At 58.7% G+C, this 57,671-nt stretch carries 48 protein-coding genes (2 of these 48 cut by a window edge); 20 read left to right on the top strand and 28 right to left on the bottom strand.

Annotated elements, in window-relative coordinates; all coding sequences use genetic code 11:
• On the top strand, positions 1–772 hold the 3' portion of the coding sequence (locus VK574_RS17340) for an efflux RND transporter periplasmic adaptor subunit (RefSeq protein WP_472801123.1). Its footprint begins 176 nt before the window's first position; the window shows 772 of its 948 coding nt (coding positions 177–948); its start codon lies off the left edge, out of view; the stop codon is at positions 770–772.
• A complete protein-coding gene (locus VK574_RS17335) occupies positions 769–2,910 on the top strand; it encodes a hypothetical protein (RefSeq protein ID WP_472801122.1) in 2,142 nt (713 codons plus the stop codon). Before VK574_RS17340 ends, VK574_RS17335 begins: the two co-directional genes overlap by 4 nt.
• A 145-nt stretch (positions 2,911–3,055) precedes the next feature.
• On the opposite strand, the gene VK574_RS17330 is transcribed toward VK574_RS17335, so the two are convergent.
• Entirely contained in the window at positions 3,056–3,328 is a 273-nt protein-coding gene (locus tag VK574_RS17330; RefSeq protein ID WP_472801121.1) for a hypothetical protein, read from the bottom strand.
• 208 nt (positions 3,329–3,536) lie between these two features.
• Positions 3,537–4,958: a sigma 54-interacting transcriptional regulator gene (locus tag VK574_RS17325; RefSeq protein WP_472801120.1), complete on the bottom strand. Its 1,422-nt coding sequence runs from the start codon at positions 4,956–4,958 to the stop codon at positions 3,537–3,539.
• 221 nt (positions 4,959–5,179) lie between these two features.
• Here VK574_RS17325 and VK574_RS17320 point away from each other — a divergent pair, with 221 nt between their 5' ends.
• A complete protein-coding gene (locus VK574_RS17320) occupies positions 5,180–6,487 on the top strand; it encodes an ATP-binding protein (protein ID WP_472801119.1) in 1,308 nt (435 codons plus the stop codon).
• Here VK574_RS17320 and VK574_RS17315 read toward each other — a convergent pair.
• The 11 genes from VK574_RS17315 to VK574_RS17265 form a co-directional block, all read right to left on the bottom strand.
• Positions 6,484–7,407, bottom strand: a complete 924-nt coding sequence (locus tag VK574_RS17315; protein WP_472801118.1) for a glycosyltransferase family 2 protein — start codon at positions 7,405–7,407, stop codon at positions 6,484–6,486. The two genes, VK574_RS17320 and VK574_RS17315, sit on opposite strands and share 4 nt — an antisense overlap.
• A gap of 65 nt (positions 7,408–7,472) precedes the next feature.
• Positions 7,473–8,327: a glycosyltransferase gene (locus tag VK574_RS17310; RefSeq protein ID WP_472801117.1), complete on the bottom strand. Its 855-nt coding sequence runs from the start codon at positions 8,325–8,327 to the stop codon at positions 7,473–7,475.
• The gene (locus tag VK574_RS17305) at positions 8,285–8,893 is read right to left on the bottom strand and encodes a polysaccharide biosynthesis/export family protein (RefSeq protein ID WP_472801116.1); all 609 of its coding nucleotides are present in this window, start codon (positions 8,891–8,893) and stop codon (positions 8,285–8,287) included. The genes VK574_RS17310 and VK574_RS17305 overlap by 43 nt, the downstream gene beginning before the upstream one ends.
• Before the next feature lie 270 nt (positions 8,894–9,163).
• Positions 9,164–10,135, bottom strand: coding sequence for a GDP-L-fucose synthase family protein (locus tag VK574_RS17300; protein ID WP_472801115.1), 972 nt, complete (start codon positions 10,133–10,135; stop codon positions 9,164–9,166).
• Between the two features lie 18 nt (positions 10,136–10,153).
• Complete coding sequence (gene gmd / locus VK574_RS17295) at positions 10,154–11,239, bottom strand: GDP-mannose 4,6-dehydratase (protein ID WP_472801114.1); 1,086 nt, start codon at positions 11,237–11,239, stop codon at positions 10,154–10,156.
• An 81-nt stretch (positions 11,240–11,320) separates the two neighbouring features.
• The gene (locus VK574_RS17290; protein ID WP_472801113.1) at positions 11,321–12,259 is read right to left on the bottom strand and encodes a UDP-glucuronic acid decarboxylase family protein; all 939 of its coding nucleotides are present in this window, start codon (positions 12,257–12,259) and stop codon (positions 11,321–11,323) included.
• A gap of 143 nt (positions 12,260–12,402) precedes the next feature.
• Positions 12,403–13,851 (bottom strand): UDP-glucose dehydrogenase family protein, encoded by a 1,449-nt coding sequence (locus VK574_RS17285; RefSeq protein WP_472801245.1) that lies wholly within the window; start codon positions 13,849–13,851, stop codon positions 12,403–12,405.
• 50 nt (positions 13,852–13,901) lie between these two features.
• On the bottom strand, positions 13,902–14,681 hold the full coding sequence (locus VK574_RS17280; RefSeq protein ID WP_472801112.1) for a WecB/TagA/CpsF family glycosyltransferase: 780 nt from the start codon (positions 14,679–14,681) through the stop codon (positions 13,902–13,904).
• Between the two features lie 56 nt (positions 14,682–14,737).
• Positions 14,738–15,727: an NAD-dependent epimerase/dehydratase family protein gene (locus VK574_RS17275; RefSeq protein ID WP_472801111.1), complete on the bottom strand. Its 990-nt coding sequence runs from the start codon at positions 15,725–15,727 to the stop codon at positions 14,738–14,740.
• 122 nt (positions 15,728–15,849) lie between these two features.
• Entirely contained in the window at positions 15,850–16,440 is a 591-nt protein-coding gene (locus VK574_RS17270; RefSeq protein ID WP_472801110.1) for a TetR/AcrR family transcriptional regulator, read from the bottom strand.
• A 297-nt stretch (positions 16,441–16,737) separates the two neighbouring features.
• The gene (locus VK574_RS17265; protein WP_472801109.1) at positions 16,738–17,367 is read right to left on the bottom strand and encodes a UpxY family transcription antiterminator; all 630 of its coding nucleotides are present in this window, start codon (positions 17,365–17,367) and stop codon (positions 16,738–16,740) included.
• Between the two features lie 791 nt (positions 17,368–18,158).
• Between VK574_RS17265 and VK574_RS17260 the strand changes: the two genes are divergently transcribed.
• Complete coding sequence (locus tag VK574_RS17260; protein WP_472801108.1) at positions 18,159–18,995, top strand: hypothetical protein; 837 nt, start codon at positions 18,159–18,161, stop codon at positions 18,993–18,995.
• 30 nt (positions 18,996–19,025) lie between these two features.
• Here VK574_RS17260 and alaS read toward each other — a convergent pair whose 3' ends face one another.
• Complete coding sequence (gene alaS / locus VK574_RS17255) at positions 19,026–21,932, bottom strand: alanine--tRNA ligase (protein WP_472801107.1); 2,907 nt, start codon at positions 21,930–21,932, stop codon at positions 19,026–19,028.
• Between the two features lie 148 nt (positions 21,933–22,080).
• Here alaS and VK574_RS17250 point away from each other — a divergent pair, with 148 nt between their 5' ends.
• On the top strand, positions 22,081–22,386 hold the full coding sequence (locus VK574_RS17250; RefSeq protein WP_472801106.1) for a putative quinol monooxygenase: 306 nt from the start codon (positions 22,081–22,083) through the stop codon (positions 22,384–22,386).
• 86 nt (positions 22,387–22,472) lie between these two features.
• A complete protein-coding gene (locus tag VK574_RS17245) occupies positions 22,473–23,408 on the top strand; it encodes a gluzincin family metallopeptidase (RefSeq protein ID WP_472801105.1) in 936 nt (311 codons plus the stop codon).
• A gap of 143 nt (positions 23,409–23,551) precedes the next feature.
• Here VK574_RS17245 and VK574_RS17240 read toward each other — a convergent pair whose 3' ends face one another.
• The 3 genes from VK574_RS17240 to VK574_RS17230 form a co-directional block, all read right to left on the bottom strand.
• The gene (locus tag VK574_RS17240) at positions 23,552–24,100 is read right to left on the bottom strand and encodes a regulatory protein RecX (RefSeq protein WP_472801104.1); all 549 of its coding nucleotides are present in this window, start codon (positions 24,098–24,100) and stop codon (positions 23,552–23,554) included.
• A gap of 10 nt (positions 24,101–24,110) precedes the next feature.
• Entirely contained in the window at positions 24,111–26,339 is a 2,229-nt protein-coding gene (locus VK574_RS17235) for a dipeptidyl-peptidase 5 (RefSeq protein ID WP_472801103.1), read from the bottom strand.
• Positions 26,340–26,625: 286 nt separating this feature from the next.
• Positions 26,626–28,695, bottom strand: coding sequence for a sensor histidine kinase (locus tag VK574_RS17230; protein ID WP_472801102.1), 2,070 nt, complete (start codon positions 28,693–28,695; stop codon positions 26,626–26,628).
• Positions 28,696–29,013: 318 nt separating this feature from the next.
• Here VK574_RS17230 and VK574_RS17225 point away from each other — a divergent pair, with 318 nt between their 5' ends.
• A complete protein-coding gene (locus VK574_RS17225; RefSeq protein ID WP_472801101.1) occupies positions 29,014–29,919 on the top strand; it encodes a hypothetical protein in 906 nt (301 codons plus the stop codon).
• A 28-nt stretch (positions 29,920–29,947) separates the two neighbouring features.
• On the opposite strand, the gene VK574_RS17220 is transcribed toward VK574_RS17225, so the two are convergent.
• The 5 genes from VK574_RS17220 to VK574_RS17200 form a co-directional block, all read right to left on the bottom strand.
• A complete protein-coding gene (locus VK574_RS17220; RefSeq protein ID WP_472801100.1) occupies positions 29,948–30,718 on the bottom strand; it encodes a dimethylarginine dimethylaminohydrolase family protein in 771 nt (256 codons plus the stop codon).
• 96 nt (positions 30,719–30,814) lie between these two features.
• Positions 30,815–31,420, bottom strand: a complete 606-nt coding sequence (locus VK574_RS17215; RefSeq protein WP_472801099.1) for an HNH endonuclease — start codon at positions 31,418–31,420, stop codon at positions 30,815–30,817.
• Between the two features lie 19 nt (positions 31,421–31,439).
• The gene (locus VK574_RS17210; protein WP_472801098.1) at positions 31,440–32,336 is read right to left on the bottom strand and encodes a double zinc ribbon domain-containing protein; all 897 of its coding nucleotides are present in this window, start codon (positions 32,334–32,336) and stop codon (positions 31,440–31,442) included.
• Positions 32,337–32,695: 359 nt separating this feature from the next.
• Positions 32,696–32,875 (bottom strand): hypothetical protein, encoded by a 180-nt coding sequence (locus VK574_RS17205; RefSeq protein WP_472801097.1) that lies wholly within the window; start codon positions 32,873–32,875, stop codon positions 32,696–32,698.
• 175 nt (positions 32,876–33,050) lie between these two features.
• Positions 33,051–33,203, bottom strand: coding sequence for a lmo0937 family membrane protein (locus VK574_RS17200; RefSeq protein ID WP_472801096.1), 153 nt, complete (start codon positions 33,201–33,203; stop codon positions 33,051–33,053).
• A gap of 333 nt (positions 33,204–33,536) precedes the next feature.
• Between VK574_RS17200 and VK574_RS17195 the strand changes: the two genes are divergently transcribed.
• The 3 genes from VK574_RS17195 to VK574_RS17185 all read left to right on the top strand — a co-directional run bounded on the left by VK574_RS17195 (position 33,537) and on the right by VK574_RS17185 (position 37,776).
• Entirely contained in the window at positions 33,537–33,686 is a 150-nt protein-coding gene (locus tag VK574_RS17195) for a DUF3309 family protein (RefSeq protein ID WP_472801095.1), read from the top strand.
• Positions 33,687–33,911: 225 nt separating this feature from the next.
• On the top strand, positions 33,912–35,717 hold the full coding sequence (locus VK574_RS17190) for a CRTAC1 family protein (RefSeq protein WP_472801094.1): 1,806 nt from the start codon (positions 33,912–33,914) through the stop codon (positions 35,715–35,717).
• A gap of 121 nt (positions 35,718–35,838) precedes the next feature.
• Positions 35,839–37,776 carry a CRTAC1 family protein gene (locus tag VK574_RS17185; RefSeq protein WP_472801093.1) on the top strand — a complete coding sequence of 646 codons (1,938 nt, stop codon included), beginning with the start codon at positions 35,839–35,841 and terminating at the stop codon, positions 37,774–37,776.
• A 211-nt stretch (positions 37,777–37,987) separates the two neighbouring features.
• On the opposite strand, the gene VK574_RS17180 is transcribed toward VK574_RS17185, so the two are convergent.
• Positions 37,988–38,941 carry a universal stress protein gene (locus VK574_RS17180; RefSeq protein ID WP_472801092.1) on the bottom strand — a complete coding sequence of 318 codons (954 nt, stop codon included), beginning with the start codon at positions 38,939–38,941 and terminating at the stop codon, positions 37,988–37,990.
• 341 nt (positions 38,942–39,282) lie between these two features.
• Here VK574_RS17180 and VK574_RS17175 point away from each other — a divergent pair, with 341 nt between their 5' ends.
• Entirely contained in the window at positions 39,283–40,494 is a 1,212-nt protein-coding gene (locus VK574_RS17175) for a TIGR04053 family radical SAM/SPASM domain-containing protein (protein WP_472801091.1), read from the top strand.
• 281 nt (positions 40,495–40,775) lie between these two features.
• On the top strand, positions 40,776–42,257 hold the full coding sequence (gene hemG, locus VK574_RS17170; protein ID WP_472801090.1) for a protoporphyrinogen oxidase: 1,482 nt from the start codon (positions 40,776–40,778) through the stop codon (positions 42,255–42,257).
• 76 nt (positions 42,258–42,333) lie between these two features.
• Here the strand turns inward: hemG and VK574_RS17165 are convergent, their stop codons facing one another.
• From VK574_RS17165 to VK574_RS17155, 3 genes are all read right to left on the bottom strand, one after another.
• Positions 42,334–42,732, bottom strand: coding sequence for a VOC family protein (locus VK574_RS17165; RefSeq protein WP_472801089.1), 399 nt, complete (start codon positions 42,730–42,732; stop codon positions 42,334–42,336).
• A gap of 189 nt (positions 42,733–42,921) precedes the next feature.
• Positions 42,922–43,587, bottom strand: coding sequence for a rhomboid family intramembrane serine protease (locus tag VK574_RS17160; RefSeq protein ID WP_472801088.1), 666 nt, complete (start codon positions 43,585–43,587; stop codon positions 42,922–42,924).
• Positions 43,588–44,793: a VIT1/CCC1 transporter family protein gene (locus VK574_RS17155; RefSeq protein ID WP_472801087.1), complete on the bottom strand. Its 1,206-nt coding sequence runs from the start codon at positions 44,791–44,793 to the stop codon at positions 43,588–43,590. It abuts the gene before it with no gap.
• Positions 44,794–45,118: 325 nt separating this feature from the next.
• On the opposite strand from VK574_RS17155, the gene VK574_RS17150 reads away from it, so the two are divergent.
• From VK574_RS17150 to VK574_RS17120, 7 genes are all read left to right on the top strand, one after another.
• Positions 45,119–46,372, top strand: a complete 1,254-nt coding sequence (locus tag VK574_RS17150) for a sugar MFS transporter (protein WP_472801086.1) — start codon at positions 45,119–45,121, stop codon at positions 46,370–46,372.
• Between the two features lie 459 nt (positions 46,373–46,831).
• Positions 46,832–47,347, top strand: a complete 516-nt coding sequence (locus tag VK574_RS17145) for a helix-turn-helix domain-containing protein (protein WP_472801085.1) — start codon at positions 46,832–46,834, stop codon at positions 47,345–47,347.
• A 50-nt stretch (positions 47,348–47,397) separates the two neighbouring features.
• A complete protein-coding gene (locus tag VK574_RS17140; RefSeq protein WP_472801084.1) occupies positions 47,398–48,081 on the top strand; it encodes an NfeD family membrane protein in 684 nt (227 codons plus the stop codon).
• Positions 48,082–48,394: 313 nt separating this feature from the next.
• Entirely contained in the window at positions 48,395–49,831 is a 1,437-nt protein-coding gene (locus VK574_RS17135) for a flotillin family protein (protein WP_472801083.1), read from the top strand.
• A gap of 99 nt (positions 49,832–49,930) precedes the next feature.
• The gene (locus tag VK574_RS17130) at positions 49,931–50,569 is read left to right on the top strand and encodes a DUF2059 domain-containing protein (protein WP_472801082.1); all 639 of its coding nucleotides are present in this window, start codon (positions 49,931–49,933) and stop codon (positions 50,567–50,569) included.
• A gap of 58 nt (positions 50,570–50,627) precedes the next feature.
• A complete protein-coding gene (locus tag VK574_RS17125; RefSeq protein ID WP_472801081.1) occupies positions 50,628–51,287 on the top strand; it encodes a PspA/IM30 family protein in 660 nt (219 codons plus the stop codon).
• 202 nt (positions 51,288–51,489) lie between these two features.
• Positions 51,490–52,620: a carboxypeptidase-like regulatory domain-containing protein gene (locus tag VK574_RS17120; protein ID WP_472801080.1), complete on the top strand. Its 1,131-nt coding sequence runs from the start codon at positions 51,490–51,492 to the stop codon at positions 52,618–52,620.
• Positions 52,621–53,024: 404 nt separating this feature from the next.
• Here the strand turns inward: VK574_RS17120 and VK574_RS17115 are convergent, their stop codons facing one another.
• Both VK574_RS17115 and VK574_RS17110 read right to left on the bottom strand, forming a co-directional pair.
• A complete protein-coding gene (locus VK574_RS17115; RefSeq protein ID WP_472801079.1) occupies positions 53,025–54,617 on the bottom strand; it encodes a hydantoinase B/oxoprolinase family protein in 1,593 nt (530 codons plus the stop codon).
• On the bottom strand, positions 54,614–56,644 hold the full coding sequence (locus tag VK574_RS17110; protein WP_472801078.1) for a hydantoinase/oxoprolinase family protein: 2,031 nt from the start codon (positions 56,642–56,644) through the stop codon (positions 54,614–54,616). Before VK574_RS17110 ends, VK574_RS17115 begins: the two co-directional genes overlap by 4 nt.
• Positions 56,645–56,763: 119 nt before the next feature.
• Here VK574_RS17110 and VK574_RS17105 point away from each other — a divergent pair, with 119 nt between their 5' ends.
• Positions 56,764–57,671, top strand: partial view of an MFS transporter gene (locus VK574_RS17105; RefSeq protein ID WP_472801077.1) — the 5' portion only. The gene runs 427 nt beyond the window's last position; 908 of the gene's 1,335 nt are visible here — the first part of the coding sequence; it begins with the start codon at positions 56,764–56,766; its stop codon lies off the right edge, out of view.

Below are 57,671 nucleotides of genomic sequence, written 5' to 3'. Positions count from 1 at the left end.
AGCTCTAGCAGAGGCGACGGATCCAAGATCGTTCACCACGACTGGCCCGTTGGTGGCGGAACAGCAGGCCGACATCGCGGCAGAACGCAACGGCCGCGTAGTGGGCATCAACGTGCGCATTGGCGACCGCGTAAAGAAGGGGCAGGTGCTGGCGCAGCTTGATGACCGGACGCTCAAATCCGCATGCGAATCGCAGAAGGCGCGGGTGGCTTCAGCACAGGCCCAGCTTCGAGAGTGGCAATCGGAACAATTGACAGCAGAGTCTGACCTGCGCCGCGCAGACGCCATGCGCGACGCAAAGATCATCAGCGAAGAGAACTGGGAGCACGCGAAGTACCGGGTAGATGAAACCATTGCGGAAGTCTCCCGGTTTCGCGAGGAGGCGGCAGCATCCGAAGCGGATCTGAATGCCGCCAATGTGCAGCTGGAGCAATCACACATCGTGGCACCGTTTGCAGGAGTGGTTGGCCGCAGCACCGTGCGTCCCGCGCAGGAGGTGAAACCGGGCGATGTGCTTTTCTGGATTACCGCGGAAGCGCCGTTGGAGGTGTTGTTTACGGTGCCCGAGACTGCGATGGCGGCATTCACGGCGGGAAAGCCGCTGGAGTTTGCGACGGCTGACATTCCGGGATTCCATCAAGAAGGACGGATCGTGCGGGTCAGCCCAGTGGTGGACCCCGCGAGCGGCAGCATCCAGGTGGTCGGTGCGGTTGTTCATCCGTCGAAACTGCTGAAGCCCGGAATGACCATGCAGGTGCGGCTGGCGCCATGAATCTGAGCGAAGCTCTCGACGCGGCACTTCCCGAGATTCCGCAAGCGCGGCTGACGCGCAGCGGTCCGCCACGGCTTGACCCGGAACTGATTATCCATGAGGACATTCTCGACGGCGAACCGGTGATCGGGATCCTGCAGCGCGACAGGTCGAACTATTTTCGATTCCAGCCGTGGCAGTGGCAACTGGCTCAACTGTTTAACGGGAAACGATCGTACGAAGAAATCGGCGCGGCGTTTGAATCAGAAACGGGCATGCAGATTTCGGTCGAAGATGTTCGGGTCTTCTCATCACAGATGGACGAGTGCAACTTCTGGTACAAGACACACCAGGAAAAAAATCTCGCCATGCGCGAGAAGCTGCTGGCACAGCGGGGACGGCGCGCGAAGTCGAAGTTCAATGTCGCTCACATCAGCTTCTCCGCGTGGGATCCGGACCGATATCTTGGCTGGGTCAACCGCGTCGCGGGCGGGTTCATCTACAGCTGGTGGTGCGTACTCGTCGCTCTTCTGCTCTTTGTATTCGAAACTGCGGTGGTGATTGATAACTGGCGCTTCATCGGTCCGGACACCGCGCTGTTCTTCAATTTTGCGCAGAAGAGCTTCTCCGACTTTGCCCAGTTCTGGCTTTTGATCCTGGTGATCGGATTCCTGCACGAAACGGCACATGGGCTCACCTGCAAGCACTTTGGCGGGGAGGTACACAGTATGGGGCTCATGTTCTTGTACCTCGCTCCCTGCTTTTTTGTGGATGTGACGGAGAGCTGGGTTTCGGCGACAAAGATCCAACGACTGGGAACCATCATCGCGGGAATCTGGATCGAGCTCGTGATGTGTGGAATAGCCATCATTTTCTGGTTGAATTCCGCGGAAGGAGGATGGTCCCACAACCTCGCATACGAAGTCATCCTTCTGACCGGAATTGCCGCGGTTGCCATTAACCTGAACCCGCTGATCAAGCTCGATGGCTACTACTTTCTGACCGAAATCATCGAGATTCCGGAGTTGAAGGAACGATCGACGGCATTTCTATCGGCATGGTTTCAGGCCAGGATTCTGAGGGCGCCGATCGAAGTGCCGATCGTGCCGCGCCGGCGGGTGGTTCTGTTTGTTGCTTATGCAATCGCTTCCGGCGCGTACAGCTACCTTCTGCTTTTTCTGGTCGTTCGCTTTTCGTACCGGCTAGGGTCGAAATGGTTTGCCGAATTTGCGCTGATTCCTTCCGCGGCACTGACATTCGTTCTTTTTCGCTCCCGGATCCGCTCTTTGCGCCGTGTGTTAACTGAAGCCTGGGAGCGAACCTTCGGGTCCGGTTTTCAATGGCGTTCGAAGTATGTTTTCGCGGGGCTTGGCTTGATCGCGCTCCTGTTTGTGCCGCTCTGGCGCGACCGGGAAAATGGGTTCTTCGTGATCGAGCCGGCAGAGTCTCACACCATTTGCGCCGCAGTGGAGGGCCGGGTGGCGGAAGTGCTGGTTGAAGAAGGGGAGCGCGTACATGCCGGGCAAACGCTGCTGAGGATGACGAGCAACGAGGCGGCCTCGATGAAATCGGTGGCACTGGCGCAAACGAGGAGTGCCCGCTTCAGGACGTTCAATGCGCAAATCCAGGGACAAAGTGCCGGCACCGCCATTGCCGATCAAGTTGCGGCGCGCCGCATGACGGGACTGGCAAATGAGGCGCAGTCGTTGCTGGAACTCACCGCATCAAGCGATGGCACAATCCTGACACAGAATCCCTCGATGCTTGTAGATGAGAAGGTTGGGAGCGGACAACCACTGCTGGAGCTGGCCGAAGGCGCGAGAGATGCAAGAATCTACATCCCGACTTCGGCGTTCAGCCGGATCTCTGCGGATTCAGAGGTCGTGCTTGCTGTGCCGGGGCAGTTCGGTTTGATTCGGCTGAAGCTCACGCGACCGGCGGGCGACCCGGTGTCGCTTCCCGCCGGGATACTGCCTGCAGAAAAGTACCGGGGATTCAAGTTGCCGGTCTTCTACAGCGCGCGGGTGACCTTGCCGCCGACGGCTGGCAATCCAATGTATGGGCTGTCAGGACAGGCAAAGCTCTTCGGAATGAGACGCAGCCTTGCCGGGCGCATCGCCATGGTGGTTTCGGACCTGGTGAAAGCGCACGTCTGGTGAAAAAACAGAAACGGCGACCGCTGATGCGATCGCCGTTCTGCGTTCCAGGGGAGTAACCCTTCGACAATTTTGAGAACCAAGGAAACGGGTGAAGCAACCGGAATGCTGCCTTTGGGGTTCAACAGCTTATTCGATAAAACGCGTCCTACGAGACGATGCGGGCAGTGGTGAGCTTCGCAAAGTTGGCTCTGGTCGCTTTCAAGGTGGTCCGCATGGTTGCGCTGGCGGTCAGGGTCTTCGCCAAGACGGGCCTGGCGGTGTGGGCGGGCCTGGCGGTATTGATTCGGCCGGCGGTCTGGATTCGGCTGGCGGTGGCCAACTTGGCGGCTGCAGCGGGACTCGCAACCTTGACTTGAGGCTTCGACTTGGATTGGGAAGCCGGGCTGCTGCTGAGTAAGGACTTCTTTGTGATTGCCATTGTGTTATCCCCCTGAGTGAAATTGAACTTCGTTACGCCCGTAGATAGTGCACCCGCTGTGCCAAATGACAGTCGGTGGGTCTAAAAACTTTAACGGGATTATTTTGTGCAACTTAGAACAGCATGCAAAACAGGGTACCTGTGGCATCGCACGATCAGAGCGTTGAAAAATTAAACTTTCACCGGTGAATTTTTAACCCACGGTCGGTTAGAGCGCGTATTTGCGGCAGAGATACTTCATCTTCTGGACGTCAACGTTGAGCAGGCGAGCCGCAGCGGTTTTGCTTCCCTGTGCGCGGCGCAATGCGGTTGTGAGCATCGCAACCTCAAGCTGGCGCACCTGGCCATCGAAGTCGGTACCGCCCTCCGGCAGGAGGATCGCTTCCTGAACCGCGACGCTGCCCTCGAGTACGCGTGAAGGAAGATCGCCGGGACCGATCTCTTCGTGGCGTGTGGTGATGATGAGTCTCTGGATCAGGTTTTCGAGTTCGCGGACGTTTCCCGGCCAGTTGTGTTCTTCAAGCGCAGAAAGGGCGTCGGCACTGATCTGCTTCAAGCGAATGCCGTTGGCGGTGCAGTGAATCTGGAGGAAATAGTCGCACAGCAAGGGGATGTCGCCGATTCGCTCGCGAAGCGGAGGAAGTTGGATAGGAATTACATGGATCCGGTAGTAGAGATCTTCGCGGAATTTGCCGGTGCGCGCCATTTCCTCGAGCGGTTCGTTGGTTGCGCAGATCAGGCGAAAATCGATTTTGCGGAAGGAGCGGCCGCCGAGGCGCTGAACCTGATGATCTTCAAGGACGCGGAGCAGCTTGGTTTGGAGCGGCAGGGTGAGGGTGGCAATCTCATCGAGGAAGAGCGTGCCGCCGTCGGCCATTTCGATGTGGCCGGGACGCGACTCGGTGGCACCGGTGAAGGCGCCGCGCTCGCTGCCGAAGAGTTCCGATTCAATCAGGTTTTCGGGGAGCGCAGCACAGTTGAGCTTAACGAAAGGTTTGCTGGCGCGGCGGCTCAGGGCGACAATGGCGCGAGCGGCGAGCTCCTTGCCAGTTCCGCTTTCGCCGCGGATGAGGACGTTAATTGTGCTGGCGGCGATCTGCTGAATTGCGTCGTAAACAAGGCGCATTGGCTCGCTGGCTCCAATGAATTCCTGGAACCGGCTGGATTCCAATGCTTGTTGGCGAGATCGCTCGCGGACGGCCTCCTCGGCGCGTCGGCGAATCGTATCGAGGAGCGTCATTCGCAATTCAAGAACATCGACCGGATTGCGGAAGTGCGCATCGGCCCCTACGCTCAGCGCCTGCTTTTCAATGGAGCGGGCACGGGCGCGGCTGATGGAGATGAGAGTGAAATCCTCGTTGAGCCTGCGCAATTCGGCGAGAACGGGAAGCCCCCCGAAGGCATCTTCTCCCTGGGTGTCAATATCGAGGACGACGGCGGAGACCTGTTTTTCCCGTGTCCATCTCGCCAGGTCCTCGTAGCTGTCGCGGACGACGACCCTGACCCAGGGAACGAGCTCATTGCGGAGGATCTCGAGGAATTCGTCGTCGAGCGTGACGATGCAAACAGTGGGAATGGGAGGAGCCGCGGATGCCTGAGGAGTGTTGGACACATCCTGCGCCTGGGCCATACAGCATTCTATATACGAACTTTGGACGTTTCCTCAACTCTTTTTTTCCGGAGTGAATCGCTGGAAATAGTGGTAGAGTGAGGCATTCCACGATCGAGTGAGAGTGCACCAAGGTGTCACCGGACAGCACGCAAGTGTACCGTGACCTGGTTACCGGCGTGCCAGACGCAAAAACGATATTCCTGTTTTCAATTCATTCCTAAGAATGAGACATATACTCTATGTCTTGGGGAAACGCGATGGAGCCACTGCTGAACCTGCAGGAATTCATGAAGACCGACCCTTCCACGGGGCCGACGCACAAGCCAGTAACCATGCCGGAGGTTGGCCTTCGACAGTCGGTTCTGGAAGATCTCGCGCTCAAGCATCTTTACCTTGCCGGACCATTTTCAGTGCTGGAAATGGCAAAGCTGATGCGCATCAGCTTCGAGGTTGCGAGCGAACTGCTGAAGAGACTACGCGCGGAACAACTGTGCCAGGTTACCGGATTGAGCGGCCAGATTCCCAATCTTGCGATCACGTCGCAGGGCAGAACGCGCGCGCAAGAGCTGCTGATGCAGAGCCAATACGCAGGACCGGCGCCTGTGCCTCTCTCGAGCTATGTGTCCCAGGTAAAGCTGCAGAGCGTGTCACACTCGGAGATTCACCCGACAGAGGTGCACCAGGCGTTTTCATCCATGGTGCTCGACGACCGGATTCTGTGGCAGCTTGGAACAGCGCTGAATTCCGGCGCGGCGATCTTCCTCTACGGTCCTTCGGGCGTTGGCAAGACGACGATTGCCGAGTTGCTGTCGAAGGTGCTCTCGGAGGATGCCGTCTGGCTTCCCTACGCGATTGAAATCGACGGACAGCTGATCACCGTCTACGATCCGACGCTGCACACACGGCTGTCCCACATGGAACCGCCGAATCATGATGAACGATGGGTGCTGTGCCAGCGGCCATCGGTGATGGTTGGCGGCGAATTGACGATCGAGATGCTGGATTTGCAATTCAATCCGGCGAGCAAGTTTTACACCGGGCCGGTGCAGATGAAGGCCAACAACGGCGTGCTGATCATCGATGATTTCGGGCGCCAGAGGGTGCGGCCGGATGAACTGCTGAACCGGTGGGTGGTTCCGCTGGATCGAAAGATCGACTTCCTCACCCTGGCAGGCGGCCGGAAGATCGAAATGCCATTTGAGATGCTGGTGGTGTTCGCATCGAACCTCGACCCTGCCCAGCTTCTGGATGCAGCATTCCTGCGCAGAATCCAGAGCAAGATTCACATTGGCGAAGTGAGCGACGAGGAGTTCTGCGAGATCTTCAGGAGAGTCGCGACGGACCGCAAGATTGATTGCGACGACACCGTCGCGCACACGCTGATCGACTTTGTGCACGGCACGCTGAAGCAGGAATTGCGTTCGTGCTATCCGCGCGACATCATCAACCAGATTTGCTGGGCCGCGAAGTATGAGGGAAAGGATCCGCAGATCAATCACCGGACTGTTATGCGGGCGATCGAGTCCTACTTCCTTACGAAGGACTAGGAAAGCTTCTGGCGCGTGAGCCGGGCGATCTCAGAGCGGAGCTCCTCTTGTGAAGTTGCTCGCTCCACCGCCTGCTGAAGTTCGCGCAGTTTTGCGCCGACGAGGTAGCGATACCAAAATCCCTGCAAAATGTGGTAAATCAGCCCCCGCCTACCATCGAGAAATCCCAATTGGAATACGTATCTATATAGGAAAAACAGGGACGCTGAGACCTCAAATGGCAGTCGATTGTAGACGGACTCTTTCAGGAATCTTTTGATCTTCGCCTGCGTGGCGGTAGATTCGGCGGTGAGAGCCAGCTGGGGCTCAAACAAGTGAAGCCGCTGATTCAGCACGTCTAACGCTTCCCTGCTTGCGTATCCGTTATGCTTGGCGGTGAAGTAGGTAAGGTCGTAGAGGTTATGATCGGCAAATCCGCCTCGAAACGTCACCGTGCGACCATCAGTGAGGTACATGTGTTCGTCCATCCAGCGATCTTCAATGTGCGCTTTGCCGCGACGCCAGATACGCAGAAGCGTGAGAGGATATCGGCCGCCCCAGCGGATGAACTTGCCCTGAAAGATTGTCTTGCGATTCAGATTGATCCCAGTCACGTCCGCGGGCATTGAGGGAAGTTTCAACTTGATCTCTTCTGCAAGATCGGGCTCGACGAGCTCGTCCGCATCGAGGCGCATGACCCAGTCGGCCGTGATTGGCGCATTCTCAAGAGCCCACTCGAACTGGCGCGCATAGTTCTGGAAAGGATGCTGAAGCACCTGCGCTCCGCCAGCCGTGGCAATGCCGACGGTGTCGTCGGTGGAAAATGAGTCGATGACGAAGATCTCCCGGGCAAAGCTACTTACATGATGGAGAGCGCGCGGGAGATGAATGGACTCGTTGAATGCGAGGATGACGACCGCGATACTCGGTTTGTCACTCATGCGAGAAACTCCCGCGCATTGCGTTCATGATGCAGGAAGGTGCGAGACGCGCTGTGGAGTTCGATCTAGTCATTTTTGATCAAGACCGATGAGGAAAGCGGCGCGCCACTATCAAATCCGATAGCGCGCGCAAAATCGCGGGCTGTCACTTCTATATCAAAATACTTGAGGAAGCCTGAGCGCGCCTTGCTCGCCATTTCCGCGCGGCCCTCAGCGGGGAGCGCGATAAAGCGGCGGATGAGATTGCGGGTTCCATCGAGCGAATCCGGCTCGACAAACCCGCACCCCGACGCTTCGACTTCGCGCCAGATATTGACCTTGTTGCTGACGAGCACCGGCGTGAAACAGGCCATTGCTTCGGCAACGACGAAGCCGAAATTCTCCTGATGCGAGGGAAGGATCAGGGCGTCTGCGCTGCGAAACGCGCCCCACTTCACATCGCCCTTGAGCATCCCCGGCCAATGAACGCGCGCGGCGATGCCAAGGCGTTGCGCAAGCGACTGCAACTCCGGCACCCAACCAACCTGGTCCGGCCCGGCGATCACCAGGTCGAGGTCCGACGACAATTCCGGAGCCAGCTCGGCGAAGGCCTGGAGGAGCAGATCGCAACCTTTCTTGGGGTGTATGCGACTGAGAAAAAGGAGAAATTTCCTACCCTGCAATTCAGAAAATGCCGATATGAAATCGCGCTTCTGGCGCTCAGGATCGCCTTCGGGATCGGCAGTTCCGAAGAGCACGACGCGTTCCTTGTAGGGATGTCCATTGAAGACCCCTCGTGCGCGCAGACGCTCCTCTTCGCAGGTGAAGAGGACTGATTGCGCATCGCGGAGCACACGCCCTTCAGCAAGCGTCCAGAAAATTTGCTTGGCCACATGCTTCAACGGATATTGCTCGCGAAACCATGGATCGTCGGATCCCAAGACAGGAACTCCGGTTTGCCGGGGTCGTGCTGGTGCGTGATCTCGATGATGCGACCTGTGTTCGAAGTCAGTCCTCCGGCCGTTGCCATCAGATCGGAGAGCTGGTGCTTACCGGGGGGCGGATAGATACCCGGGCTGCGCACTTCGCCAAGGATAGTAATTCCGGTGGTGGAAGAGTCAACTGTGACGGTCACTTCCGGGTCAAGCATCAGATTCCGGTCTTTCAGTCCCTTTGCCAGCATCTGCGCTGCAGAAGCGCTGTTGAGACCCTCAATATGAATCTGGCCAAGAATCGGATAGGGAATGTCTCCGCTCTCGGAAACCCGGGTGACGAGGGAGAAGTCCGGGGCATCGAAGACGTTGATGTGTACGACCTCGCCCGCCGAGATCGGCCCGTCGGAGAGGCCCCCGATGGATGCGGCAGACGCCGCAGAGGAGGAAGATCCACCGCCCCCCGAACCCTGCGCGAGCGGGATGAGGGCGGGACGAGGTTCCTGTGCCGGCAGAGAGAGCGATGCAAACACAAGGAAACAAGCGGGAACCAGAATATGTCTGTGAAAAGCCATTGTCCTTCTTGTGGTCACGAGACCGATGTTAGACTGACGCGCGATCTGATGGATTGAATGCATGCCGGTTTTTTGAGCCAGCCGGCGCGCGCTAAGTTCCTCTTCAGCATCTGCCGGCGACAGCACGAGCGCGCGGGTATTTGCGCGCGACTTCAAGGTCAACAGGTTCAGGCTAGCATAGCCCCGAAGGCTGGAAGCGCAACCGGCCGAAAAGCGATCTCGCTGGTTCGGCCATTGCCATCTGTCGCCGGTCTGGCCGCATGCTGCGCGTCATTGGGCAGCAAGTTCAAGTCGAGATCGCGCCGATGCAAAGGTGCGCCGAATTCCATCCTCGAGATTGACCTTTGCCCTCCATCCGAGCGCATGGATTCTGCTGACATCGAGAAGTTTTTGAGGGGTGCCGTCCTTTCGTGACGTGTCGAAGACGAGTTCGCAGTCGACATCCAGGACGCGCGCCACAAGCTCCGCCAACTCGCGGATGCTGAGATCCTCACCGGTTCCGATATTGATCAACGGCGCCTCGTTTTGAGTCAAGAGAGATTCATACCTGCTCTGGGGTAAATTCAGGAGATGCACGCAGGCTTCTGCAAGATCGTCGCTATAGAGAAATTCGCGCCGTGGTCGACCCGTGCCCCATACCACCAGCTTCTTTTCGCCGCTGCGCTTTGCCTCGAAGACTTTGCGCATCAAGGCGGGCAGCACGTGGGATCCATTGGAATCGAAATTATCGCCCGGCCCATACAGGTTGGTCGGCATCGCGGCCAGGTACTGTGTACCGAACTGGCGGTTGTACGACCAGCACATCTCGATCCCAGCAATCTTGGCCAAAGCATACGCGCGGTTGGTGGGCTCAAGGGGCCCAGTAAGCAGGTACTCCTCCTTGATCGGCTGGGGAGCGAGCTTTGGATAGATGCAGCTTGAAGCGAGAAACAGGAGCCGCCGCACCCCACTGCGATAACTCGCATCGATAACACTGGTCTGAATCTCGAGATTCTCGCGGATGAAATCTGCGGGGTAGGTATCGTTGGCAAGGATTCCACCGACCTTTGCCGCCGCGAGAAAGACATACTCTGGTTTTTCCTTGTGGAAGAAATCGAGGACCGCCGCGCGATCGGTCAAATCAAGTTCGGTGTGTGTGCGAAGAACGAGGTTCGTAAACCCCTGGCGCTCCAACTCGCGGCAGATTGCCGAGCCGACAAGCCCGCGATGTCCTGCAACGAAAATCCTGCCATTTTTTTCCATGATCGCGAATCTCTGCCGTCAATTCTCGTGGAAGTTGAATACGGAGTAGCCGTGCTTCCGGACCAGCGCGTCCTTCTCCGCAATTTTAAGATCTTCTTCCACCATCTCTTTGACGAGTTCGCGAAACGAGACTTTCGGCTCCCACCCCAATTCGCGGCGTGCCTTGCTCGCATCGCCCAACAAGGTCTCCACCTCGGTCGGGCGATAGTAGCGCGGATCGACGGCAACGACCACATTTCCCTGCTTGTCGATGCCTTTCTCATCTACGCCGGAGCCCTCCCAGGCGATATCCATGGCCAGATAATTTGCCGCAAGATCCACAAACTCGCGCACGCTGTGTTGCTCGCCGGTCGCGATCACGTAATCCCTGGCTTCTTTCTGCTGCAGCATGCGCCACTGCATTTCAACGTAGTCGCGGGCGTGTCCCCAATCGCGCAAGGCATCGAGATTGCCCAGATAGAGGCTATCCTGCAGTCCGGCCTTGATTCTTGCCAGCCCGCGCGTGATCTTGCGTGTCACGAAGGTTTCACCGCGCGTCGGCGACTCGTGATTGAACAGGATGCCGTTGCACGCGTAAATCCCATAGGCTTCCCGGTAGTTCACCGTGATCCAGTAGGCATAGAGTTTGGCGACAGCATAAGGAGACCGCGGATAAAAGGGCGTCGTTTCTTTCTGCGGAGTCTCCTGGACCAGGCCGTACATCTCCGACGTCGAGGCCTGATAGAATCGCGTGATTTTCTCGAGGCCCGCAATTCTAATTGCTTCCAGCAGGCGCAGAGTGCCGAGCGCGTCAGAGTTAGCCGTATACTCAGGCTCTTCAAACGAAACCTTTACGTGGCTTTGCGCCGCGAGATTGTAGATTTCATCGGGTTTTACTTTCTGCACGATTTGGATCAGGCTGCTCGAGTCGGTCAGATCGCCGTAGTGGAGCAGAAAATGACGGCCCTGCGTGTGCGGATCTTCGTAGATATGGTCGATACGAGTGGTGTTGAACGAAGAGGCGCGGCGCTTGATCCCATGCACTTCATAGCCTTTGGACAACAAGAGCTGTGCAAGGTACGCGCCGTCCTGGCCGGTAACACCTGTAATCAGGGCTCTTTTCACAATAGGGGTCTCCGGCCGCTCAGGGCCTGCTCGCCACATCGTACACGGCCCGACGTGGAATTATCTGTGTTTTGAAAAGGGCTAGGCAGCAGCTTCGATGCACGCTCTGAAGTATTCCAGACTCAGCTTCAATCCAGTCTCCAGATCGATTTTGGGTTCCCAGTTCAGCAGGCGCCTGGCCTTGCTGATGTCCGGTTGGCGCTGCGACGGATCATCTTGAGGGAGAGGCCGGAACACAATCTTGCTGGTTGAGCCGGCTACACGCAGCACAGCCTTTGCGCACTCCAGGATGGTCAATTCCGTCGGATTCCCGATGTTGACCGGCGTATGCTCGTCGCTGTGCGCGAGCCGGAGAATGCCATCGATTTCATCAGAGACATAGCAGAAGCTGCGCGTTTGACTTCCATCGCCGTAGATGGTCAGATCATCGCCCCGCAGCGCCTGCGTAAGGAGATTCGAAATCACGCGGCCATCGTTTAACTGCAAGCGCGGGCCATAGGTATTAAATATCCTTACCAGCCGCGTATCCACCTTTTCGTAACGGTGATACGCCATGACAAGAGCTTCGGAGAATCGCTTGGCCTCGTCGTAAACCGAGCGGGGTCCAATCGGATTCACATGGCCCCAATATTCCTCAGTCTGAGGATGCTGTTCCGGGTCCCCGTAGCACTCCGATGTCGATGCATGCAGAAACTTCGCGTCATACTTCTTTGCGATCTCCAGCAGGTTCCTGGTTCCCAAGGAGCCGGCCATGAGGGTTTCAACTCCGAGCCGCATGTAGTCCTCGGGACTTGCCGGGGAAGCGAAGCTGAAGACATAGTCCACGCGCTTCGGGTCAAAGGCGATGCAGATGTCCTGCTCGCAAAAACCAAATCTCCGTTCGGTCTTTAAATGCTTGAGATTTTCCAGCGAGCCCGTGCAGAGATTGTCGACGCCCAACACATCATGCCCCTGCTTGAGAAGGGCATCCGCCAAATGTGAGCCAAGAAAACCTGCAGCCCCTGCGACCAACATGCGCATGGTTTGTACATCCTTACGTTAGCTGTTCTTTCTATCAGGCTATCGCAATTTCATCCGCTTGAAAATACCCCATAAGCGGAATGAACCATTTCGCATGGATTTGATGCGCTGTACGGGTTGAAGGCTGCAACCCACAGCGCGAACTAGACCCTCGCTCCGTCTCTGCGACGCGGACGGAAGAATGCAGCCACAGGATCCATCGGTTGGGCTAGGCCGGGCCGTCCCACGCTCAGATAGGTGAAACCTGCCTTGGTCATCTTCGCCGGATCGTAGAGGTTTCTTCCATCGATCACAATCGGGTAGCGGAGGGTGTAGTGCAGCTTGGCCAGGTCGAGTTCGGCAAATTCTTGCCAATCGTTGAGGATCAGCAGCGCATCGGCATCCTGCGCCGCCTTGTATGGATCGTCCACGTAGCGCATGTTCGGGCCTTCGGGAATGAATTCCTTTGACCGCTCCGCCGCCGCGGGATCATGGGCAGCAACCACGCATCCTTCGCTCAAAAGCTTCTTGACGATATCGAGCGCCGGTGACTCGCGCACGTCATCGGTTCCCCCTTTGAACGCAAGTCCGAGGACTCCGATTTTCTTCCCACGAAATGTCCAGAGTGCTGAGCGGATTTTTTGGAAAAAGCGCTGCTTCTGTTCTTCGTTGATCTTTTCCACTTCGTGCAACAATGCAAAGTCCACGCCCACCTGTTCCGCCACATGACGAAAGGCCGCAACATCCTTGGGGAAGCACGAGCCCCCGTAGCCAACGCCGGCGCGCAGAAACTTCGGGCCGATGCGCGTATCCATGCCGATGCCGCGAGCTACTTCTTCGACGTCCGCGCCTGCCGCCTCGCAGACATTGGCGACAGCGTTGATGAACGAAATCTTGGTCGCCAGCAGCGCGTTGGAGGCGTGCTTGATGATTTCGGCAGCCTTGGTTGAGGTATGCAGGATTGGCGGTGGATCAGCAGCTGTGCGCGGCCCCGGAACGCAACCCACTTTGTTGTAGTACTCGCCGCTGGTCAGCGGAAGATAGATCATCTTCAGCAGATCAGCGCCAACTTCAGTAGCAGCGCCGATCACAATGCGATCCGCGTGCAGGAAATCAACCACTGCCGTGCCTTCACGCAAGAACTCCGGGTTCGACGTCACATCGAACAAATCCTTGGGCACTCCGTTGCGCTCAATTACCCGCCGGATCCACTCGTTGGTATAGACCGGAACGGTGCTCTTCTCGACGATTACTTTGTAGGAATCGATGGATCGCGCGATTTCGCTCGCCACGGCATCAACGAAGGAGAGATCGGCGCTGCCGGTCTCGCTCTGCGGCGTGCCTACTGCAATAAAGATGGCCTGCGCCGACTGCGTTGCAGAGCGCAGATCCGAGGTAAACTCCAGCGATCGGCCGCGGTGGCGTGCGAGAAGCTCGGGCAGGTGCTCTTCATGAATTGGGATTCCACCCTCATGCAAACTGCGTACCTTGGATTCATCGTTGTCGACACAGACCACATGATGTCCAATTTCCGCAAAGCAAGTGGAAGCGACCAGGCCCACATAGCCCGAACCCACTACGGCAATCCTTACCGGTTCACCCTTCGGCTTCATCACGTCAGTTTCCACTCCTCTTGACACCTCGAGGAATCTCTCGGGAGCCGCTACTCCGTTTGCGTCAACGCGTGTTCGCTGTCGTCGGTCACCGGGAGCTGATCTCGGTAGCGCCATAGAAGCGGAACGAGCTGCGGCGCGGAAAAGTACCGCGGAACGTAGCGTCGGGGTGACGACATACAGCGGAAAAGCCAGCCGAGATAAAATCGGTCAGCCCATTCCGGAATACGCACCTGGTCGCCACTGAGAAATGCGATCGCTGCCCCGATGCAGTGAATCGCCGGCAGATAATCCAGGTTTCGCTTCAAGTAAAGCCCGAGCCGCTCTTGCGTACCGCCACCCACCGTGATTACCACGTGTTTCGGCCGTAAAGCCTGCAGCTGTTCAATGAGTTCCTTGTCTTCTACTTTACTGCCGTACATGGGTGCTTGGTAAACACACTTTGGTGGTACTTCGATCCCTTCCGACGTGAGCCAGTCCAGGTTTCGCTTCGCACTAGCGCTTCCCGCCATCACCCAGAAGGTGTTTCCGGGCGCACGCACGTCATCCTCGAGTAGCAGTCCTTTCAGATACTTAAGTCCCGAAAGCCGCGAGATCGAGTCGCCCTGGAGGAAATTCCAGACCAGCACCATGAAGGCCGAATCGGCGATCGCCACGTCCGCATTCGTCAGCGCCTCCCGGTAATCGTCGTTCCATGCGACATCTTTCAATGCCGGTGCGGCCGGCACCACAAGCAGGCCGCCGCGCTCAATACGCCGGATCGCGCCCTGCACATCGCCGACGTAAAAGTTCACTCCCAGGATTTGCCGTTCATCCAGTGTTTCGCTCATCTTGAATCTCTCCGGTGGGGTATTGCCGGTTGATTGGAGCGCCTATTCAAACGTGCTCAGGCGTGGGCAAGGGTGAGAATCTCTTTCTGAATCCATTCATAGGTCTTTGCAAGGCCGTCTTTGAGACGGATAGAAGGCTCCCAACCCAGGCACTCGAGAATTTTGGTGTTGTCGCTATTGCGTCCGTTCACGCCCTTCGGCGCGTCGAGCTTGTAGCGGCGCTTAAGCTCTACGCCAGCGATTTCTTCAACAATGTCCACGAGCTGATTAATGGTCACGAGCTCATTTGATCCGAGATTGAGCGGCTCGTGGATCTCGCTCTCGGTAATCGCTTGTGTGCCTTTCGTGCAGTCGTCGATGAACATGAAGCTGCGGGTCTGGTTGCCGTCGCCCCAGATTTCAATCTCGTGCCTGCCCGACAGCTTGGCTTCGAGCACTTTGCGGCAGATCGCAGCCGGAGCTTTCTCGCGTCCACCGGTCCAGGTTCCATGCGGCCCGTAGACGTTGTGGTACCGGGCCACTCGGCATTGCATTCCGAAATCCTCTTCAAAGTGGCGGCACATCCGCTCGCTGAAGAGTTTTTCCCATCCGTAACCGTCTTCGGGAAGGGCGGGATACGCGTCGGACTCCTTCAACGGAACCACGCGGGGATCCTTCTGCTTTTCGGCGTTGTATACGCAGGCTGACGAAGAATAGAAGAAACGCTCCACGCCGGAATCGCGCGCTGCAACCAGCATGTGCGTATTGGTCAGCACACTCAGCATGCACAGCGCCTTGTTGTTCTCGATGAATCCCATTCCGCCCATGTCTGCAGCCAATTGAAAGACGACATCGGCTCCGCTTGCCGCCCGGTAGCAACTGTCCTTGTCTTTCAAATCTGCGACCTGGTTTTCGACGTCCGCGGAGGCCTGGTACCACTCTTCCATCGGCTTCACATCGACAGCGCGAATGACGTTGACCCCGCTGGCAAGCAGGCTCCGCACGAGATGACCTCCTATGAACCCTCCGCCGCCGCAAACGACTGCAGCTTTACCTTTGAGATCCATCAGCCTTTTGGCTCCTTTTGTCCTTTTCGAACGACGAACGCCTGTGACTCTTTCCAGGCTGGTTCTCGTTCGAAACGATTATGCAAACACGGCTCATCTCGCAAACACGCGCCTCGTTCCAATCACGCGAGGCAGAACTCCGAATACGTCTCGAACAAGGAATTCAGATTTTCGGCATCGCCGAGAAAAACGCGGCGCAGCGGGCCACGGCTCAGAACGATCGCAATCAGCGTGAGCACCAGCGTCTTGGCATTGGAGCAGCGCAACTCGCCACGCTGGATCCACGGCTCAAGATACCGAGTGACGACCTCGACGAGCTCGCCCAGGTGCCTGCGCAGAAGCGGGTCGAGATCGTCGCTCAATTCCAGGGAGCTGTATTGCAGCAGGCGCAGCAACTGCGGCTGCTGCTGCAGGGTTGTGGCAATCAATTCGAACGTGCACGCAAGTGCGGTGCGCCCGTTCTGCGCCTCAGCCAGTCGCGTCAGCAATTCGCCACGCAGTTGAACACGCTGTAACTCTGCTCCGAGGACCGCGACGTAAAGATCGCGCTTGCGGGGATAATGCCGGTAAATGGTTACCTCATTTACTTCCGCGGCCGAAGCAATTTCGCGCGTGCTCACTCCGTTGTAACCAAATTGGGCGAACAGTGACGCAGCAGTGGTCAGAATGCGCTCTTCTGTGCTGCCTCTTGTAGAGCCTGATGGTCCAGTCATAGGTTCTTTTGCCGCCTGTCTTAAGCTGGGAGGTGTCAAAACCGCTTGTTTCTTTCCTGACCGACGCGGGTTACCGAGCGAGATACTTGCCATGATTTCCGTTTCCGCCGAAGCAGAGGGACTCAGATGCAGATTCCCGTAACCGCTCTGGCGGCGGCCTGCAAAGCTTTCTCGAGGATCTGCCCTAGCCAACTCACTTCCGGCGTGTTCACGCAGTTCCAACCTGGGAAAGACAACAGTGATCAACAAGGGCTTACTGATGGGCGCGAAGACTCTTTGCTTTTCGAGTCCCGCGAACTACGATCCCTGCACGCAAAGACGATGGCCGATTTCCAGCAGGCAGCTCGAGCTGCTTCTCTCGCCAGTCAATGGCTCCACGTCTTCTTCGTCCAGTTCGACTGCTACGCTCTGCATGATCTGTTCGAGTGTCAACACAACCCTGAAACCGCTCTTCTTCCGTACAACGACGCCTTCCATCCCGGCGAAGGCACCCGAGCGGATCCGCGCAAGCTGCCCTACACGCAAGAGCGGATGCGGTTCGATCCGATGTTGCATGAGACCAGTACGCAACGCTTCAATCGCACCGTCAGGAAGCGGCGCAGGCTCACCCCCGGTACCCCCAACCACTGTCAGCGCTCCGGGGACACTCAAGACACTGACACGCTGAGAACGCTGAATACGCACAAAGATATAACCGGGGAAGAGCGGCAAATCCAACGTCACACGAGACCCGTCGCGCCATTTACGATCCGCCTGATAGAGCGGTAGGTAATGCTCAATTTCACGCTGACTCAAGTGCTGTGCAATGCGCTTTTCGTGGCGACACGTCGTATAGAGCGCGAACCAGCGCGAAGCACTGGTTACCTCCGCGCCAACCTCGGCTCCCGTACCTGCAACTTGGACATCCTCGAAAATGCTTCTCTGCAAGGCTTCGCCATCCTCACTTGGGGTGAAGGTATTCCACAAGGCAGTAAGAATTTGTTCAAAGCAACAATTGAGGAGGTTGGTTGGGGGAAGGATGAAAGCAAGTGCTTCCATCCAGTTGGCGCAGTGCGCGGGCACATGGTTGCCGGTCCATTCAATATACCAGCAAATTCACAAATATCGAGTTAAAATCAAGCCGCACCAAAGTACATGTGCCAATCTGTAAAATGCTCCAGTGCAAGCGCCTGCAAACATTTCAGGCGCAGGCAACCTTTTCCCAGCAAACTGCACCAAACTGCGCTCGTTCAACGTGATCATGACGCCTAAGCCATAAAACATCCACGGTAAAGTCGTTACCTTCGATTTCAGAAGTGCATATTCCTGGCCCGATTCACGATTACTCCACGATTACTTTTTTTGGCAGATATCGGCAGTTGTGTTTATCTCTTGGATACTAGCTTTCTTTAACCCGGTGATCCTTCGATCTCAGGCTTTGAACTGCCGCTGACTTCGGCATCGATCTGTGGTCGATCTTCGCCCTTTGGCCGTTTTTGCCAACGGATCACGCCTCCCAATTCGGTCGTATAAAAACACATTTGCATTCGACTGAAAGCCCGCAAGGCTAACTTCTCCCTATCCGCTAACCGACATCTTTTCTATTCAGTCCAAGCAGTCCAGGGTTCACTCGGTGCCTGCGGGCGAAACCCATGGTTGCTGCGATGAGACCCGAGAGCGAGCGGAGCTGAGGCTGATTCCCTACCGCAGCCCGAAGTACGAGATTTGGAGTTAACGATTTGAGATCCGCTCTTGTCGCATGTACCTTGCTGATTGCAACCCTTGCGGCGGCGCAAGGTAATTTGGCAGGTGCAAACCAGTCTCTCTTCGCCAACGGATCATCCTTTTATTATCCGGGCTTTGGCGCAGGTGGGGGCGGCCAGGCGGAACCCTCAGCGTATCGCATCGAGCGATTTACAAGAGTGAGTCTCTCCATTTCGGCCTCTCCGCTCGGACTTGGCGAACAGATATCTACCAATCTCAGTCCGAATCTGGACCTGCGTGTGCTCGGGAATTACATTTCGGTGAACACCGACCAGTTTTCACAGAAGGATTTCAGGATTGGGCTGAATGTGGGATTTGTGAACATGGGTGCGTCTACCGACTACTACCCACTTCACAAGCCATTCCGTTTGAGTGCCGGCTATCTCTTCTACAACGGAGACCGGGTTCGTGCAGAGCTAAAAGCCAACCAGAATGCGATCTTCACGATCAACAATATCGACTGGACATCAGACAACGCCGACCCCGTGCACGGTACCGGAAGGCTGACACTAGGCGGAAGCGGTTTTCTGCTCACGGCAGGATACGGCCGGATTGTTTCCCGCTCAGAGAAACACTTCAGCTTCCCGTTCGAAGCCGGAGTCGCCTTCATCAACACCCCTCACGCCACATTTAATCTCAGCGGACAAATATGTTCTAACCAGGGGATCAATTGTCTGCCGGCAGCCACGTATCCCGGTTTTGCAGATGCCCTCGCAGCGCAGCTGGTGACGTGGAATAAGGACGTTGCTCCGTACCATATCTATCCCATCATCGAAGGCGGCGTCGCCTACACATTTCGCATCAGGCGGTAGAGATGCGAATGAATCGTTGAGCCGAATCGATCATCCGAGCAGCTCGGCGACGACATTGGGAGTAGCCTGAAGCGCGGCGTCGATCTGCGATTGATCTTTGCCGCCAGCTTCGGCAATGTCGGGCCGGCCGCCGCCAGAGCCACCGACGAACTTCGCGATTGCACCGACCAGCTTGCCCGCCTGGATGCGCTTCGTCAGCCCCGGCGTGACGCCGGCAATAATGGCGACCTTTCCTTCGGGTTGCGCTGAAGCCAGCACCACCACGCCTTCGCCCAGCTTCTGCCTGAGATTGTCGACCAGCGTGCGCAGTTGACCGCGCTCCAGTGAATCGGCGCGATGCGTGAGCACTTTGACGCCCTTTACTTCTATTGCACGGCTGACAGCTTCATCAAGACCGCCGGCTGCGGACTTCATGCGGGCTTCTTCGAGTTCGCGACGCAGGCGTTTCAGTTCGTCTTCCTGCGAGGCAAACTTGGCGCGGAGACCTTCTGTCAGGTTCTCCACGGATGGGACGTACTGCCCGGCCAACTTGGCAACTTCGAAGTCGCGGCGGAAAGTATCGAGCGAACCAAGGCCACTGATGGCTTCGACGCGGCGGACTCCTGAAGAAACTGCGCTTTCGCCGGTCAGCTTGAGGAGTCCGATTTCGCCGGTGGCCGCGGTGTGCGTGCCGCCGCAGAGTTCGGTCGAGAAGCCGTCAGACAACTTCACTACGCGCACCTTGTCACCGTACTTCTCACCGAAGAGGGCCATGGCGTGGTACTCGTTGACAGCGACGTCGATGGGCACGTCGACGAGGGTTTCGACTTTGGCGTTGGCGAGGACTTCCCTGTTGACGATGTCTTCGACTTCCTGCAGTTCTTCGTCAGCGACCTGGGCGAAGTGGGAAAAGTCAAAACGGAGACGGTCAGGATGGACTGCTGAGCCGGCCTGCTTGACGTGAGTGCCGAGAACCTGGCGGAGAGCGGCGTGGAGCAGGTGCGTGCCGGTGTGATTGCGCTTGATGTTGTCGCGTCGCGCGCCATCGACGACGGTGTTGAGGTGATCGCCGACAGCGATGTCTTGTTTCAGGACGGCCTTGTGGGCGCGAACGCCCTGCACAGGGAGAACGCAGCCGGTGATTTCGGCAATGGTGGTGTTGCCGTCCGTCGACGTGAACCAGCCAGTATCGCCGACCTGGCCTCCGGAGTCGCCGTAGAAGCTGGTGTGATCGAGGACGACTTCGACTTGATCGCCGGCTTTGGCGGAAGGGACGCCGGCACCGTCCTTTACGATGGCGAGGACTTCGGCGTCATTGGCGTTGAGCTGCTTGTAGCCGAGGAAGTCGGTCTTGGCTAGGTCGCGGAAGGCGGGGCTGGCGGATTTTTGGCTGCCGCCTTTCCAACTGGCGCGCGCGCGGGATTGCTCCTCGGAGCGGGCGCGTTCGAAGCCTTCGTGGTCGAATTTGACCCCGGCATCGCGAGCGGCATCGACCATGAAGTCGAGGGGGAGGCCAAAGGTCTCGTAGAGATGAAAGGCATCTGCGCCGGGGAAGCTTACTTCCTGCCTGAGAAGGTGATTTGTACCGCACTCATCTCCCCAATACTCGCCACGAAATTCGGGGTACTTTTCCTGGATCTGATCATAGAGATCATTGATTTTGGCCACCTCAGGAAGCGCGGGGGTTGCCTTTTCAAGTAACACAAACTCGCCAAGCAACTTCTTCTTTTCGACCACGCGCGAAAGTTGTTCATCCAGTCGTGTGAGGCCGATTTTCAGGACACGATCGAATTGCTTCTCCTCTGCTTCCACGACTCTGGCGACGCGTGAAGCGGAGTCGGTCAATTCGGGATAGGCGCTCTGCATGAGATCGCGAACCGCGAAGACCATTTGATTGAGGAATGGCCTTTCCTGGCCGAGGAGACGGCCATGACGGATACCGCGACGGAGGATCTTGCGGAGGACGTAGCCGCGGCCTTCGTTGGATGGAAGAACGCCATCGTTGATCAGGAAGGTTGCGGCGCGCGCGTGGTCGGCAATGATGCGGAGGCTGGCGGCGTTGTCATCAGCTGTACGTGTCTGCTCTTCGATGGCTTTATCGCTGACATGTTTGCCGGTGAGTTCTTCTGCGCGTTCGATGAGCGGGGTGAACAGGTCTGTCTCGAAGTTTGTAATTTTACCCTGCAGCACAGCGGCTACGCGCTCGAGGCCCATGCCGGTGTCGATGGAGGGCTTGGGGAGGGGTGTCAGCTTGTAGCTGCTGGTCTTGCCTAGCGCGCCGACGACGGCGGAGCGGTCAAACTGCATGAAGACGAGGTTCCAGATTTCTACGTAGCGGGCTTCGTCTTTGCCGAAGGGGAGATCGACGCCCGGTGTTTCGGCGGCTTCGATGCCCATGTCGTAGAAGATCTCGGAACATGGGCCGCAGGGGCCGGTTTCGCCCATCTGCCAGAAGTTGTCTTTGAGGCCGTACTGAAAGATGCGCTCTTTGGGGACGCCGGTTTCCATCCAGAATTTCTCGGCTTCGTCATCGCGGGGAACTCCGTCTGCGCCCTCAAAAATCGTCACGTAGAGACGGTCTTTGGGGATACCCATCCACTGCTCGCTCGTCACTAGTTCCCAGGCGAAGGCAATGGCGTCGCGCTTGAAGTAGTCGCCGAAACTGAAATTGCCCAGCATTTCGAAGAAGGTGTGATGGCGGCGGGTGAAGCCGACGTTCTCCAGATCATTGTGTTTGCCGCCGGCGCGGACACACTTCTGACTCGTGGTAGCTCGGGAATATTCGCGCTTCTCAGCGCCGAGGAAGAGGTCTTTGAATTGATTCATTCCCGCGTTTGTGAAGAGCAGCGTGGGATCGTTAGCAGGCACCAGCGACGAAGAGTGCACCCGGCGGTGGCCCTTGGTCTCAAAGAAGCGCAGAAACAGCTCGCGAATTTCGTTTCCCGTGCGGAATTGCATGACTCTTTCAGTGTAACCACCTGCGGTGGGGCCATCCAAAGACCTGCGGTGGGGCAATACCCCGCTTCGTGGAATAAAGACTGGATCAGGGAGAATCGCGGAAGCGATTTCCGCATCTTATGTTGAAGATGCTCCCCGGAGGTTTTTCATGGACAAGGTTGCGATCCTGGCGCTGCTGACTGCCCGCTCAGACAAAGAGAAAGAAGTGGAAGAGTTTCTGAAGTCGGCGCAACCTCTGGCCGCACGTGAGCCCGGCACCACGACCTGGTATGCGCTGAAACTGGGAGATGGCAAGTTCGCAATCTTCGACACCTTCAAAGACGAAGCCGGCCGCAATGCCCACCTCACGGGCGACATCGCCAAGGCACTCTTTGCGAAGGCGGAGGGCCTGTTTTCGACTGCGCCCCTGGTGGAGAAGGTGGAGATTCTCGCTTCCAAGGCAACAGGCGCGTAGTTTCCGCTGCCTGCGGCCAGTTCGTTCGGTGCGACGTCCAACAGAGTATGCATGCTTACGAGCGGGGCCGGATTTTTCGGCTCACTTTGTTGAATGCCGGCCTTGCTGTTGCGCTTGGAACTGCTTCGCTGGCGACTGCGCAGCCTGGACATAATCTCACTATCGTGGCCTCGCGCGTGTTGAAGTTCAGCGGCGGAGATGTCCAGGTGGATTTCGCCGCTGGTCCTCTGGACCTCTCTCAGGATGCGGTGATGGCGCACGTGCAGGCCGCGGCTTCGGCCATCGTCGCGTACTACGGGCGCCTCCCTGTTGCTCGCGCGCGCGTTCTGATTGTGCCGGTGCCGGATCAGACGGGGATCGTGCAGGGCACCACGTGGGGCGACATGGCCGGGTATCCGGGAATGTCGCGGTTCCGGCTCGGACAGCATGCCACGCAGGACGATCTGAACGACGACTGGATGATGACGCATGAGCTCGATCACATGGCGTTCCCTTCCCTGCCTGACGATCAGCATTGGATGGAAGAGGGCCTGGCTACGTACGTTGAGCCCATCGCGCGCGTGGAATCGGGAGAATTGAAGCCCGGGCAGATATGGCATGACATGGTGCGCGACATGCACAAGGGCGAGCCGGCCGAAGGCGACCAGGGGTTGGATCATACGCACAGCTGGGGACGAACGTACTGGGGCGGGGCGATGTTCTGCCTGGTTGCGGATGTCGAGATCCGGCGGCAGACTGGAAACAAAAAGGGATTGCAAGATGCGCTGCGGGCGATTGTGGCTGCGGGCGGAACGATCGACCACGAGTGGCCGCTCGACCAGGCGCTGGCGATCGGCGACAAGGCCACGGGAACGCACGTACTGACCGATCAATATGCGAAGTGGAAGGACGCGCCTGTGACGGTGGACCTCGAGAAGCTGTGGGTGGATCTTGGGATTCGATGGAACGGCGGTGCGGTTGAGTTTGTGGATGATGCGCCGCTGGCGAAGGTACGCGTGGCGATTGCGCGACAGGCGCGGTGATTAATCAAGGAATGAGACTATCGAGCGTATAAAGAGTTCGAAAAGCAGATCCTTCGCGACGCTTACCCCACAGACTTTCAGTCCGCGGGGCTCCAACCTGCGTCGCTCAGGATGACACGCACTTGTAAATACGCCATCTGCCTCTATTCGCTCTGTGCACCTTCTTCGAGGTTGTCGAGGGCGGCGAGGGATTCGTCGGGGACATCCCACTTGCGGAGAATTTTGTAGATCACGCTGGTCGAGAAGCCGGCAGCTACGAGGCGGCGCATCACGCGCGCTGTTTCCTTTTCATTTGCAGGCTTGCGGATGCGCTTGCGTTCGAGGTGCTGACGGGCGAGGGTTTCTTCGTCGATATCGGCATAGCGGGCTTCAACGGCGTCTTTGACGATCTGCTTTGAGACGCCTTTCTGGGTGAGGGTCTGGCTGACGCGGCGCTGGCCGAGCTTTTCATTCTGCTGACGAAGACGGGCGTAGATCTCGGCGTAAGCCGCGTCGTCGAGGTAGCCGTTTTCCTTGAGGCGGGTGATGGTGACGTCGATGATCGCATTGCTGCGATCGCCGGGCTCGACGCGCATCCGCATCAGGCGGCGAAGTTCAGCTTCGGTGCGCATGTGGCGGGCGAGGGCCTTGATGGCGTAGTCGTAGAGGCCGGATTCGTTGAGGTGCGGCTTGGGCTTCACCGGTCTGTTCACTGTCCACTGTTCACTGTTTCGTCCATTGGTCGACCCAGTCGTTGACGGTTTTGTACCAGACCTGGCTGTTTTGCGGCTTGAGCACCCAGTGGCCTTCGTCGGGGAAGTAGAGCATTTTGCTGGGGACGTGGAGGAGTTGCAGGGTGTCGAAGAGTTGGTAGCCTTCGCTCACGTCGAGGCGGTAGTCGAGCTGCGAATGGACTACGAGGGTGGGTGTCTTGAAGTTTTTGGCGGACAGCGAAGGAGACCATTTGCGGAAAGGGTTGGTTGAGTCAGGCTTGCCGTAGTAGTCCCATGGATTGCCTTTGAACTCCCATTGGTTGAACCAGTCTTCTTCGGTGGAGCCGAAGGCGGATTCGGCGTTGAACATGCCGTCGTGGGAGACGATGCATTTGAATCGGTTGGTGTGGCCGAGAACCCAGTTGGCCATGTAGCCGCCGTAGCTGGCGCCGAGGCCGCACTCGCGCGATTTGTCGATGAAGGGGTAGTGCTGCTCGGCGTAGGTGAGTCCCGTCATGAGGTCGGTGAAGGGCTTGCCGCCCCAGTCGCCGTTGACGCGATCGACGAAGGCCTGACCGTAGCCGGTTGATCCGCCGGGGTTGATCATGACGACAACATAGCCGTTGGCGGCGAAGAGTTGGGCGTTCCAGCGGTAGGACCAGGCGTCGCCCCATGCGCCTTGCGGGCCACCGTGGATCAGGAATTTGACGGGGTATTTCTTGTTGGGGTTGAAGGATGGGGGCTTGATGAGGAAGCCTTGGACCTTGGTGCCGTCGGCGGCGGGGAACCAGAAGGATTCCATCTCTTGTAAATCGAACTGCGCGAGCAACGAGTCGTTTAGGTGTGTAAGAGCCTTGATGTCTTTCGTTACCGGATATAAAAAGACGGATTGGTCCTCCGCCATATCTTTCTTGGCGGGACGAATCTCGATGCTCGCGGGCGAGTCGAAGAGCCTCACTACTTCACCTGGCTGCGACACCGTCATTCGGGTCGCAAGAATCGATTGACTTGAGGCGATCGTTTGGATGCTGCTGTATTCACCCCTCCCCTGTGCAATGGTGGCCCAGACGGCCGCTCGGTCCTTCTGAATATCAATCTCATAAATCGGAGCTGCGCCATTGGAGCCAGCGACAAAGAAGATCTTCCCGGAATCCGCACTCCACGCGAACTCGTCTACCCAGTTGTCGAATTTTGGCAGCAAATCTTTGGTCGTTTTTGCAGCGCAGTCGTAGAGCATCAGGCGGAATTTGTCGCTTTCGTAGCCGGGGCGAAGCTGGCTGCGCCACGCTAAATATTTTCCGTCGGTGGAGTAGGCGGGGTTGAAGTCGCCGCCTTGGGATGTGCTGACTTTCACCGGTTTCGCTGCTGGGTTGGTGAGGTCGAGGGTGAAGATGTCGGCGTTGGTGCTGATGGCGGGCTCGGGGTCGAGGTTCTCGGTGAAGGCCAGTTCTTTCGAGTCGGGAGAGATGGCAAAGCCGCCACCGCCTTCGAGCGAGAAGGGGGGAACGTCGTGGGGATCATTGGGGGTGAGGTCGCGCCAGAGCAGAGCTGTCGGCGATGCGTTCTCCACATGAACGAGGAAGAGGTGGGAGCGCTTGGAGCCGGTGAAGTGGTTCCAGTGACGGTAGAGGAGGTGGGTGAAGATCTGCGCCTTGACCTTGCTGTCGGCTGCGGTCTTATCGCGATTGGCGTTGCATCGGTCGGCCGGCGAGCCCTCAGAGCCAGCCGTTTCTTCACTGAACACCGGGCAATCGGGATAGACCTCGGCCGTAAAGATGATGAACTTGCCGTCAGGAGACCACTTGGCGTTGTCGGGCTCGACGGAGTTGTGAGTCAACTGGAAGGGGCTGTCGAGAGGGGCGGCGTCATACGGATTGCGGGTCGCGCCGGTTGCGGGATCGAAGGCCGCAAGCCAGATTTGCTGCGAGCCGGAGCGGCTGGAGAGAAAGAGAATCCTCTTGCCGTCGGGGGAGAACTGGAGGCCGTCGTCGCCGGGCTGGGCGACGGCTAGCTTGATGGGATCTCCACCTGCGATGGGCTGCAGCCAGAGCTCCGCTGTTTTAGTGTTTTGCGCGAGATCGACGGTGGTCACACTGTAGCCCAGCCATTTGCCATCGGGCGAGACGGCGGTGGAGCCGAGACGCTTCATGTGCATCATGTCTTCAAAGGTCATGGGCCTTTTGGTTTGGGCTGGGGCGAGGGTGGCGGCGAGGAGGGCAGCAATAATTAGGTTGCGCATAAGTCTCTTCCCGGATTGAGCATCGCATCCCTGGTCTCAAATTCGAGACCAGTGGCACCCAGTTTTTGGGTCTCGGGCGAAGGAGAAGTGTACAACCGTGGGCCCGGTCCTAGCTGTTAGCCATGACCTTCGTTGTGGCGGGAAGAATTCACTCCGGAGTCTCGAACGCTGCGCGTTTCGAATCAGGTGCCCCGACGAAAAAGGGCAACTGCAGGTCCCTCGAGTGCGCTCGGGATGACAGCCTCAATTTTCCAAGTAAGGCGGGCTTAACCAAATAAGTCCAGACTCAGGCGGCTTGGAGTTCGAGGAGGATGCCGGCGCCTCTTGGTTCGAAGTTGAGGGCGCTGGCTTTGCCATTGTTTTCGCGGAGTATGCTGGCGCACATGCTTAGGCCGAGGCTGGTGGTTTCGTCGCCGGCGGGCTCGGGGATGAAGGGATCGAAAGCACGGGCGGGTACAGGGAATTTCGATCCGGAGTGGGCAACGAGAATATTCACCTGGTTTTTCTCGGCTACGGCTTCGAGGCGAACGGTCTTTTCATTGGAGGTGTCGAGTTTTTCGACCGCATCCATGGCGAACTGGAGGCAGTAGAGCACAGCCTGGCGGACCTGTTGTGCGTTGCCCAGGACGCGAGGCAGGGCCGGCGGGATGTGGACGCGGAAATCGATGGAGCGCTGGACGAACTCGGAGCGGTGGAGCTGCTCAAGGTCGTTGAGAAGCTCAGTGACGGAGATGGCGGCAATCTGATCGCCCTGGGGCCGCGACATGCGGGCGAGGCTTTCGAGGGTAAGGCGCATGTGGCGCGCCTCGTTGAGGATGGCCTCGATGGCCTTATGCGCCTGGGCACTGAGGTCCTCTGTTTCGTCGAGCAGCGAGGCGTAGCCAAGGATGACGGTGAGCGGATTGTTAAGCTGGCGGGTTACGTTTCCGGCGAGTTGGCCAAGGCCTACGAATTTCTCGGCGTCAACGAGTTTCTCTAGCATCATGGTCTGCCCGCGGACGGACTGCAGGCGTGAGGCGAGCACCTCGAGTGGGAGCAAATCGACGGCGGTAATGGGTTCGGCGGGATTCTCCAGGCCGGTGAGAAAGAGGGCGCCCTCGGTGGAGGTGCGACCGCGCAGGGGGATGGCTTCCAGGGTGGTGAGCTTGAGACGGCTGAGGTCGTCGCCGGGAACCAGAAACGGGTTGAGGTCGAGGCTGAAGGCAAGGCTGTGTTCGACGGCAGAGGGGCTCGAGCCGGGATCGAGGAATCCGGCGACGGGGATGCGGGTGACGAGGGCTTCGAGGCCGTTGATGGTAGCGTCGTCGAATCCAGCGGCGCCGGCGAGGCGGTAGCGGCCGGAACTCTGCAGGAGGATGAGCGCCGTCTGTTTGAACCGGCTATTGGAGACGATGGCCTGACAGATTGAGGTCGCCTGGCGGTCGAAGTCGTCGACACGGCGGCGGGCGAGGTTGAGCCGGGTGTAAGCCTCCAGCTCTTCGCGGGCGTGGCGTTCGCGCAGATGGGCGGCCTGGTTGGCGGCGAGCTGGTCTTCGAGGGCGAGCAGGATCATGCCGATGGCGGCGACGACCTTGGACAGGGCGAGGGCGCGAATGGTCCAGATGTCGGGCGCGCCATGATGCAGCAAGGGAAAGGTTTCTTCAATGTTCAGTGACCAGGCGAAGAAGCCGAGGCTGGCAAGGATGGTTCCCAGCGAGAAGCGGCGGAAGACGTAGAACACGAGCAGAGCGGTGACACCATGAAAGGCGCATTCGACGAAGTAGAGCGGCGAGTCGCCCCCGACGCGGACGCAGATCCAGAGCCCGGCGGCGCCGAGGATGATGCAGAGGGCGAGGGGGATGGCGCGGGGCATGTTGCGGTGCGAGATGGCCCAGGCGCAGCCGGCGAAGAGAGAGAGTCCCCCGAGGGCCGGGAAGATGAGGAAGGGCCAGCCGTCTGGCGTCTTGCCAAGGTAAACACCATAGATGAGGAAGGCGTAAGCGATGAGGGGAATGACGAAGGGAATGGCATAGAGGATGCGGACCCGACCGATGCGAAAGCCGAGTGGAGACATCGAGGCCAGAAAGAACGCGGAACTGACGAGCATGGACGACATGCCGATGGAGGCGATCCACGGATGAGCGAGGTTATCGTAGTAGTTCCCCCAGCCGAGGTTGTAGAACTGCAACATGCGGATGCAGGCGAAGAAGAAACCCAGGAGCCAGAGGAGGGTGCGGGTGTCGCGGAAGCGCAGATAGAGCTGAAAGAAGGCCGGCAGCAGGAGTACCGTGAGAATGAGCGCGGGAAGGTGATAGCTGTCCGGCATGGAATTGCGAATGTCTCCATCATCGACTGCATAGCGAAAAGGCAGCGTCAATCAACAGGATGCGGCGCCAGTATCAAAATATTCCCCGGGGGCTTTGCTCGCTGTCGTTAATGAGTGAGCTTAAACCATTGATGCCGCGAGGTAAATGGCGAGTTGAGGAGGATGGACGGTGAAGCACCCTCCTGCGAAACATAATCGGCTGATGGTGGCGCTGCGCTTCGACAGCTTTGCCAAGCGACGATTTTGCCGCCTTCCCGGCCGCATGTACATACGTCTAATGTGGTAGCGGAACGAGTGCGAGCGATTGGCGCCGGGAGCCTGAGCGGTACGCCGGGACCAGGCTGTGCGACGCAGAGGAGAAGTGCAACGGTGAGAAATCGATGGTGGTTGACGCTGGCGGCGCTGGCGGTATTGGGGCTGGCGGCGAGCGCGCAGTCAAAGGACACCTTTACGCCGATGCCGCTGGACTCGGGGTTTGGGAAGCTGGATCTCACCGATCCCACGACGCCACCGGAGGAGATTATCAAGAAGTTTGCGGCCAAGGAGAGCGAGTTCCAGGAGGCGCTGAATCACTATACCTATCGCCGGGAGGCTCGGGTGCAGACCGTCGACGACGACACCAATAAGACAGACGGCGAGTGGTACCAGGTGGATGACGTGACCTTTGATCCGACGGGGCGGCGCATGGAAAAAACGGTGTTTGCGCCGGAGAGCTCGCTGCAGCGGATCATGATGACGCCTTCGGATTTGCAGGATATTCAGAAGGGCTATCCGTTTGTGCTTACTTCAGCGGAGATTGCCCAATACAACGTGAAATATGTAGGAGCCCAGCAGGTCGACGAAGTGAAGTGCTACCTCTTCGACGTGTCGCCCAAGCAGATCGAGAAAAACAAACGGTATTTCCTGGGCCGCATCTGGGTGGATGCGACTGATCTTCAGATCGTGGTGACGAACGGGCGGATGGTGCCGGATGACACCCGCAAGGGGAGAGAGGATCTTCATCCGCCCTTCATGACGTGGCGGGCACAGATCGACGGCCACTTCTGGTTTCCGGTGTACACGAAGGGCGAGGGCGTGCTGCACTTTTCCAGTGGAAACGGGTACATGGGCCAGGACGTGCACATTCGCGACACGATTAAATACACCGACTACAAGCGGTTTGGATCGACGATCAAGCTGATCTACGACGGGCAGGATATAACGCAGAACGGACAGCAGCAGGGACAGCCGGCACAGCAAACGCCGCCTAAGCCACAGACGAAACCGCAGAACTAGTTCGGAGTTCTTAGTTCTGAGTCGCTGGTTAGAAGCGGAGGGAGAGGCAGCTCAGGCCACCGTCCATTTTTTGAAACTCGGACATGTTGAGGACAAGGGGGCTGAAGCCGCGTGCGGTCAGTTCGCCGTGGAGTTGTGGGAACCCCTCCGCGACCAGAACTCGCTGGTTCACGCGCACACAGTTGGCAGCATAGCTCTCCGCAGGACAGACGCGGATCTGGTTGAAGCGGGCGAATTGCGGATTGTCGGCCATCTCGTCCATCACGACGAGGGTGTTATCGCCGATGTAGCTGATGCCGCTCTTCAGATGCAGGATGGTGGTCATGGAGCGGACATCGATGGTGGATGCCGAATAGCCAATCGCGTTCAGGTGGGCGGCGAGTTGGCGAGCGCCTTCTTCGCTGGTGCGGTGCGAAATGCCGATGAAGACGTGGTCTTCGGCTTCGCAGATGTCGCCGCCATCGACTGTGCCCGTGGGGTCGATCAAAAACGTGCGGGAGTAGAAGCTCTCGACGACGGGCCGGATGGCCACAACTTCGCCCTCGCGGCTTGATGCTCCGGGGCGGGTAAAGATAGCGGCATGCGGGGTGAGGATGGCAGCGTCTTCGACGAAGGTGGAGTCGGGGTGGAGAAGATCGGGGTCGAGGACTGTGAGCTCCAGGCCGCATTCGCGCAGAGCATCGCAATAACGCGCGTGCTGGTGCAGGACTTCATCAAAGTGGGGAGTGCCGAGATCGACAGTGGTGAGGCCGTCGGCGAAGTTGCTGCCTGGGATGCGAACGATGGCGCGAGTAAACAAGCGCGAGGCTCCGGTGAGTGAATTGTGGGCCGGGTGCTTCAGTATACCGTCGCGGCCGTGCAGGAATGCGCAGGGTTATTCCAGCCAGAACGAATCTCAATAGAAGAGATACTTGCGCCAGCGGTCGTCGCCGCGGCCTAGCATGCGCATGATCTGGCGGCTGGTGTGCAGCGAGAAGGGGCGCGGCTCGCGGAGCAGGATCATGTCGTCGAGTTCGGCGAGCATGCGATTGCCTTTGCGACGGTTACAGGCATGGCAGCAGGCGACCAGGTTTTCCCAGGTTGAGTTGCCACCCCGCGAGCGGGGAATGACGTGATCGAGGGTCAATTCTCCAGAGGGCAAAACGACGCCGCAGTACTGGCACTGGTTGCGATCGCGCAGGAGGATGTTCTTGCGCGAGAGGGCGCGTGTCTGATGCGGGATGCGCCGATATTCAAGCAGGCGGATAACCGAGGGCATGGCGATGCGGCTGCGCTGCGCATGGAGCGTGAGGCCGTGCTCTTCTTCAGTGCGCGCGATGCCCTTGAGCACAAGCACGAGGGCGCGGCGCGCGCCGCAGATGTTGATGGGCTCATAGGACGCGTTAAGCACGAGCACCGGCATCTGCAGGATGTGGTTGGCGTGCATGGCCGTGTGCGTGCCTGACTCAGCAGCATAAGCGGCGGCGCGGGCGGCGGATTTTTGCTTGCGTGCATGAATCATGGCTTTTCCCAGCGACATCCTATTCCCCTCGTGAAAAAGGTTGATGAGTGGACGATGATGACGAATGCAGGCCTGCGAACTGTGAATCGGCGGCAGTAGGAATGCCGGGTTGAGCGCGTCTCGTATCAAAAGGAACGCTCTGGTTGAAATGGATGCGGCGGGCGCGGGCGAGCGTGGCAACGTAGACGCTGGCCGCCCCTGCCCTGACGAGAGACTGCGCGGCGGCGCGTGCAGTGGCGCCGGTCGTGAGGATGTCATCGACGAGCAGGATGTTGTTGCCCTGCACCGCAGATGGATCGGAGACCTTGAATGCGCCACGAACATTCTGGCGGCGCTGGCGCGGCGTGAGACCGGCCTGGCTCTCAGTGGAGCGCAGGCGCATGAGTGTGGCGGGCGCGAGGGTGAGATGCCAGCCGGGATGTGACTTGTGAAGGGCATCGATGGCGGATTTCGCCAGGGCACGGGCCTGGTTGAAACCGCGCTCCCTGTGCTTGGTGCGGTGGAGCGGCACAGGAACGACGAGAAGGCCGTCGGGCACATCAAGGGAAAGCTGCGCGATGGCTGCTGCGAGCATGGACCCGAGGCGGCGGGCAGCGGGATGGATACGGTCGTACTTCAGAGCGTGAATGGCGGAGCGCATGCGACCTTCGTAGGTGCCGAATGAAACGGCGCGTACAAACGAGGGCGGTGCGAGGCGGCAGGCGCGGCAGCATTGCGACGAGGCGATGCCTTCGACAGGCGGCTGGTCGAGGGAGTCGCCGCAACGTTCGCACACGGGGCCGCCATGGATTGGAATTTCAGTCCAGCAGGCATCACAAATTGGAGCGGAAGAGAGTTGCGGCAGCGGGGAGCCGCACAGGGCACAAGGGGCGGGAAGGAGGGTGGAACCGATTGCGTCCAGAGGACTTCGAAGCACGCGCGCAACGGCGCGCCAACGGGATGTCTCCGAAAGTGGACCGTCGATCGTCAGTGAACCGTAGTTCCTGCGGAAGACGCACCTCACTGGGGCCGGCGCGGTTTCTTTCTAAAGAACCGCCGCAGCGTCGTTACCTATATCTATAGCGATTGTGCAGATGTTTAGCAAGCCGGGTGCCAGATTTGACACCGCTGCTGTTTGCGTTTTCACGCGGTTTTATTGTGGCTCGATGGCGGTGAAAGCGCTACCTGGATAAGGAGATGAATGATTGTTGCAAGGGGTTTGGGCGGCGAACTTTTGGGGCCCGCCGCCTTGTTGCTTTTCAGCTCCACACCTGGCAGCTGAGAGGTCCTGTTCAACTATTCGCGCTCCTTGACGCTTTCACGGTCGAGGTTGTCGTCCATGTCGCTATCGCGTTCGACGGAGCGGTCGGTCGCGTCATGTTTGGTCGCATCGTGGATGACATCGCGGACATTGCCGACAGCCTTCTCGGCCTTGCCCTTCACCTGCTGCGCCGTCCACCTGGGTCTCGGTATCACCGGTCCACTCGCCTACCTGGCGCTTGGCGCGGCCTGCTGCGTCATCGATGGTGCCTTTAATTTTGTCGCTGTTCATGTATCCACCTCCGTGGAGTCACGTTCGTTTGGTTGCAAAAAGCGCGCACATGAGTGCGCGCTTTTTGAGTTGCTTGAAAAGTGAGGGGCGCGGGTTGCGCTAGAGTGCCGCTCTGCGTCCGGAGATCAGCTGGATCACCAGAACGACCAGGGCTAGCACGAGCAGAATATGGATGAATCCGCCCAGGGTGTAGCTGCTGACAAGGCCCAGCAACCACAGAACAAGGAGGACCACGAAGATTGTCCAGAGCATTACTAACCTCCCGAAACGCAGCGTATCTCTACAACAGGAACTTGGACGCCGACCTGAATGGCACAGGTTGTTCGTGTGGTGCAAATTCAAGCAGGAAAGATAGGGTGCAACTACACAAAGACGATTGGCATCGGCGGATTGAAGATGCTGATTCTTCAAATCCGTCGCGGGCACAGTACAGCGCCACACGCAACGAGCGCATCACAGAATGGAGGTCGCGTGAAACCAAACGCACCTTTGTGCGAACCCATTATCGATAATCGTGCGGCTTCAAGGTAGCAGAACAATCAGGGAGCTGATGCGCCGAACGACTTAGAGAACGAAGGAGAGACTATGCTGCTGATCATTCTTCTGATCATCCTGATATTTGGATTTGGTTATGGTGGTTACCGCGTTGGTCCCGGCTGGGGATATTACGGCGGAGGCGGGCTGAGTCTCATTTTGACGATCGTGCTGATTCTGCTGTTGCTGCGCGTCATCTGAAGACGCGGATGAAGACGGCGCCGGGTTCTGCCTCGCAGTCCCGGCGTGCCTTTCAAACCCGTTCGATAGGCATACCCTTGATGCGGTACACTTCAACCGTCAAGGGGGTCGTGTCTTTTGCAGATTCGCAGTCTTGTTTGTTGGGCATTCGTTGTCCTGATTGCGAGCGGCAGCACGAGTTCCCAGTCACCCCCGAGTCCTTCCCCACAGACGCAGAAACCGGGCATGAGCAGCGGCATCGCGTCTGGCGTGCAGTCGGCGCCGCAGTATGACGCGGAGAAGCGGCCGATCACGGCTGGTGGATTCGTCGATCAGGGCACCGTGGTCTTCGAAGATGACAGCAAGGCAGCGGGTCTGTCGGGGTGGGTCCACAAGATGGGCGTGCTGCAAAAGCAGTTCATCGTGGAGACGAACGGTTCGGGCGTCTGCCTGATCGACTACAACAACGATGGATGGCTCGACATCTACCTGGTGAATGGCTCGACCTTCGATGCTCTCGATGGGAAGGAGCCAACGCCGCACGCCGCGCTGTTCCGCAACAATCACGACGGGACGTTCACCGACGTTTCAAAAGAAGCCGGAGTGCAGAACGACCGGTGGGGCTATGGCTGCTCGGTTGCGGACTATGACAACGATGGCTGGCCCGATCTCTACGTTGGCAATTACGGGAAGAATCGGCTCTTTCACAACAATCGCAATGGCACGTTTACCGATGTGGCAGAGACGGCGGGAGTAGCGCTGGGCAACTGGTCGCCGGGTTCGACGTGGGGAGATTATGACGGGGACGGCAAGCTCGATCTCTACGTTACGGGGTATGTGCACTTCGACCGCAATAACCTGCCGATCGCAGGGACCAAGGCAGTGAACTATGCGTCGTGCCTGTATCGCGGCGTAAGCGTGAACTGCGGTCCTCGGGGGCTGCCGGGCGAACCGGATCATTTGTTTCACAACGACGGAAACGGGAAGTTTACCGATGTGACGGTGAAGGCGGGCGTTGAGGACAAGGACAAGTACTATGGATTCGCCGCCATCTTTGTGGATATCAATAACGACGACAAGCCTGACCTGGTGGTGGGAAACGATTCGGAGCCCAATTTTCTCTACATCAACAAAGGCGATGGAACATTCGACGATCAAAGCTATGTGTCTGGCTTTGCGCTGAACAAGGATGGGCGCGAGATCGCGTCGATGGGGATTGCCGCAGGCGACTACGAGAACAACGGGTTGATCGACTTCTTCGTGACGGACTTCGGCGACGATTACAAGGTGCTGTACCACAACGACGGCGATGCGAGCTTTACCGACGTGAGCTACAGGGCCGGCGTGGCGCAGACGACGATTCCGTTTGTGGGCTGGGGCGACGGGTTCCTCGATTTCGACAATGATGGATGGCTCGACCTTTTTGAGGTGAATGGGCACGTTTATCCGGAAGTGGACCTGCACGACTGGGGGACCACGTTTGCGGAGCGGACGCTGCTGTTTCACAACGTTCCGGATGGAACGGGCAAGGGGCGGAAGTTCGACAACGTGCCGCCGGTGAAGGGTTCGGGACTGGCGGTGGTGGTTCCGGGGCGCGGGGCGGCATTTGGCGATCTGTTCAATGATGGAAAGATCGATGTTGTCATCAACCCGGTGGATGGGCCGCCGGTGCTGCTCAAAAATGTGAATCCGGATCATCATCATTGGGTGGAGATGGGCTTGGTGGGGGGTCCGAAGAGCCCGCGCGATGCGACGTGCGCGACGGTGTATCTGCAAGCGAACGGAATGCGGCTACGGCAGGACGTGCTGTCGAGCGGGAGCTACATCTCGGCAAATGACCGGCGACTGCACTTCGGGCTGGGCGACGCGACGGATGCGGGTACGGCGGAGATTCACTGGCCTTCGGGAGCAAAGGAGACGGTGAAGATTCCGGCGGTGGATCGGATCTACACCATCGAAGAAGGCAAGGGGATCACGGGAGCGCTGTGCGGCGGGAAGCCCTGCGCCAATCCGAAAGCGCCTGATGCAGCGGCAAACACCGCGACGAAGTAGATCGATGCGAAGAGTGCTGAGCGTAGTTGGGGGAGTGTGGGGTCGTGACTGGCCGACAAGAAGCAGATTCTTCGCTCACCACCCCCAAACTGAAAAACGTTTGGGGCCCCGTTCGCTCAGAATGACACCTTCGATTTTTATCGAGAGCTTCAGAAACTCGATTTTGATTGCTGCCGCGCTGATTGGCATGTATGTGCCGCCGGCGGGATCGGCACAGAAGCCTACGCTAAACCATGATCAAAAGCCAAAGCCGGTGCAGGCTGGGCAGCAGCAGAGCGGGATGGGGGGCATCTCGTCGGCCGGCAACTTTGCGCCGGTGTATGACGCGGAGAAGCGGCCGATCACGGCGGGCGGCTTCGTCACGAACGGGACGGTGGTCTTTGAGGATGCGACCAAGGCTGCGGGGCTGAGCCGCTGGCAACATGTGATGGGCACGAAGACAAAGAAATACATTCTGGAGACAGATGGATCGGGCGTCGGACTGATCGACTACGACAACGACGGGTGGCTCGATATTTACCTGGTGAACGGATCGACATACGATGCGCTTACCGGCAAGCGGACGCCTCCACATGCCGCGCTGTTTCACAACAATCACGACGGAACGTTTACCGATGTGGCAGCGAAGGCGGGTGTGACGAACGATCGCTGGGGATTCGGCGTGGCGATCGCGGACTATGACAACGACGGCTGGCCGGATATTTTTGTCTGCAACTTCGGGAAGAACCGGCTGTACCACAACAATCACGACGGCACATTTACCGATGTTGCTGGGAGGGCCGGCGTTACGCTGGGCAACTGGTCAGACGGCGCGACGTGGGGCGACTACGACGGCGACGGGCGGCTGGATCTTTTTGTTTCGGGATACGTGCACTACGACCTCAATCACCAACCCGACCCAGCCAACGGGGATGTGCCTTTCGGCGATTGCCAGCTGCACGGGTTTCCCGTGATGTGCGGGCCGCGCGGATTGCCAGGCGAGCCCGATCACCTGTTTCACAACAATGGCGATGGAACATTTACGGATGTGAGCGTGAAGGCCGGGGTGGCGGATCCCGGACACTATTACGGATTCACGGCGATTTTTGTGGATGTGAACAATGACGGGAAACCGGACCTGCTGGTGGCAAACGATTCGAATCCGAATTATCTCTACTTGAACAAGGGCGACGGGACGTTCGAGGATCTCAGCTATGTTTCGGGATTCGCGCTGAACAACGATGGGCGTGAGATTGCTTCGATGGGGCTGGCGGTTGGCGATTACATGAACAACGGGCTCGTCGATATGCTGGTCACGGACTTTTCCGACGATTACAAGACGCTCTACCACAACGATGGCGACGCAAGCTTTACCGAGGTGGGGAGTGAGGCGGGAATCGCGCAGATTCCGGTGCCGTTTGTGGGATGGGGCGACGGATTTATCGATTTCGACAACGATGGCTGGAAAGACATCATGATGATCAACGGCCACGTGTATCCGCAGGTGGATGAGCACGACTGGGGAAGCACGTTTGCCGAACGGGCTCTGCTGTTTCGTAATCTGCACAACGGGAAATTCGAATATGTGCCGGCGGTAAAGGGGTCGGGGCTGGCCACGCTGACCTCTGGGCGGGGGGCAGCGTTTGGCGATCTGTTCAACAACGGGAAGATCGATGTGGTGATCAATCCGATCGATGGACCGCCGGTGTTGTTGAAGAACGTGAATCCGGACCATCATCACTGGGTGGAACTGAAACTGGTCGGTGGCGAAAAGAGTCCGCGCGATGCCGTGGGAGCGACGGTATACCTGAACGCGAATGGCGTGAGGCAGCGCCAGGATGTGATGAGCGGGGGAAGCTACATCTCTTCCGACGACCAGCGTCCGCACTTCGGGCTGGGCGATGCGACCGATGCGGGCAACGCGGAGATCCATTGGCCGTCGGGTGCGATGGAGAAGCTAAAGCTGCCGGCAGTAGATCGGATTTTCACGATCACCGAGGGAAAAAGAATTACCGGTGTGCTGTGCGCGAAGCAGCCGTGTTTGACGAAGACGCGCGCGGTGAAAGCCCACAAGCCGTAAACGAAAAGCAACAGCAAGACCCCTTCCGCTTCGCTGACGGCAGGCTTTCGACTCACTGCGCTGCGCTGCGTTGGCTCAGGATGACGAGCTTTTAGCGGGGAATGTTGAGAAAAGCCGGACTTGGCCGGTATCGGCGGGTGGATTCTCTGCTGCGCCCTGGAATAAATCCACACGGCATGCGCGTCCGGTTGGTGTTGCCGGAGATTCCGCGCTAAAACACTCCTGCCATGAAGCTTTCAGCGTGGCGCTCGGTCATATGTTTGACGCCGTTCTGGGCAAGCACCGCTGGAGATAACGTGAAGACCGGGCAGTGCGAGTGAGCCAGCACTTTGTAGACGACGCCATGACGGGTGATCGCGGCAAAGGCGGAGGCACCGTGTGCGCCAAGAACAATGAGGTCGGCCTGCTGGGCGCGGCTCTGGTAGAGCAGTTCCTCGGTCGGATCGCCGGGAACGACGATGGTCTGGATGGAGATCTGATCGCGCAGTTCGATGGGAATAAGGCAGAGGAGGTCGGTCTCGATCTCTTCGATGGTGTGGCCGGCAAGGACTTCGGCGCGATCCTGGGGGCGAATGACGTGTTGGAGGACCAGGCGCGCGTTGTGCTGGAGTGCGAGTTCGGCGGCGAAGGTTGCCACGACGAAGCTGCTCTCGATGAGACTGACGGCGGAAAGAATGGTGCGGGTGGCGAAGTTGCGGTAGGCGCCGTCGACGACTTCGGGGCCGATGATAAAGACCGGGACGTTCGCAGAGCGGAGTACGGCCTCGGCGACGGAGCCGACAAGAATCTTACCGATGGGACCGGGCGAGTGGGTGCCCATCACGATGCGGTCGATGTGGCGCTCGCGGAGATAGCCGAGAATCTGGTCGGCTGCGAGGCCCGGACGCACGACCACTTCGCAGTGGACGCCGGACTGGCGAGCACGCTGGACGAGGGGCTCGAGCTGCTGAACTTCGGAGCGGGCCGCGGCAGCGTAGTCGTAGTAGCGGATGCCAGAAGTCTCAGAGGCAGCCACGACCAAGGTGTCATAGGCGTGAAACACCACGAGATCAGCGGCGAATTCCCTTGCCTGCGCGAGAGCGAAGTTAAAGGCGCGGTCGTTGGCAGGGATTTCAGAAGCAAAAAGGATGGTGGAGGGTTTGCTCCAACCCGGCTTAATGGCCATGGGGAACCTCCTTCGAGTGCTTAAAGATATTAGGCTGCTTCCAAACTGCGATCAGTGCCCTAGGCCACACGAATGAGTGATTTAGATCACTTGCTAAGTCGGTAGCTGCGTCGGTTGCGTTTCCTGATCCTCAACCCAACGTGACGAGTGAAAAGCGCGGGAGGATCACCTCGTTGAATTGGATTTTGTACCTATCCCGGGAATTTATCAAGACGCGAAGGGGCCTAGTGGGACGAAATTGTTGATTATTTGGTGATCTAAATCACTGAACGGTGTATGCCGGCGGTGCTCTTCTGTATGAGAAACGAAGCATTTGCTGCACCGAGGAGGTCGGAAGTCGTATGCAACAACAACCAATGCATCACATACCGGCGCGTGGCGGGTTGAATTACGACGAGGCGCCGTTCCTGGCGATCTGGGAGGTCACGCAGTCCTGTGATTTGGCGTGTAAACATTGCCGGGCGGCGGCACAACCGATTGCGCATCCCGATCAACTGAGCACGGCCGAGGGCAAGGCGCTGATCGACCAAATCGCCGAGATGCACATTCCGATTTTCGTGTTCACGGGCGGCGATCCGTTGAAGAGGCCCGACGTTTATGAACTGATCCGGTATTCTGCGGAGAAGGGCGTGAAAGTGGCGGTGACGCCGAGCGCCACTCCGCTGCTGACGCGGGATGCGATCTTCAAGATGAAGGAAGCTGGCGTGGTCCGGCTGGGAATATCGCTGGACGGGTCATCGCCGGAGATTCACGACAAATTCCGCGGATTGCAGGGCGCGTGGGCGCGAACGATCCAGGCGGTGGAGTGGGCCGGTGAAGCCGGTCTGCCGATCCAGGTGCACACCACGATCAGCCGGCATAATGCGGACGATCTGGACAACTTGTGCGCGCTTTTCGAAAAGCTCAACATCGTGATGTGGAACGTGTTCTTTCTCGTACCGGTGGGACGCGGGCAGCTAGGGGATCTGCTGAGCGGTGAAGAGTTTGAACAGGTGTTCGGGAAGATCTACGAGCTGTCGAATCGGGTGAGCTTCCAGATCAAAACGACAGAGGCGATGCATTACCGCCGCTACTTGCTGCAGCACAACCTGCAGGAGCGGAAGATGGGGCATGGATCCGGCCATCCGGTGGGCGTAGCGCGGGAGTATGAGCCAGGTGCGCCTGAGGCCGATGCGAAGACGCGGACTTCGAACTGGATGACACGACGTGTTAACGACGGGAAGGGGTTCCTGTTCGTTTCGCACATGGGGAACGTATATCCGAGCGGCTTTTTGCCGATTCATGCGGGGAACATTCGCGAGACACCCCTGGCCGAGATTTACCAGAACGCTCCTATCTTCAAGGCATTGCGCGACACGAAGCAGCTTGAGGGCAAGTGCGGAGCATGCGAGTACAAGGAGATTTGTGGTGGGTCTCGGGCACGGGCCTACGCAGTAACGGGCGATCCGCTGGCGCAAGAACCTTGTTGCATTTATCAACCGAAGAATTGGATTCCGTCCGATACGCCGGCGAAGTGTCAGCCGGAGTTTGCGGGTCCGCTGGTGACGTTATAACTATCTAGATTTGCGGGTGTGGTGGTCAGGCCGGGGCGATGAGTCCCGGCCTGATGTTTTGGATGGAGAGATTCGGCAACGATTCATCGCTGCCAAAGCCGCATGGACAACTATCCCTTCCATTTGGGCGTCGAGATAATGAAGCGTATAAGTGATTTAAATCACCCTCGGATCGGGATTGGAGGTTAATTCTGTTGTAGGGGGATTTGGGTCTGACCCGGAGTTTTCGCTGAATGGGTCACCACCCTGTCCGGTGTGTTATCAAGAGACTGAGGACACGGATGCGGGTAGCAATCATCGGAGGCGGAATCGCGGGGCTGGCTGCCGCCTATGAGCTCGAGAAAGCGCGCAAAGCGGGTGCGGAGGTCGAGTACACGCTTTTTGAGTCGCGGGAGCGGCTGGGGGGGGCGCTCGCATCGGAGACCGTGAAGGGTGTGGTGCTGGAGCGGGGACCTGATTCGTTTTTGAGCGAGAAGCCGGCGGGAGCAGAGCTTTGCCGCGAGCTGGGACTAGGTGATCAACTGACGCCCTCGAACGATGCAAATCGCAAGACGTACATCGTAGTAAAGAACCGGTTGGTTTCGTTGCCGGACGGGCTGATGTTCTTGATTCCGACGAAGCTGGTGCCGACCGCACTGTCGGGACTTTTCAGCCCGGCGACGAAGATCCGGATGGCGCTTGAGCTGCTGCATCCGCCGCGCCCGAGCGGGCAGGACGAGTCAGTGGCAGCACTGGTGAAGAGGCACTTTGGCCAGGAGGCTGTGGACAGGCTGGCGGATCCGTTGTTGTCGGGGATTTACGGTGGCGACGCGACCCAGCTGAGTGCGCGCACGGTGCTACCAAAGCTGGTTGAAATGGAAACGGAGTACGGATCGCTGACGCGCGGAATGCTGGCGGCACACAAGCAAATGCGGGCCAGGATGGCGGCGCGGAATGCGAGTGCGAATGGCACGGCGCCGGGACAGGGTGGGGAAAAACGTGCAGTGCCGCGTTCGATTTTCACGACGTTGAAAGGCGGCTTGCAGCAACTGGTGGATGCACTGGAGACACAGCTCAATCCGAAGTGGGTGCGGAAGTCAACCGCGGCGACCGCGCTGGAGCGAGTTGGGAATGGCTGGCGCGTTCGGCTGGCCGGTGAAGATGCAATCTACGATGCAGTGATCGTGGCGTCGCCAGCGTGGGCGGCGGGAGGGCTGCTAGCGGCCACAGATGCAGCGCTGGGCGATGAACTGAGCGCAATTCCCTACTCTTCATCGATCACCGTAAATCTGGTTTTCGACGAGGCCCAGCTGGGACGGCTGCCGGATGGCTTCGGATTTCTGGTGCCGGCAGTGGAAGGGCGCGCGATGCTGGCGTGCACGTTTGTGCACCGGAAGTTTGTGGGCCGGACGCCCACGGGCAAAGCGGTGCTGCGGGCGTTTCTGGGCGGCCAAAAGAACGAAGGGCTGCTGGACCAGAGCGACGAGGTGCTGGTGGCGACGGTACGGCGCGAGTTGAGCGAGATTCTCGGGTTGCGCGTGGTGGGGCCGCACATTCCTGCGGAAGCGACACAGGTTTCGCGTTGGCGGCGGGCGATGGCGCAGTACTCGGTCGGCCACCAGGAGCGCATGAAGCGCGTCAAGGAACTCGTGGCTGCGCTGCCAGGGCTGCGGCTGGCCGGGAATGCGTATGACGGGATCGGAATTCCGGATTGCATTCGCACGGGACGGCAGGCGGCGAAGGACTTGATGGCGGAGAAACAGACGACGACTTCCAACTCTTAGCTTCAGCCATCAGCTGTCAGAGGACGTTGAGTCGCTGCAAGCCCGAAGAGAACCCGCGAATCGGACGCAGACTGGATCAATAGATCGACCAGACTCCGGGAGTAGCGATCTCTACGAGGTGGCGGTCCGGATCGCGAAAATAAACACTCTCGCCGCCCAACTCCCACTTGCGCTTCTCTTCTACCACAATTCCGTTTTCTGCCAGCCAGGTTTCCCACGCTGGCAGCTCGGAAGCCGGAATTGCGAAGGCGAGATGAAGCTCGCCGTCGCCATCGTGCGGAGATTGGATATGCCGCGAACCACCTTTCTTGAAGAGCAACAGCACCTGGCGGTCGCCGCATCGCATGGCGCAGCCGCGCTCGCCGAAATCACTGATAACCTGAAGCCCGAAAATCTTCTCGTAAAATCGAACCGAAACGGAGACATCGTTGACGTAAAGAGATGACTCAAGGACCCCTTCGGACTTGGGAATCATGTTGACCCTCCAGAGGACTGCATTATGGTATCGCGGGATTGTTGAACTGGGGCGCATTCAAGGAATGCCGTAAACCGCCAGCACGGATACGCGCAACCCATGGGTTGCGCTTCTTGAAGAGCAACCGCGGATCCTTCACTTCGTTCAGGGTGGCAGCCAGTATTAGAAATGTTCGAGCGACGCGTCAGGTTAGTTGAGGCGGCGGTAGGTCATGCGCTGAGGGTTGATGAATAGGCGGGCGGTGATGACGCCGAAGAGGAATCCGCCGATGTGGGCGAGGTAGGCGACGCCGCCGGTTTTTGCCTGGGCCACTACGCCGACGTTGAGGACCTGCATGAGGAACCAGAAGCCTATGACGAGCGCGGCGGGAATCAGGGTGATCCGGAAAAAGATGAAGAAGAAGACGAAGGTGCGGATGCGGTCGCGGGGAAATGTAATGAGGAATGCGCCCATGACAGCGGCAATGGCCCCGCTGGCGCCGAGAGAGGGAATGCGTGAGAAAGGGTCGCCGAGGACCTGTGCCGACATGGCAACGATGCCGCCGATGAGATAGAAGGCAGCGAAGCGGATGGGGCCCATGGCGTTTTCAATTTCGCGGCCGAAGGCCCACAGGTAAATCATGTTGCCGATGATGTGCATCCAGCTGGCGTGCATGAACATCGAGGTGACGATCGTGATGAGCGCACGGCCGTGGATGATGCGGATGGGAACGGCGGACCACGCCCAGACAAATGAATCGCCATAGGTCAGTTCCTGAAAAAATACCCAGACATTGAGAACGATGATGAGAGTGGTGACGAGGGCAAAGCGGTTGAGCGGGCGTGACGCGTCACCCAGGGGAATAAATCCGGCCACTTACATTCCACCTTTACCCAACAGAATGCCGATGCCGTAGGTGACCGCGCCCTCGACAGCGCCGACTACGGTCATTTCGAAGCCGGAGGACCACCAGGAGCGGATGGTGATGAGGCTCTTGGCTGCTCCCACGGCGAAATGCGCGGCGAGCGAGACGACGGCGGCGGCTACGACGGCGGGAACTCCGCTGAGGAAGAAGAACGGAATGATGGGGATCATGGCGCCGACGGCGGTGGAGAGCGCGCCGGAGGTGGCCGAGACCAAGGGGTTGGACAGCGCTTCCTCGGATGTGCCGAGGCGTTCGCTGGCGAGGGCGCGAAGCATCTGCTCGGAGTCGCTGGCGATGTGGTTGACCATGTGGTCGGCGTCGGCCTCGGGTAAGCCTTTGACCTGGTAGTAGAGCGAGAGGAGTTCGCGGGCCTCGGGGCCGTTCATCTGGATGGCTTCGCGCTCGCGGGCAATTTCAGCGTGATAGATCTCGCGTTCGCTTTTTGCGGCGAGGTAGGCGCCAGAGCCCATGGAGAGCGCGGAGGCGATCATGCCGGAGAGGCCGGCGAGAAGGACGTATTTGCTATCGCCGGCAGTGGCCCCGGAGACGCCGGAGACGATACCGAAGATGGCGCCGAGTCCGTCGTTGACGCCGTAGATTGCGTCGCCGATCCAGGCACCGGGCTGCTTGCGGCCCTGGGCGCGCTTGGCGAGGAGTTCGTCGAGGACGGCCTTGGGGTCGACTTTAGGCGCGCCGGCGGGGGCCTGGTAGTGGCCGCGGAGAAGCGAGCCGAGTTCGCGGTGGTGATCCTTTTCGTCTTCGATAACGTGGTCGAGAATGGCGATGGAGCCCTCGTCGCCGAGGTCTTTCAGCTGCTTGCCATAATTGGCGATGTGGCGGCTTTCTTCGATTTCAAGACGGCGCAGGGCCATGCGAACGCCGCCAGCACGGTTGGCCAGGGAATTGGCTTCGCCGCCGAGATTGCCGTTGTAAGCGGGCTCGGCGCCACCGAGTTCAATGATGCGGCCATGCCAGAGGGCAGCGTGCTCCCACTCGGCGCCGGCAAGATGGCGCAGGACCTGGGCGCGGACGGGATCAATGTCGCGATCGGCGAGAGTCTTGTACGTGTAGTAGCCCTCCATCTCTGCCTGCCAGTTGGCTTCGAGAGCGGCCAGTACTTTTTTCAACTTGGCGCTGCTGAGAGTGGTGGTAGCCACGGGTGCGTCTCCTTGGGTTCTCTTGAGAATAAGGCATTTTCAGGAGAAAGCGCAGTGACCGGCGCGCGGAAAACGGATGGTGTTGCAGTGGTGGTTCGTGGAATGAGGACGGGCGAGAAAGATTCCCGGGCAGTTGAACGCGTCACTTCCCCAATTTGGGGTTTTACGTATAGTGTTGTGTGCAGCAATTTGCCCGTAAATACGGCTGCGAGTTGAGACCCCAGCGCAAACAAGCTGGTCTAAATGAGAGCGCGAGGAATGCAAGAGCGCTCGAAAGTGCCCTAACCGGGCGGAATTTTTCAGGAAGCGGGGGAGCAAACAACCTATGGCAACTCGATCCACGCCGGCGTCGGCTTCAACAACGCCGAACTACACCGGACCCTTTATTACAGTCGCTGTTCTGTTCTTCATTTTCGGATTCATCACCAACCTGAACATGGCTCTGGTACCGCATCTGAAGTCGATTTTCGACTTGCCCTATGCGTGGGCCATGCTGGCGGAGTCGGCCTTCTTCCTCGCCTACTTCGTTTTTTCGTCGCCGACTTCGAAGTTGATTGAGACGATCGGATACAAGCGAACGATGGTGGTTTCGCTGTTCATCCAGGTGGTGGGATGTCTGCTGTTTATTCCAGCCGCCCGGATGGTCAGTTTTCCGTTGTTTCTGACAGCTGTCTTCATTGTGGGCGCGGGAGTGACAGCGCTGCAGACAGCCGCCAATCCTTACGTAGCCATTCTGGGACCGGAGCATAGCGCGCCGGTTCGACTGACTCTGGCACAGGCATTGAATTCTGTCGGCGGCACAATTGCGCCGCTGGTTGCTGGAGCGTACATCCTGACGGATCCGGCCAGCACGGCGACGAAGGCTGCTGTAGCCAATACGGTGCGCGTGCCGTACATCCTGATCGCTGCCGGGCTGCTGATTCTGGGTGTAGCCGTTGCATTCATGCGTCTCCCGCATATTTCGCAGACGCAGGAATTCCGGCCGGCGAAGGAAGGCGATCCGATTCTGGGGCGGAGCATCTGGGGATACCGTCACACTGTGCTGGGCGCCGTTGGAATCTTTCTCTACGTCGGCGTTGAGGTGGGACTGGCTTCGATCGCGGTGAACTACTTCAAGACGCAGGGTGTTGACAGCGCAAAGACGGCATCGTTCCTGGTTTCGCTGTACTGGGGTGGCGCGCTCGTTGGCCGCTTGCTTGGATCGTGGGTTCTCACCAAGATCAAGTCTGGAAGACTGCTGGGAGGTTTCGGATTCGCCGCGGCCCTCTTCGTCCTTATCTCCATGGTGACCACCGGGCAGGTGGCAATCTGGACGATTGTGATTTGCGGATTCTTCAACTCAATTATGTTCCCGAACATCTTCGCCCTGGGCATCAAGGGCCTGGGACCGATGACCAGCAAGGGATCGGGACTGATTATGACAGCGGTTGTGGGCGGCGCGATTGTGCCGCTTGCACTGGGCGCGGCAGCCGACAGGTTCGGCATCCAGCATGCGTTTGTGATTCCGATGATTTGTTATCTCTTCATTGCCTACTACGGGCTGTGGGGATCCAAGCCTACGAGGACAGTGACAGCGTAGGTGGGTTGGGTGCAGTAAACCTGAAGGCCCTCCGGTTGCCCGGAGGGCCTTCGCATGTCTGAAGTAGCAATCCATGGCGGGGGGTGCCCCCCCATACTCTGCAAGCAAGGTCCTCAGTTTCATTGGCTTACCAGCAGGCAACGCCGCAACATCTTCCAGAAATTGAAGTTAGCCGTAGAGTCGTCTGCGGGGAGGACTTAGCTCAGGCTTCGACGTGTTGCCTGAGAGCCCAGCAGAGATTTCCCACCAATGCTCTTGAGTATGCGCCAAGTCGGGGAAATTACCTGCAAATCAAACCTGGGAATTTTGCCTTTGGATTGTTTCGTTTAGCAGGCTCGATCGAAAAAAAGGCTTGACACCGAATCGAAGCCCGCACGCAGAAGTACGATTCCTGTTGACACTTATTACGGATTGCGATATTGTTATTGCAATTTGCGATTGGCTTATGGATGGTTTTGAGTGCTGATCGCGGACGGATCGATGAAACTCGGCGAGAAAATCAGGTATTTGCGCGAGGTGGAGGGCAGCCTCCGGGGCATGAACCGCGCGATGAGCCAACAGGAACTGACGCGGGCGATCGCGGCGGAGACCGGTTCGAAGCTGAGCCAGAGTTATCTCTCGCAAATTGAAAGCGGGGCTCGACCGCACCTGACGAACACGACGCGGCAGATCCTGGCGCAATTTTTCAAGGTGCATCCGGGATACCTGGTGGACGATCCGGAAGGCTATCACCCGGAGTTGTTGAGCGAAGTGAGGGGCCTCGAGGACAAGCTGGACCTATGGCTGGTTTCGGGAGCGGAGCGGTTCCGGCGCGATCCGGAATTGAAGAGCGCACTACTGACGGTGGCGCAGCATGAACGTTCGCGAGAATGCCTGCTGCTGCTTGAGGCGATTCTGGAGACACCGGGGTTGATGCCGCGGTTGATGGAAGTGCTGAGGAAGAAAAAGACAGGAATTAGAGAAAACAGGGACTAAGGGACATAGGGACTAGGGACGTAGGGACTGAGGCATTTGGGGGCACGGCGATGAACTGGGAGACGTTTTATCTGGTTTGTTTTTTGGCGGGGCTGATGTTGAGTTTCATCTCGCTGCTGGGGGGAATGGGGCATTTTGGCGGACATGTACATGCACCGCACGTGCATCTTCCGCATGTGGCGCACGTGCCGCATGGAGGAGTGGGAGTTTCCCATCCTGCGGGTGCAGGCGGTGGAGGATCCGCGAGGGGGATGGGGCCCGAGGTTCCGTGGTGGAATGCGTTCTCAATCATGATCTTTCTGTGCTGGTTTGGCGCGGCAGGATTTCTGCTGACGAAGTATGGAAGCTTTGTCGCGGGCGTGGTGGTGGTGCTTGCAGCGATTTGCGGCATTGCGGGCGGGGCAATCATCTTCGTGTTTCTGACCAGGGTGCTGATGCCGCACGATCGCGAACTGACCGCGGATGAGACGGATGTTGTGGGCGTGGTGGGGCGTGTGTCGTCACCGATTCGTGCCGGCGGAACGGGGGCGATCGTGTACCAGCAAACGGGCGCGACGCGGTCGGCGATTGCGCGGGCTGAGGATGGCGATGCGTTGGCGAAAGATGAGGAAGTGTTCGTCATCCGCTACGAAAAAGGGGTCGCGTACGTGAGGCGGTGGGAGGATTTGCCGGAGGCAAATCCCAAGGGAACAGGGATTAGGGAACAGGGAATAGAAAAAACTGCCAGTCGCTGATTTGTATGGCTGATGGCGACTGCCGTGCGACATTCAACAATCTGTGCCCGGCCGAAGGACCGGGATTGCAATGACGAATTCAACCGTGCTGATTGCGGATATGGCTGTCCTGGTAGGGATTTTTCTGCTGGGATTGCTGGCGAAGTTATTTCCGAGGAAGTCAGGGAGCAGAGATCAGGGTTCAGAGATCAGGGATCGGGCAGATGTGCAGCGCCGATGACTATTCACTGCTCTCTGTTCTATTGAGCACTGAACGATGCGAACCGAGTACAACCATTAACAATTCAACCCCTGTTGAAAGGACAGGGATCGAATGAAACCAGAGCTTGTTCTGTTTGTCGGACTAGGAGTATTGGCGCTCATTTTCATCATGGGCATTTTGGCCAGGATGTATCGCAAGGCGGGCCCTAATGAAGCACTGATTGTCTATGGTTTCCGTGGACCTCGTGTGATCAAGGGACATGGCACGGTGATCTTCCCCATGGTGGAGAACTGCCGCGAGCTAAGCCTGGAGCTGATGAGTTTCGATGTGGCTCCGCAGCAGGATCTCTACACCAAGCAAGGCGTGGCCGTGACGGTGGAAGCCGTAGCGCAGATCAAGGTGCGCAGCGACCAGGCTTCAATCTTGACGGCGGCCGAACAGTTTTTAACCAAGACTCCGCCACAGCGCGAGGGTCTGATCCGGCTGGTGATGGAAGGGCACCTGCGCGGAATCATCGGGCAGTTGACGGTGGAGCAGATTGTGAAGGAGCCCGAGATGGTGGGCGAGCGCATGCGCGCAACGTGTGCCGAAGACATGAGCAAAATGGGGCTCGAAGTCATTTCGTTCACGATCAAGGAAGTGCGCGACAAGAACGAGTACATCTCGAACATGGGCAAACCGGATGTGGCGCGCATCAAGCGTGACGCAGAGATGGCGACGGCCGATGCGGAGAGAGATACGGCAATCAAGCGGGCGACGGCTTTGCGGGAGTCCGCCGTTGCAAAGGCACAGGCAGACCAGGAGCGGGTGATTGCAGAGACAGCTTCGGCGACGCGGCAGGCGGAAGCGCAACGCGACCTTGAAATCAAGAAGGCCGAGTATGCGGAGCAAAGCCGCAGGCAACAGGCCACAGCCGACAAGGCGTACGAATTGCAGACCAACGTCATGCTGCAGCAGGTGACTCTTGAGCAGGTAAAGGTGCAGCAGGTTGAGAAGGAAGGCCAGATTAAGGTGCAGGAAGCCGAGATCATGCGCCACGAGAAGGAGTTGATTGCGACCGTATTGAAGGGTGCCGAAATCGAGCGTCAGCGGATTGAGAATCTCGCTTCAGCTGAGAAGTCTCGCTTGACTACCGAGGCAGAAGGCCGCGCGGCTGCAATTCGTTCGCAGGGCGAAGCCGAAGCCAGCATCATCTTCCAGAAGGGCGAGGCAGAAGCCAAGGCCATGAACGTAAAGGCCGAGGCCTACCAGGGATGGAACCAGGCTGCGGTGGTCGACAAGCTGCTGACCAACATGGCCGATGTGGTTCGCGCCATGGCAGAGCCGCTGAGCAAAGTGGATCACATCACGATTGTGTCCACGGGCAACGACGATGCTGCCGGTGCGCACAAGATTACCGGCGACATGACACGGATTGCGGCGCAGGTGCCGGCATTGTTTGAAGCGCTGAGCGGGATGGACATCAAGCAGTTGATGGCCAACGTGCAGGCGATCAAGATCAAGCCGGCCGACGATAAGTCGCAGAACGGGGATTCGGCCAAGCATTGATTGAGCCGTGTTTGATCGTGGTTCGTTGCAGGGCAGACAACGTTGTGGGGCGAGGAGTGAAGGCTTCTCGCCGCGCGACGCAATCGAGGGAGGGAAACAATGATTCGGAGTTTTCGCAGTGCGGTGGCGCTGGTTGCGGTGATGGCAGCATTTTCGGCGATTGGTTCAGCACAGGCGACTGAGCCGGCAGGGACAGCGACATCGACCCAACTCTCCACGGTCGCGGCCAATCAGGAGCCTACGAAGGAGCAGTTGGCAAAACTGTTTGACGTGATGCGGATTCGCGAGCAGATGCAGTCGATGCGCCAGATTGTACCGGGTATGGTTTCGCAGCAGATCCGGGGTGCAATGAAGCAGACGGAAGCAGATTTGCCGGCGGGGACCAAGTTGACGCCGGAACAGCACCAGCAGATGCAAGACGTGATGAGCAAGTACGTAGGAAAGGCGATGGACCTTTATCCTGCCGACGAGATGATGGCGGACATGACCACGATTTATCAGCAGCATCTCAGCAAGGACGACGTGGATGGATTGATCGCCTTCTATAGTTCACCTGCCGGGCAGCATTTACTGAATGCGCAACCTGTAATTGCGAAGGAGTACATGCCGATGGTGATGGAAAAGGTTACAGAGCGAAGCCAGGCAATGACAAAAGAAATGATGAAGGAGATGGCGGAGATCGTGCCAGCCAAACAGGCAGCGCCGAAGCCGGCTGCGAAGGTGCCGGCGAAACAGTGATTTTTAAAGGGCAAGTGATTTGAAGAATCTAAGTTGAGACGTGAGGAGGAGGGATTGTATGTCGTTACTGGATAGAGTTAGCACACTGTTGAGGGCGAATCTGAATGACCTGGTAGAGAAGGCCGAGGATCCGGAGCGGATGTTGAAACAGGTTGTACTCGATATGGAGAACCAGCTAATCCAGGTGAAGACACAGGTGGCGATTGCGATTGCGGATCAGCACTTGCTGGAGAAAAAGAAGGCCGAGCACGAATTGCAAGGTACGGAGTGGCGGCGGAAGGCGGAACTAGCCGTGCAGAAGGGCCAGGATGATTTGGCTCGGGCTGCGCTGGAGCGTGCTCTAAGCCAGGACCAGCTTGCAATCGGCTTCACCACGCAGGCCGAGGACCAGAAGCACGAGGCGGACAATCTGCGGCAGGCTCTGCACAAGCTGGAGCAGAAACTGACGGAGACGCGCGCACATTGCGAGATGCTGGTTGCCGAACATCGTAGAGCAAAGGTCGTGGGTCGTGCTGCAAAGGCCCAGCACGTGGTGGGCAACGACCAGGAAAGCGCGATCAACCGCATGAAGAGCAAGGTGCATGTGTCAACCGCCGAGAACGCTGCGGCGACCGAAGTACTTACACCTGAGTCGCTTGAAGATAAATTCAGGACGCTCGAGAGCGCTGACCAGGTGGAGCTGATGCTGAAGGAAATCAAGAGCCGGCAGTCGGCTTAGTCAACGTGACCAATGTGATCATAGGCTTAGCCAGTTCGACGACTTTTTTGTATCTATGCGTGGCAAACTACGTCTAATTGCGAGGTGATGTAATGTGACGCATCCGCCGCCTGATCAGTGGCGGATGCACCCCCAGGTGTATTGGCCCAGGTTGCCAGAGGCGACGTGGACCGGTGCACCGATTTCCCCCGAGGGTGGATGGATGCGCCATAGACTGGTTTTTGCTACTGTTTTTGTTTCCGTATTTCTGTTTCTTGCAGGGTCGGCGGGCGTGGCGCGATGCCAGCAGCCGGATTCGAGCCAACCCGCGGCCGATGTAAGTGCAACTCCTGCAACAACTCTTCCCGATGCTCCGACGGCTGCGGTCGATCAGCAAACGCCGAGCCGGGGCGCGAAACCGCCTGAGAATGATGCGTCGCCCACGGACTTGAATGGAACTGTCACCGATGAGAATGGCGATCTTGTTCCGGGTGCGACGGTTGTTCTTGAAGGCGCGAGCCCGGCGGATCGGCAAACCCAGGATGCAAACGACAACGGGTTTTTCAATTTCCCGGGACTGAAGGCGGGGGTTCCGTATCGGCTGACCATCAGCGCAAAGGGTTTTGAAAACTGGGTCTCGCCGCCGATTTCGCTTACGGCCGGACAGTTTTACGGCGTTTCCGACGTCAAGTTAAAACTGGCGGGCAACGTTTCATCGGTGACGGTGTATTCATCGACGGAACAGATTGCGACGCAGCAGGTAGAGCTTGAGGAGCAGCAGCGGATTCTCGGATTCATTCCGAATTTTTACGTAGTATATGACTCGAAGAACGCGGTGCCTCTGACGACGAAGTTGAAGTTTCAGATGGCGTACCGGGTTGCGATCGATCCTGTCAGTCTTGGCGGGGCGGCCTTTCTGGCCGGGATAGACCAGGCTGGAGACAGTCTTAATTATCCGCTCGGTGCAAAGGGTTACGGAGAGCGCTTTGGCGCGACATATGCCGACGGGGTCACCGACATCATGTTCGGTGGCGCAATCCTTCCATCGCTGCTCCATCAGGATCCGCGGTATTTCTATCAAGGCACAGGCACCGTAAAGTCGCGCCTTCGGCATGCGCTCTCGAACCCGTTCATTTGCCGAGGCGACAACGGCAAGCTGCAACCGAATTACTCCAGTCTTGGTGGCGACCTGATTTCGAGCTCGATATCGAATATCTACTATCCGCCGTCTAACCGCGGAGCCGGCCTTGTGTTTGGAAACCTGTTGATCAGCACGGGCGAGCGCGAGGTGAGCAGCGTAATACAGGAGTTTGTTCTGCGCAGGTTGACGCCCAGCGCAAAGAATCAGAACTGAGCGATCGCATTCAGAAGTTTCTTGCGTCGGAGGGGATCGACAAGTACGGTCCTGTGTTTACGCTTGAATTGAAAAAATATGGGCGCAACGCCGGGATTGACGCACGAGGATCATCCGTCTGGGCTGGCGGGGACGAATGCGGTGGCGCGCTGGCGGCTACGGATCGTGCACGAGCAAAGAAGTTCACGGAAACATTGTGGAATGCGCCGATACCTTCAGGGCAGAACCGGTATTACGACGGAATGCTGTACTTGATGAGCCTGATGCACTGTGGGGGCGATTTCCGAATCTGGGCGCCGAAATGAGACCCCCTTGAGGAAAAAAACAAAAGCGGATCCTTCGCCCCGCTTACCCCACTATCGTGGGGTCCCAAGCGTGCGGGGCTCGGGATGACACCTCGACGATTACGCTTTGTCCGATTCTCCCCAGGCACCGCCGCCGGGGGATTGTATTCGGATTCTTGAGCCGGCTTTGAGTTCACGGGTGCATTTGCCGGGGAGGATTTCTTCCGCATTGTCGCGGATTACGGTGGTTTGGCCGGGTGCGCCTGAGTTTCCGACTGCGAGGCCCCAAGGCTGGATCTTACGTCGATCGGCTAGAAGCGTGACTTGTGCGTCGCCGAGTAATTCCAATTCACGAATGATGCCGTCGCCGCCGCGGTGCTTCCCCGCCCCGCCGGAGTTAGCGCGCAGAGCGTATTGAATCATGCGAAAAGGGTAGGCGTACTCGAGAGCCTCGACGGGCGTGTTGAGTGAGTTGGTCATGTGGGCGTGATGCCCGCTGGCGCCGTGCGATTGCGGCGAGGCTCCATGACCGCCGGCGATGGTCTCGTAGTACGTATACGATTGGCCGGTGCGCGGATCGATTCCGCCGATGGTCAGGTTGTTCATGGTGCCGGAGCTCGCGGCGGGGATGCGATCGGGCAAAGCAGAGGCGAGCGCGCGCATGAGTGTATCGACGATGCGCTGCGAGGTTTCAACGTTGCCGCCGGCGACGGCTGCGGGCGGGCGCGCGTTGACGACAGAGCCTGCGGGGGCGAGGACCGTTACAGGTCGCATGAGACCAGCCGTTGAGATGGCGCCGCTCGGCAGCAGGCAGCGAAATACATAAAAGACTGCCGACCATGTGATGGCGTAAACCGCATTGATGCTGCCGGGAACCTGCGGGTCGGTGCCGGCAAAATCAACCGTGGCACGACGGCGTTTGGGATCGTTGGTGACGCAGACGCGGATGGCGATGGGGCCGGGGATGACGCCGTCGTCGTCGAGGAAGTCTTCGGCGTGCCAATCGCCGGCTGGAAGTGATGCGAGCACGTTGCGCATGAGGCGCTCAGAGCCGGCGAGCATCGCGTTCACTCCTTGCAGAAGTCGCGCATGGCTGAAGCGCTGGACGATCTCGAGCATGCGCGTGGCGCCGATGCGACAGGCGCCAAGTTGGGCGGTGAGGTCGCCTTCGCGCTCTTTCGGTGTGCGTACGTTGGTGAGGATGATGGAGAGAAGTTGCGCGTCCATTTTGCCGGCGTGCATGAGTTTGACCGGAGGGATGCGGATGCCTTCCTGCGCAATCTCGCGGCACGGACCCATCGAGCCGGGATACATGCCGCCGACGTCGGCGTGATGAGCACGATTGGCGACGTAGAAAGAAGCGCGCGATCGGCCAGGCAAGAAGACGGGCGCAACCATGGTGATGTCGGGCAGGTGTGTTCCGCCGCGATAGGGATCGTTGAGCAGCGCGACGTCGCTGGGGTCGAGGCGCAGATCGGCAAGCACTGCCGCGACGGACATGGGCATGGATCCGAGATGCACGGGCATGTCGTCGCCCATGGCGATGAGGTCGCCTTCAGCGGAGAAGATGGCGGAAGAGTAATCGCGGCGCTCCTTGATGTTGGGCGAGAAGGCGGTGCGGCGCAGGGCTGCACCCATCTCGACGGCGACGGAATGGAGCGCGTGGCCGATGACGGCGATTTCAGCGGGATCGAGTTGGCGGCGCGCGGTCATCGGCGTGCTCCTGATTTTTGAGTGAGTATGAGATTCGAGAGAGGGTCGACCGAGGCGGTCCAGCCGCTGGGGAGATATGTGGTGGCACTGAGTTCGGCGATGACTGCGGGTCCGACGAACAGATTGCCGGGTTGAAGGCGGGAGCGATCGTAGAGCACTGCGTTACGCCAGCGGCGGTCTTCGAAGACGCGGTGCGAGGAGATTTGCGCGTGGCGGGCGTTGGGTTTGGCGAGTGCTGCGCGGGTCAGACGTGGTTTGCGCGTACGCGCGATGGCCTGAACGCGGAGGGTAACGATCTCGACCGAACGCGCGGGATCGGCGTAGCCATAAGACTGGGCATGGAGGCGATGGAAGCGCGCGACGGCGTTGGCGGACCAGTCGACGCGGAGTTCGAATCCCTGGCCGTGGTAGCGGAGATCGGCGGAGCGAGTGAGGATCGGCCGCGCGCCTTCATCAGTGAATGCGGCGCTCGCTTCGTCTTCGAGTGCGCGAAATACCTGCGCGATTTGCGGAGATCCGGGCGCAAGCATCACGGTGCGGGAAAACTCGCGGCGCAGGTCGGCATCGAGGATGCCGAGGGCGGAGAGTGCTCCAGGGGCGCTGGGAACGAGAACGTGGCGGATGCCAAGCGCCTCAGCAAGTGCGCACGCGTGGAGCGGACCGGCGCCACCGAAGGCGAGCAGCGTGAAGGTGCGGGGGTCGTGGCCGCGTTCGACGGAGACGCGGCGCAGGGCTGACTCCATGTGGGCGTTGGCAACGCGGAGGATGCCTTCGGCGAGATGTTCGAGTGTGGAGAAGGACTTGGTGGGGATTGCGGAGAGTGCGCGGCGGGCGCGGGCTTCGTCGAGACGCATCGCGCCGCCGAGGAAGTGATCGGGATGGAGGCGGCCGAGAACGAGGTTGGCGTCGGTGACGGTGGGGCGATCGCCGCTGCCGTAGCACGCGGGGCCGGGAACGGCGCCTGCGGATTGCGGACCGACCTGCAGAGCACCGGCAGTGTCCATCCATGCAAGAGAGCCGCCGCCGGCGCCGGCGGTGTGGATGTCGAGTATGGGCACGCCGACGGGGAGGCCGGCGACCTGGCCTTCGGTGCTGGTGGGAGGTTCGCGTGTGGCGTCTCCACCCCGGCGACGTGGATCTGTCGCCGGGGACCCCGGGTCGAGGAGTGCGACGTCGGTGGATGTTCCGCCCATGTCGAAGGTGAGGATGCGATCGATGCCGGAGGCGCGAGCTACGCTGAGTGCGCCGATGACGCCGCCGGCTGGTCCGGAGAGGATGGTGCGGACGGGCTCGCGCGCGGCGGATGCGGCGGAGAGGATGCCTCCCGAGGACTGCATGATGCTGAGGCGGGCGTCGCGTTTGGCAAGGCCGCGTTGGAGCGCTTGGATGTAGCTCTGCAGCCGCGGGGCGAGATAGGCGTTGAGGGCGACGGTCGAGCCGCGTTCGTATTCGCGGAATTCGGGGAGGATCTGGTGGGAAAGCGAGATGGGGAGGCGGAGCGAGGTGAGCGCGGCGGCAATGGCTTGCTCGTGGGCGGGATTGGCGAAGGAGAAGAGGAGTGAGACGGCGATGGATTCGCACTTCGATTTGCGGATATTGCGCCTAAGTTGATCGAGGGCGGCATCAGTGGGTGCGAGGAGAACGGAACCGTCGGGGCCGATGCGCTCCGCGATGCCGAAACACTGATCGGTGACGGGCGCGGGGCGATGATGATTCCAGTCGTAGAGGTTGGGCCGTGTCTGACGGGCGATGGCGAGCGTGTCTTCAAATCCCGCAGTGGTGACGAAGGCGACGCGCGCGCCTTTGCGTTCGAGCAGTGCGTTCGTGGCGACAGTGGTGCCGTGGCGGACTTCGACTGTGGCTTCGGGGATGAGGCCGACAATCTTGCGCACGGCTTCAAGGATGGCACGGCTGGGATCGTCGGGAGTCGAAGGTAGCTTGAGGACATCGACGCGGTTGCCGATGCGATAGACGCAGTCGGTGAAAGTGCCGCCGGTATCGATGGCGATGGTGAGGTGGGGTGCCACTCAGAAAACATATCAGGCGGAGGTGATTCGGTTGTAGACGAGAAAATCGAAAGACAAGTCCTGACGATCAACTACAGTCATGCATGGGGTTATACCGCACCCAGCGAGCAGAAAAGATCGTGCTTTCCCACCCATTCGACGAAGAGCTGTCGAATGGATGGGGCACCCCATATTCCATGGCACCGATGACAGATGGAGGTTCCCCCATTTCGATAAAGACGAACGTCCCAGCGGCGACGGCCTTCAGCTGGAGTGCGGCAACTACGGCGCAGCGGCGCGTGGTGATAGCAGCTTCGCTGGGCTGGATGCTGGATGCGTTTGACGTGATGCTGTACTCGATTGTGCTGGCGACGCTGATGCGCGCGTTTGGCATGAGTCGGACGACGGCGGGGTTATTGAATGCGCTGACGTTGATTGCATCGGCTGTTGGGGGATTGATCTTCGGGGTTCTGGCGGATCGGCTGGGGCGGCGGCGGATGTTGAGCGCGAGCATCCTGATCTATTCGGTTTTCACATTTGCGTGCGGACTCTCGACGAGCATCGCGATGCTCGCGGCGTGCCGATTCCTGCTGGGGCTGGGGATGGGCGGGGAATGGAATACGGGCGCGGCGCTAGTGGCGGAGACGTGGCCCTCTGCATTGCGAGGACGCGCGCTGGGGATTGTGCAGAGCAGTTGGGCGGTGGGGTACGCGATTTCAGCCGTGGTTGCGGGGGCGATTCTGGCGCACGGGAGCTGGCGTTGGGTGTTTTTCGCGGGCATACTGCCGGCGGGACTGGTGTTCTGGATACAGAGTCATGTGCCGGAGACGCCGCTGTGGGAGCGGTTGCACGCGGGGGATGCAAATGTTCGAACGCGCGGAAAAGTACGGGGTTCCGTGAGGGCGCTGGTGGTGCTGACGGCCACGAATACGTTTGGCATGTTCGGGTGGTGGGGGCTGTTTACGTGGATTCCGGCGTATCTTGTATTGCCCGTATCGCAGGGCGGCCGGGGATTTGCGGCGCTGAGTCTGACGGGATTCCTGGTGAC

This window comes from Occallatibacter sp. (assembly GCF_035317045.1).
Lineage (GTDB): Bacteria > Acidobacteriota > Terriglobia > Terriglobales > Acidobacteriaceae > Telmatobacter.
Note: the sequence above shows the minus strand (reverse complement) of the source record. Positions and strands in the feature narration are given on the sequence as shown.

What these genes read in the sequence shown, in the direction of transcription:
- VK574_RS17335 (WP_472801122.1), top strand. Translation starts at nt 769, where the DNA reads ATGAATCTGAGCGAAGCTCTCGACGCGGCACTTCCCGAGATTCCGCAA.
- VK574_RS17330 (WP_472801121.1), bottom strand. Translation starts at nt 3,328, where the DNA reads ATGGCAATCACAAAGAAGTCCTTACTCAGCAGCAGCCCGGCTTCCCAA.
- VK574_RS17325 (WP_472801120.1), bottom strand. Translation starts at nt 4,958, where the DNA reads ATGGCCCAGGCGCAGGATGTGTCCAACACTCCTCAGGCATCCGCGGCT.
- VK574_RS17320 (WP_472801119.1), top strand. Translation starts at nt 5,180, where the DNA reads ATGTCTTGGGGAAACGCGATGGAGCCACTGCTGAACCTGCAGGAATTC.
- VK574_RS17315 (WP_472801118.1), bottom strand. Translation starts at nt 7,407, where the DNA reads ATGAGTGACAAACCGAGTATCGCGGTCGTCATCCTCGCATTCAACGAG.
- VK574_RS17305 (WP_472801116.1), bottom strand. Translation starts at nt 8,893, where the DNA reads ATGGCTTTTCACAGACATATTCTGGTTCCCGCTTGTTTCCTTGTGTTT.
- VK574_RS17300 (WP_472801115.1), bottom strand. Translation starts at nt 10,135, where the DNA reads ATGGAAAAAAATGGCAGGATTTTCGTTGCAGGACATCGCGGGCTTGTC.
- VK574_RS17290 (WP_472801113.1), bottom strand. Translation starts at nt 12,259, where the DNA reads ATGCGCATGTTGGTCGCAGGGGCTGCAGGTTTTCTTGGCTCACATTTG.
- VK574_RS17285 (WP_472801245.1), bottom strand. Translation starts at nt 13,851, where the DNA reads ATGAAGCCGAAGGGTGAACCGGTAAGGATTGCCGTAGTGGGTTCGGGC.
- VK574_RS17280 (WP_472801112.1), bottom strand. Translation starts at nt 14,681, where the DNA reads ATGAGCGAAACACTGGATGAACGGCAAATCCTGGGAGTGAACTTTTAC.
- VK574_RS17275 (WP_472801111.1), bottom strand. Translation starts at nt 15,727, where the DNA reads ATGGATCTCAAAGGTAAAGCTGCAGTCGTTTGCGGCGGCGGAGGGTTC.
- VK574_RS17270 (WP_472801110.1), bottom strand. Translation starts at nt 16,440, where the DNA reads ATGACTGGACCATCAGGCTCTACAAGAGGCAGCACAGAAGAGCGCATT.
- alaS (WP_472801107.1), bottom strand. Translation starts at nt 21,932, where the DNA reads ATGCAATTCCGCACGGGAAACGAAATTCGCGAGCTGTTTCTGCGCTTC.
- VK574_RS17250 (WP_472801106.1), top strand. Translation starts at nt 22,081, where the DNA reads ATGGACAAGGTTGCGATCCTGGCGCTGCTGACTGCCCGCTCAGACAAA.
- VK574_RS17235 (WP_472801103.1), bottom strand. Translation starts at nt 26,339, where the DNA reads ATGCGCAACCTAATTATTGCTGCCCTCCTCGCCGCCACCCTCGCCCCA.
- VK574_RS17215 (WP_472801099.1), bottom strand. Translation starts at nt 31,420, where the DNA reads ATGATTCATGCACGCAAGCAAAAATCCGCCGCCCGCGCCGCCGCTTAT.
- VK574_RS17200 (WP_472801096.1), bottom strand. Translation starts at nt 33,203, where the DNA reads ATGCTCTGGACAATCTTCGTGGTCCTCCTTGTTCTGTGGTTGCTGGGC.
- VK574_RS17195 (WP_472801095.1), top strand. Translation starts at nt 33,537, where the DNA reads ATGCTGCTGATCATTCTTCTGATCATCCTGATATTTGGATTTGGTTAT.
- VK574_RS17190 (WP_472801094.1), top strand. Translation starts at nt 33,912, where the DNA reads ATGAGCAGCGGCATCGCGTCTGGCGTGCAGTCGGCGCCGCAGTATGAC.
- VK574_RS17185 (WP_472801093.1), top strand. Translation starts at nt 35,839, where the DNA reads ATGACACCTTCGATTTTTATCGAGAGCTTCAGAAACTCGATTTTGATT.
- VK574_RS17180 (WP_472801092.1), bottom strand. Translation starts at nt 38,941, where the DNA reads ATGGCCATTAAGCCGGGTTGGAGCAAACCCTCCACCATCCTTTTTGCT.
- VK574_RS17175 (WP_472801091.1), top strand. Translation starts at nt 39,283, where the DNA reads ATGCAACAACAACCAATGCATCACATACCGGCGCGTGGCGGGTTGAAT.
- hemG (WP_472801090.1), top strand. Translation starts at nt 40,776, where the DNA reads ATGCGGGTAGCAATCATCGGAGGCGGAATCGCGGGGCTGGCTGCCGCC.
- VK574_RS17165 (WP_472801089.1), bottom strand. Translation starts at nt 42,732, where the DNA reads ATGATTCCCAAGTCCGAAGGGGTCCTTGAGTCATCTCTTTACGTCAAC.
- VK574_RS17150 (WP_472801086.1), top strand. Translation starts at nt 45,119, where the DNA reads ATGGCAACTCGATCCACGCCGGCGTCGGCTTCAACAACGCCGAACTAC.
- VK574_RS17140 (WP_472801084.1), top strand. Translation starts at nt 47,398, where the DNA reads ATGAACTGGGAGACGTTTTATCTGGTTTGTTTTTTGGCGGGGCTGATG.
- VK574_RS17135 (WP_472801083.1), top strand. Translation starts at nt 48,395, where the DNA reads ATGAAACCAGAGCTTGTTCTGTTTGTCGGACTAGGAGTATTGGCGCTC.
- VK574_RS17130 (WP_472801082.1), top strand. Translation starts at nt 49,931, where the DNA reads ATGATTCGGAGTTTTCGCAGTGCGGTGGCGCTGGTTGCGGTGATGGCA.
- VK574_RS17125 (WP_472801081.1), top strand. Translation starts at nt 50,628, where the DNA reads ATGTCGTTACTGGATAGAGTTAGCACACTGTTGAGGGCGAATCTGAAT.
- VK574_RS17120 (WP_472801080.1), top strand. Translation starts at nt 51,490, where the DNA reads ATGCGCCATAGACTGGTTTTTGCTACTGTTTTTGTTTCCGTATTTCTG.
- VK574_RS17115 (WP_472801079.1), bottom strand. Translation starts at nt 54,617, where the DNA reads ATGACCGCGCGCCGCCAACTCGATCCCGCTGAAATCGCCGTCATCGGC.